Origin of the sequence: Burkholderia sp. IT-111MI5 (assembly GCF_949752865.1) — a bacterium.
GTDB lineage: Bacteria > Pseudomonadota > Gammaproteobacteria > Burkholderiales > Burkholderiaceae > Burkholderia > Burkholderia pyrrocinia_C.
The window spans coordinates 112,999-166,574 of sequence record NZ_CATKIF010000006.1 but is presented as its reverse complement, the minus strand read 5'-3'; the positions used below and the strand labels follow the sequence as shown (position 1 = coordinate 166,574).

Here is a 53,576-nt window from a genome sequence, read left to right as displayed (position 1 = left end):
TTCATCTTCGTGTGCTGCTCGGGCTCGCTACCACCAACCCCACAACAGCACCACTTCCCTCTCCCGCGCCGCGTTTCCGTTAGCGCGAAAGAGGCGTGATTCTATGCACCCCGCGTCGATCGCGCAAGGGGTTCGATGCAACTTTTTTACAAAAGCCGCAATTTGGCCGTCCGGCCATGCCAGGGCACAAGACCGCTTATGGTGCAAAGAACGGACTAGAATGTGAGGTTCTTCGCCCCTTTCTATATACGTCTTTAATATGCGCCAGCGAATCGCCAAACGCCTCCCCCCCGATGCCGACAAACTGGTCGGTCTGTCGCTTGCGCTCTTCGCCTCGGGCAGCCGCATCGAGGATCGCTTCTGGGAAGCGAAGCTCGACGCGCTGCTCGCCAAGATAGTCCGCAACGGCAACCAGACTACGCTCGACGCAGCTCTCGACCATCTGCAGCAGAATCATCCCGACGCCTACGGCGCACTCGCCGACATGGCCGAGACCCACAGCGAGTCGATGGTGATCGAGCACGACGGCCAGCCGTACGATGCGCTGCTGGTCGCCGTCCCGGTTCTCGCATGGACGCGCTACATGATTCCATCGGGCCCGCTCAAGGGCGACGTGGCCGACGCGCTGCGAACGCACCTGCAGGCTCATGTCCTTGCGAACGGCACGCTCGTCGGGCTTGCCCCGTTCCTCTACAGCATCGACCAGTTGCCGCGGCATCACGTCGAGACCTACCGTCTTGCCCAACAGCTCGCGCATGCGGCAATCGGCCAGCACACGCCCAAGCTCAGCTTCGGTGACCTGCCCGAAACCTCGCCAATCCTGGCCGACCCGCGCTTCCTGCTCGCCGTCGTCGCTGCGCCCGCCGGCGCGCCGCTGTTCCGCTGGCAGGAAGAAGAAGGCGGTAGCCGGATCGAGCGCGGTCAGTGCCTCGAACAATGGACGGCCCAGGGCGGCCCGAATCTGTCGATCGCGCTGCCTGGATGCGAGTTCGAGTGCCTGCTTCCGGACGCGTACTACTCGGCCTGCCGCGATGCGGACGAACGCATTCGTCCACACACGGTGCGAACCGCCATTCGTTATCTTTTCGACACACTTGGTACGGCACCGCAGGAGCTGCGCGCGGTGGTCGCCGGCTTCGGCGAACGCCGTATCGACGAGTATCGTGTCGGCTTCACTCGGCGTGCGAGCAACGACGTAATCTACGGCGTCGTGTGGCCGCTCTACGGCCGTGAAAACGGCGACGTGTCGATCGACAGCGCGACGCTCGAAGGCGAGGCGCCGATCGAAGGGCCGCTCGAGGAAATCGTCAGCCTGTTGAAGGAATGCGGTGTAACCGACGTCCGACGGCACGCGGGCCGCTTCGAACCCGAATACTGCGACGACTGCGGCGTGCCGCTTTACGCAGATCCGCTCGGCGAAATCGTCCACGCGGAAATGCCGGAAGACGCCTCGCCCGCCCAGCCGCACTTCCACTAACCTCTCGCAGCAGGCCCGAACGGCCTGCCCTCCCGAAGCCGCTCCCGGTTCCCGCCGGAGCGGCTTTTTTCTTGTCCTATATTCCGTCGCTCAAAATTTCAGACTTTTCCTAAGCCTTTCAGCCAAGCAGACATCGTGTAAGGTCTTTGTCATTATCGGGGCCAACGCATGCCCGACAGCAGATCAATGACCCACCCTTACGGAGGTTGAATATGCGGTTCCTGGTGCTTTACTCAGACGCCGAACGGCGTGACGGACTGAAGGCCCTGTTGCGACAGATCGACCGCCACGCCAGCATCAACGATGCACCCGACAGCTTCCAGGCGCGCCGGCTGCTGCGCACCCAGCGTTTCGACCTCGTCGTAATCGACTGGCTGGACGTCGGCCGGCTAAGCGAGCTGCAGGCACTTTGCAGCGCCTGCTCGCCGACGCCCGCGGCCGTAATGATCGACGAAGCCTCGCCGGAGGCCATCCAGCGCTTCTTCAACTATGGCGTCGCAGGCGTGATCCCGCATTCCACGCGGCCGTACCTGATCGTGCGTGCGCTCGAGATGGTGCTGCTGGGCGGACACTACATCCCGCCGATCGCGCTCCGCCTGCTGCCATCCACAGCCGCAGCGCGCCACGAGGCCCATTTCCAGTCACTCGCCGGATCGCTGCCCCGCCGCCCGCCGAGCGGCCTGTTGTCGCCGAGGCAAGCGCAGATCATGCGCTTCGTCCACATGGGCAGCACGAACAAGATGATCGCCCGCACGCTCGGCATCAGCGAAGGCACCGTGAAAATCCACCTTGCCAGCATTTTCCAGCAGCTTGGTGCCGTCAACCGCGCCGCCGCGGTCGCGATCTACAACGGCTGGCTGTCGCCGCACCTCGAAGTGCTGCTGGCGAATCGCAACCGCACGCGCAAACCGGCCATCGGCGAGCGCGGCACCGTTCCACTACGCACGCCACGGAACGATCATCGGTACCCGTTGCCAGCCGCGCATGCCGGCACGCAGGATCTGCCGCTCGCGGCCGAGCCGCGGGCACGGTTCCGGCGCGAGCGCTAGCAGACAGTCTCGATATTGCGACGGTCGACATGTGCGGATTCCCACCTTTGATGCTCAACGAGTAATATGAACGCATGGGTTTTCTTTTCACACCGCTTCCGCTCTGGGTTGGCATCGGTGGCTGGATCGCCGCCGTGGCCCTGCTCACGCTCGCGATCTGGAATCGCCCCTTCGTGCGCCTCCAGGACGCCACGCTCCAGCACGTGTGGCTCGCGCTCGTCACCGCAATCGCGGTCCTCTGGGCCTCGAATGCGTGGCTCGAAGATGGCATCGTCATGCATCTGCTGGGCGCAACGCTGCTCGTCACACTGTTCGACTGGACGCTTGCGCTGATTGCGATGGGCGCCGTCACGGCGGTGGCCGCGATCATCTTCGACGCGCCGTGGCAGGGCATTGGCCTGACCTATCTGATCTACGGCGCGCTGCCTGTCGCCGTGTCGGCGTTGCTGCAGCGCGCCGCGCTCGCATGGCTGCCGCACAACCTCGCGTCGTTCATCATCGGCCAGGGATTCCTGTCGCCGGCCATCGCGATCATCGCGGTCGCAGCAGCAGCAGCCGGTGTCCAGCTCGCCCTCGCGGATGGCGTGCCTGTCGTGATTCCTGCCGGCTATCTGTTGAACACCGCGCTGCTCGCGCTCGGCGAAGCGTGGTTCACCGGCATGGCGACTGCGCTCATCGCCGTCTATCGCCCTGCGTGGGTCACGACCTTCGACGTCCGGCGCTATCGCCTCGGCGGCCCGCGCGCCTGAAACTCCTTCGGATCGAGGCACCGTCAGCACGTGCCGGCGACATTTTCCGCAGCGCGGGAGAATAGGCCATCTACTGCCGCACAACTTTTTTACGCTAAGATTGAACTCCTGTTCTTAATCGGGCATCTATACGTGCCCGATGTCTCCTTCGCTCCTCACCAATAACCAGATGGACAGCTCACCTGCCTCGCTCCGGATTCTCCGGGCGCTCGGCAAGCTGGCAGCCTGTGTCGCGGGCCTGTCGCTTGCGCTTCCGACACCGGTATTCGCCGACCTGCTCGATCAGCGCTCCGAACTGATCAACAAATTCGTCAACGAAATGCATGCCGATCCGCTCGCGGCCGATTGTGCGGCGCACGGCAGCTTCATCGCCAGCACGTCGTCGGCCTTCGACCGCGTCGACTTCGCGCCGAACGCATTCGACAGCGGCAACGCGACGATCACGCCGTGGAACGACTCGTTCGACCAGGGCAAGCAGCGCGTGAAGGTCGACAACATCGTCACGGTCGATGGACTCGGCGTCCACAGCGACGGCAGCGACCCGACGCCGCTGAAATTCCGTTGCGGTTATGTCGGCCAGCAAATGCTCGCGTTCAGCTGGAACGACCCCGTTCCGCCGCTGAAGCCGCGCGTCGAGCGCTCCACGTCTTCGACGAAGAAGTTCAAGGGCAAATCGCACCGGGGCAAGGCAAAAGCGAAGGCATCGGGCCGCACCGGCAAGAAGGCCGTCGCAACGAAGAAATCAGGCGGCCAGAAGAATGCCGTGAAGAAGAAAACCGCGAAGAAGTCCTGATACGACGGAGCGGCAACGACAGAAGCAAAAAAGCCGGGGCATCCTGAGATGCCCCGGCTTTTTTCATGCGACGACGATACGCCTACGCGAACGTATCGACGTGCACCAGGATCGCGGCCAGCATCGCTGCGCCAAGCGCCGCGCTGCGCTCACCGTTCCAGCCGACACGCTCGTCTGGCAGGTTCGCGTTGTCCTTGAACGGCATCTCGAGCGTCAGCGACAGGCAGCCGAACTGGTGGCCGATGTACTTCGACGCGAGCTTGAGCGCGTCCTCCTTGTACTTGCTCGCCGCATAACCATGCTCGGTCTGGAAGTCGGGGCTCGCGACCTTGAACGCGTCGATGAACGCGGTCTGCTCCTTGCCCTGCTGCTCGGTAAAGCTCGGCAGCATCTCCGAACCGGCAACGAACACGTACGGCAGATCCTCGTCGCCGTGAATGTCGAAGAACATGTCGCAGCCGATCGCGTGGATCGCGTCGCGCACGGCCAGCACCTCGGGGCTGCGCTCGGCATCGGGCATCATCCATTCGCGGTTCAGGTTCGCACCTGCCGCATTGGTGCGCAGGTTGCCATGCACGCTGCCGTCCGGATTCATGTTCGGGACGATGTAGAACGTCGCGCGATCGTAGAGCTTGCGCGCGACCGGATCGCCGGCCCAGTCGCCCCATCCGGCCAGCCGCTTGACGAGGCCTTCGACGAACCACTCGGCCATCGTCTCGCCCGGATGCTGACGCGCGATGATCCACACTTTCTTCTTCGGCGCGCCGTCGGTTTCCGGCGTGCCGAGCGTCAGCAGCGACATCGGGCGGCCTTCGACCGTGCGGCCGAGTTCGACGACGCTTGCCTGCGGCAACTGCTGGACGGCACCGAGAAATGCCGCGTGACGCTCTTCCGAGTACGGTTCGAAATACGCGTAGTAGATGCTGTCGAACTCCGGCGTATGGTCGATAGTCATCGTCTTGCCGTCGAACGTCGTCGGCACGCGGAACCAGTCGACCCGGTCGTAGCTCGCCACCGCGCTGTAGTTGCGCCAGCCGGACGGATACGCGCATTCGGCGGCATTCTCGAACGTCATCACGCACCGCTCGCCGCGCGCGCCCGTCAAGCGGTAGTAAAACCATTGCGCGAATTCCGAGCGGCTGTCGCCGCGCACGCGCAGCCGAATCGCCGCGGGGCTGTCGCACGACACGACGCCGATTGCGCCTGCGTCGAAATTGCTGGTGATCGAAAGGGTCATCTGTTTCTCCAGTGTCGACCTGAGTTAGTGCTTCAGCATTTACTCAGGTCCCATGCAAAGCTGTCGACCGGAACGGGCGGTATACCGCTTGCCCGGCCTCATGCATGCGCCGGCCATCTCATGAACGGCCGGCATGGTCACTCGCCGACTCGCCGGCGATATACGTAAGTCGAATCGTTCGACGCCGCCGCGTCGAACGCATAGCCTTCCGTCGCAAACGCCTTCAGCGCCTTCGGCTCGGTAATACGGTTCTCGACGATAAAACGCGCCATCAGGCCGCGCGCGCGCTTCGCATGGAAGCTGATGATCTTGTAGCGGCCGCCCTTCCAGTCCTCGAACACCGGCGTGATGACAGGCGCGGCCAGCAGTTTCGGCTTGACCGACTTGAAGTATTCGGTCGACGCGCAGTTGACCAGCACGCGCGCCGAGCCGCTACGCGTCTCGAGCTGCTCGTTCAGTGCCCGCGTGATGCGGTCGCCCCAGAACGCGTACAGGTCCTTGCCGCGCGCGTTCGCGAAGCGCGTACCCATCTCGAGCCGGTACGGCTGCAGCAGGTCGAGCGGGCGCAGCAGCCCGTACAGGCCCGACAGCACGCGCACGTGCTGCTGCGCATAGTCGAGATCGGCGAACGACAGCGATTTCGCATCGAATCCTTCGTAGACGTCGCCATTGAACGCCAGCACGGCCTGCTTCGCATTGGCCGGCGTAAAGGTCGGCGACCAGTCCGCGTAGCGCTGGAAGTTCAGGCGCGCGAGCGGATCGGAGATATCCATCAGCGTCGCGATGTCCTGCGGCGAAAGCTTGCGCAGGCCGTCGATCAGCTCGGACGCGTCGTCGACGAATGCAGGCTTCGTGTAAGACTGGACGTGCGCGGGCGTATCGTAGTCGAGGGATTTGGCGGGAGAGAGAACGATTATCATAGAGGCTCGCTGGCACGCCGTGCCTTGCGGTCAGACGAAAACCACCGATTGTAACGAATGACCAGCTCCCTCGCCCCGCACGTCGCGCACCGCGTCGTGCTCGACTCGAACGTCTGGATCGACATCCTCGTATTCGACGACCCCGCTACGCGCCCGATCCGGGCCGCGCTCGAACGCGGCGCGCTTGCCGCCGTGATCGACGGCCGCTGCCTGACCGAACTCGAGTACGTGCTCGATTATCCGCAGTTCCAGGCGCGTGCGATCGACAAGGCCGCCGCGCTCGCGACGGTCGCCCGCCTCGCGAGCCTCGTCGAGCCGCCGCCCGTCGACGCCGACGCGCCGCCGCTGCCGAAGTGCAAGGACCGCGACGACCAGAAGTTTCTCGAACTCGCCCGCGCTGCGCAGGCCGAGTGGCTCGTGTCGAAAGACCGTGCGCTGCTGAAGCTCGCGAAGCGCACCGCACGCGACTTCGGTTTCCGGATCGCGCAACCCGCGCCGTTTGCCGAAGCCTGCGCGCTCGACGCCGCATCGACCACTCCTGCCACGCCGGCCTGACGCACGCGGCGGCACCCGATTTCGACCGTATCGATGAACGCTCCTTCAGACATGCCAACGACTCCCGTTTTCCCCTCGCGCCTGCCGAATGTCGGCACGACGATCTTCACGGTCATGAGCGCGCTTGCCGCCGAAAAAGGCGCCGTGAACCTCGGCCAGGGCTTCCCGGATTTCGATTGCGATCCGCGCATCGTCGATGCGGTCGCGGCCGCGATGCGCAACGGGCACAATCAGTATCCGCCGATGGCCGGTGTCGCACCGCTGCGCGACGCGATCGCCGACAAGATCGCGCACGTCTACGGCCGGCGCTACGATCCGGCCGCCGAGATCACGGTGACGGCAGGCGCGACGCAAGCGCTGCTGACGGCAATCCTGTGCGCGGTGCATCCGGGCGACGAAGTGATCGTCGTCGAACCGACCTATGACAGCTATCTGCCGTCGATCGAACTCGCAGGAGGCAAGCCGGTATTCGTCACGCTGGAAGCGCCCGACTACGCGATCCCGTTCGACCGTCTCGCGGCCGCGATCACGCCGAAAACGCGCATGATCCTGATCAACACGCCGCATAACCCGACGGGCACCGTGTGGCGCGAGGCGGACATGCGCAAGCTCGAGGACATCGTGCGCGGCACCAACGTGCTGATCCTGTCGGACGAGGTCTACGAGCACATGGTCTACGACGGCGCGCGCCACGAGAGCGTCGCGCGCTATCCGGAACTCGCCGCACGCAGCTTCATCGTGTCGAGCTTCGGCAAGACCTATCACGTGACGGGCTGGAAGGTCGGCTATGTCGCGGCGCCTGCCGCGCTGACCGCGGAATTCCGCAAGGTCCACCAGTTCAACGTATTCACGGTGAATACGCCGATGCAGATCGGGCTCGCCGATTACCTGCGCGACCCGGCACCGTACCTGACACTCGCCGGCTTCTACCAGAAGAAACGCGACTTCTTCCGCGCAGGCCTCGAGCGCACGCGCTTCAAGCTGCTGCCATGCACGGGCACGTACTTCCAGTGCGTCGATTACTCGGCGATCAGCGACCTGCCCGAAGCGGAATTCTCGAAGTGGCTCACGTCGGAGATCGGCGTGGCCGCCATTCCGGTGTCGGCGTTCTATCACGAGCCGCACGAATCGGGTGTCGTGCGTTTCTGTTTCGCGAAGCAGGAAAGCACGCTCGCATCCGCGCTCGAACGGCTCGCCCGACTGTAAGTTCCGCGCGGGCGGCCGCGCGCCGCCCTGCCGGAAAATCGCGCTTACGAACGCGCGCCGCTCGTCGCGTCGACATATGCCTTGCGTTCGGCGGCCACGCGCTGCGCGGCGGCACGCTCACCGACCTTCTTCGCATGAGCCTTCCAGTCGATGCCTGCATCGAGCAGGAAGTCGCGTCCGAACACGGCCTTCGTCGCCATCCCGATGACCGGCAGATGGATCGATGCGGCGATGTCCGCGAGGCTGAACGACTCGCCGAGCACGTACGGCGAAAACTGCGTCATCTGCTTGAACGCATCGATCGCGCGCGGCAGGCGCTTCTCGACGTGTGCCTTCATTCCGTCGCTGACCTTGCCGCCGAAAAACGCTTCCGTATAGACCTCGCGCGCCATCCATTCGAGATACAGCTCGAGCGTCTCGACCAGCTCGCGCACCTTCGCCGCCGCGAACGGCCCCGCAGGGAAAATGGCTTTCTCGGGATAGCGCGCCGCCAGGTACTCGATGATCACCTGCGACTCGAACAGCGCGCCCTCTTCGGTCTTCAGGAACGGGATCTTGCCGAGCGGCGAATCGGCGAGCTGGGCCGGATCGCAGATCGGCAAACTGCACACCGACTCCTCGAACGGAATGTCGTGCTCGAGCAGGACGAACTTCACCTTGTTGTAATAGTTGGACAACGGAATACCGCACAGCTGTAGCATCGGAGTCTCCTTCCTTGCGAGAGCGCGGCCGCAACGATGCCGGCCGCACCGGGATTCATCGCGCTGAAAAGCACGTTCGTGCTAGTCTAAAACAGTTTCACGTCCGTCACGACAACATTACATCCGCTGCGGCAGCAGCGCTGCCGGTCCGCGCGACGCGCGCAGCGCCGCAGCCTCGCCATCCGATGGAGACACGCTCGCATGAGTGCTGAACTGCTGGCCTCGCGGCCGCCCGAGAGCGATTCGACGCTCGTCCTCACGCTGTCCAATCCCGGCGCGCGCAACGCGCTGCATCCCGACATGTACGCGGCCGGCGTCGAAGCGCTCGCCACTGCCGAACGCGATCCCGGGATTCGCGCGGTCGTGCTGACGGGTGCCGACCGCTTCTTCTGCGCAGGCGGCAACCTGAACCGGCTGCTCGACAACCGCTCGAAGGATCCGTCCTGCCAGGGCGACAGCATCGATCAGCTCGGCGCATGGGTGACGGCGATTCGCGAATCGACGAAGCCGGTGATCGCGGCGGTCGAAGGCGCCGCGGCCGGCGCGGGCTTCTCGCTCGCGCTTGCGTGCGATCTGATCGTCGCCGCGCACGACGCGAAGTTCGTGATGTCGTACGCGCGTGTGGGTCTGACGCCCGACGGCGGCGGCTCGTGGTTCCTCGCGCGTGCGCTGCCGCGTGCGATCGCGGCCGAGATCCTGTTCGAAGGCAAGCCGGTCGCGGCCGAACGCCTGCATGCGCTCGGTGTGGTCAACCGGCTCGCCGTGCCCGGCGCAGCGTTGGACGACGCGCTGACATGGGCCGACGCACTCGCCGGCATCTCGCCGAACGCACTCACGCGCATCAAGTCGCTGCTCGACGTTGCGACGACTCAGCCGCTAGAACCGCATCTCGGTACCGAGCGCGATCATTTCGTCGCCTCGCTGCATCACGCGGACGGGCTCGAAGGCATCACCGCCTTTCTCGAGAAACGCCAGCCGCGCTACAAGCGCTAATCCGCGTCGGCCGACGACGGCCGTCCGACGACGATCGTGCATGGCGACTACCGGCTCGACAACCGGATCTTCCATCCGCACGAACCGTGCGCGCCCGCCGTGCTCGACCGGGAACTGTCGGCACGTCGGCGATCATCTCCCGTTTGCCTGCGCGTACGCATCGGCGGGCATGTTTCCGTCGCCAGCGGCCCGTGTCGAACCATGCTCTAATGACCGCCTGTCGCGGCGCGCTGCCGGCGCCGTTTTCGCGCATGCAACCAAGGAGTTGACGATGATCGACGTCTACAGCTGGGCGACCCCGAACGGCCACAAGGTACATATCATGCTCGAGGAAACGGGCCTCGCCTACCGTGCACTTCCGGTCGATATCGGCGCAGGCGACCAGTTCAAGCCCGAGTTCCTGAAGATCAGCCCGAACAACAAGATTCCGGCGATCGTCGATCCTGACGGCCCCGGCGGCAAGCCGATCTCTCTGTTCGAATCGGGTGCGATCCTGATCTACCTCGCGGAGAAGACCGGCAAATTCCTGCCGACCGATCCGGCCGCGCGCTATGCGACGCTCGAGTGGCTGATGTTCCAGATGGGCGGTATCGGCCCGATGCTCGGGCAGGCGCACCATTTCCGCCTGTACGCGCCGGAAAAGATCGAATACGCGGTCAACCGCTATACGAACGAAGCGAAGCGCCTGTACAACGTGATGGAAAAGCGCCTCGGCGAATCCGAATATCTCGCGGGCGACGCGTACACGATCGCGGACATTGCGACGTTCCCGTGGACGCGCTCGTGGCAGAACCAGGGCATCGTGCTCGACGAGTTGCCGAACGTGAAGCGCTGGCACGATGCAATCGCCGCGCGACCGGCCGTGCAGCGCGGCGTCGATGTACTCGCGTCGATGCGCAAGGCGCTGCAGGACGACAAGGCACGCGAGGTGCTGTTCGGCGCGATGCAATACGCGAAGCACTGACCCGTGCGTGACGGGCGGAGCGGCATCCGTGCATGCCGCCCCGCGCGTCAGAAGTAATGCAGCGTGATGAATTCCGCCGCGCAAACAAGCAACGGCGCGTCGGGACGCTCGGCCTGGATCGACACCGACCATGTCACCTGCACGCCGCCCCGCGCGACCTCGGCGGTTTCCTTCACCGCGAACAACGCGCGCACGCGCACACCGACCGGCACCGGCTTCAGGAACCGCACGCGGTTCAGTCCGTAGTTCACGCCCATCTTCTGCTCGAAGCGCATCGCATCGGTCATCAACGCGGGAATCAGCGACAGCGTCAGGAACCCGTGCGCGATCGGCCCGCCGAACGGCGACTCGCGCCGCGCGCGTTCGGGATCGACGTGAATCCATTGATGATCGCCGGTCGCGTCGGCGAAGCCGTCGACGCGATGCTGGTCGATCGCGATCCAGCCGCTCGCGAGCGGCTCCTCGCCGATACGCGCCTGCAACGCCTGCGCCGACGCGATCAACGGCAATGTCACGTCGGTCATGCGTTCGTGCCTCGCGGATCGCGCAGCCCGAAAATCACCTTGGACTGCACGGTGATCACCGTCTCGCCGCTACCGTTGATGCCGATCCACTCCGTCGACACGATGCCGCGATCGGGCTTGCTCTCCGAGACACGCTTGTCGTGGATCTTCTGGTGCATCGTGATCGTGTCGCCGGCGCGCACCGGCTTGAGCCAGCGGATCGAGTCGATGCCGGGCGAGCCCATGCTGGTCGAGTCCGGCCCGAGCTTCTTGATGAGCAGGCTCATGAACACCGAGCACGTGTGCCAGCCGCTCGCGACCAGTCCGCCGAACGGCGACGCCTTCGCGGCCTCCTCGTCGAGGTGGAACGGCTGCGGGTCGTAGCGCTGCGCGAACGCCTTGATGTCGTCGGGCTCGAACGTGTAGCTGCCCACTTCGATGGTGCTGCCGACCACCAGATCTTCGTAACTGATACCCACTTGTGTGTCCCCTTGTCTGACGCGCTCGCGCGTCGCCGTCATGCCGCGTCGGCCTGCGCGAAATCGGGCAGCGCCGCGATGCGGGCAAGATGATGATCGGTGTCGCCGAGCGTCGTCTCGATGATCGACAGCCGCTTGAACAGGTGCGCGGCGGCAACCTCGTTGGTCACGCCCATGCCGCCGTGCAACTGGACGGCTTGCTGACCGACGAAGCGCGCGGCCGCGCCGACGCGCGCCTTCGCGGCCGACACGGCCTTGCGTCGCGCATCGGCGTCGCCGCCCGCATAGCGCACCGCGGCCAGGTAGGTCAGCGAACGCGCCTGCTCGGCATGGATCAGCATGTCGACCATCCGGTGCTGCAGTGCCTGGAAACGCGCAATCGGCACGCCGAACTGCTCGCGCGTTTTCGTGTATTCGACCGTCGCGCGATTCAGTTCGTCAAGCGCGCCGACCGCTTCCGCGCACAGCAGGAACGTCGCGTAATCGGCAATCTGCTCGAGCGCCGCCGCGTCGCGAGCGCCGCCTGTCAGCAGTCGGGCCGGCGTTTCGTTGAACTCGATCGTTGCCGCACGCTGGCCGTCGATGGTCCGGTAGTCGACCACCTTCGCGTTCGCCGCATCGCGTTCGACGACAAAGAGGCCGATGCCGCCGTCGTCGACACGCGCAGGCACGATCCACGCGTGCGCCTGTGCGCCATGCTGAACGACCGACTTGGTGCCGGTCAGCCGATGCGTGCCGCCCTGCTCGCGTGCGTGCGTATCGAGCTCGAACAGGTCATAACGCGCATGCGGTTCGTGGAATGCGACCGCCAAGCGCTTCTGCCCCTGCGCGACTGCCTCCAGCAGTGCGGCATCGTCGCCTGCGCCGGACCCGGCGATGCGCAATGCCTCGACGCCGACCGCCGTTGCCCAGTACGGCTCGATCACGAGCGCGCGGCCGATCTCCTGCATCGCAACCAGCATGTCGACCGTGCTGCCGCCGAACCCGCCCTGCGCGTCCGGCACGGGCAGCGCGGTCAGCCCCAGTTCGGCGAACGCACTCCATTGCGTATCCGACACGCCCGCATCGCTGCGCACGATCGCCTGGCGTGCATCGAAACCGTATTGCTCGCCGAGATAACGGCGCAGCGCGTCGGCGAACTGCTGCTGCTCATCGGTAAAGCTGAAATCCATGGTTGTCTCCGCTTCCGTACCCTGTTCACAGGCCCAGAATCATCTGCGCGATGATGTTCTTCTGGATCTCGTTCGAACCGCCGTAGATCGACGTCTTCCGATAATTGAAGTAGTACGCGGCGAGCGGCGCCGCATCGTCGTCGCCCGCGATGCTGTGCTCGCGTTCGCCATTGAGGAACGGTACGTCGAACGGTGCGGCGAGCGGGCCGATCGCGTCGAACATCAGCTCGGTGAGCGCCTGCTGCACTTCGGTACCCTTGATCTTCAGCATCGACGCCTCGGGGCCCGGCCCCTTGCCGCTCGTCTCGCGGCTGACGACGCGCAGCACCGTCACCTCGAGCGCCATCAGCTCGACTTCGAGCGCCGCGACCTTCGCGGCGAACACGGGGTCGGCGAGCAACGGCTTGCCGTTCTTGCGCTGGTTCGACGCCACGCGCTTCAGGAACGCGAGTTCGCGCTTCGACGCGCCGACACGCGCGATGCCGGTGCGCTCATGGCCAAGCAGGTATTTCGCGTAGGTCCAGCCGCGGTTCTCGTCGCCGACGAGATTCTCGACCGGCACCTTCACGTCCTCGAAGAACACCTCGTTGACCTCGTGATCCTCGTCGAGCGTGATGATCGGCCGCACCGTGATGCCGGGCGTCTTCATGTCGATCAGCAGGAACGAGATGCCCTCCTGCTTCTTCGCGGCCGGATCGGTGCGCACGAGGCAGAACATCATGTCCGCGTACTGGCCGAGCGTCGTCCAGGTCTTCTGGCCGTTGACGACGTAGTGGTCGCCCTGGCGCTCGGCACGCGTGCGCAACGACGCGAGGTCGGACCCGGAACCCGGCTCCGAATAGCCCTGGCACCACCAGTCGGAGCCGTCGAGAATGCGCGGCAGATAGTGGCGTTTCTGCGCTTCGCTGCCGTATTTCATCAGCACCGGCGCAACCATCGACACGCCGAACGGCAGCACGGTCGGCGCGCCGATCCGCGCGCATTCCTCGTCCCAGATGTGCCGTTGCGTCGCGTTCCAGCCCGGGCCGCCGTATTCGGCCGGCCACGCAGGCGCGGACCAGCCGCGCTGGCCGAGAATCCGGTGCCAGCTCGCGAAATCCTCGCGGTCGAGTCGTTTGTGATCGAGTACTTTGGCGCGCAGTGCGTGAGGCAGGTTGGCCTCGAGCCAGGCGCGGACGTCGACGCGGAACGCGTCGTCGGCGGGGGAATAATCCAGATCCATGCGCAGTGTCTCCTGTCGACCAGAGTTAGTGCTTTAGCACTTACTCTGGTCCCATGCTTCGCGGTCGACCGGAGCTAGCGCTTCAGCACCTGCTCAGGTCCCATGCAAGGCTCGCCGCGGCCGTCCGGCCCGGCAAGGACCCACTGCGTACGTCATTGCAGCGGTTCTTTCAGCGCGGCAGGAATCGGCAGCGGCATCACGTCGATGCCTTCTTCGACCAAGGATTGCGCATCTTCCGGTGTCGTGACGCCACGGATGCTGCGTGCCGGCGCCTCGTTGTAATGGATGCGCCGCGCTTCCTCGGCGAAGCGCTCGCCCACGTTCTCGGTCTTCTCCAGCACCTCGCGCAGCGCGCGCAGCACCTGCGCCTGCAGCGCACGCGGATCAGCCGGCTGGGCCTGCGTCGCGCCTGACAGATTCAGGCGCGGCGCCGACGGCAGACGATTGACCTCGGTCGTCCCGCACACCGGACATTCGACCAGCTTGCGGGACAACTGCGCTTCGAATTCATCGGCGGAAGCGAACCAGCCTTCGAACCGATGACCGTGCGGGCACTGTAAATCGAGGACCTTCATGCTGAATCAGGGCGTGTGACGAGTGTAGCGCAAAAAGCGGTTTTGTGAACGATCGTGCTAAACCACGATCGCGCGACGCGAAAGCGCCGTGTCATCGGATTGTAACGCGGCGCCCCACACGCCGCTGACGCCGCGCTCAGGGCGTCAGGACCGGCCCGAGCGGCCAGGTGCCGGACAGCACCTTGTCGAGCCACATCGTGCCGATGATCGTCTTCACGTCGGTGATCTGCCCGGTGCGCACCCATTCCTGCAGGTCGGATTGCGTGGCGGTGAAGGTTTCGAGGAATTCGCCTTCGTCGAGCTTGCGCTCGCCGGCCGTCAGCCCGCGCGCGAGATACAGGTCGATGAATTCGGTCGAATAGGAAATGATCGGGTGAATGCGGGCCAGGAACACGTATTCGCGCGCCGTATACCCCGTTTCCTCGCGCAGTTCGCGCACCGCGCACGCAAGCGCGCCTTCGTCCGGATCGAGCTTGCCGGCCGGGAATTCGGCCATCACCTTGCCGATCGGGTAGCGATACTGGCTTTCCATCAACACGCGGCCGTCGTCGAACAGCGGGATCACCATCACCGCGCCCGGGTGCTGGACGTATTCGCGCGTGGCCTTCTTGCCGTCCGGCAAACGGACGGTATCGCGCTTGAGCTTGAGGAACGAGCCGTCGAAGATCGCCTCGCTTTCGAGGCAGGTTTCGGTCAGTGCGGCGTCGTGATTGGGTAGTTCGGCCATCGGCGGCTCCAAGATTGAGCACGACGGACGGCCGAAGCCGTCAGCGTCGTTTGACGAGATACTGGAACGTGAAGCCGGGAAACGCGAACACGATGAAAAGACTGAACGTGATCGCGTAAAACTGCCAGCCCTGTTCGAAGCGGTTGCCGGCACGCGACTCGAGCCAGAAGCCGAGCGCGCCGACCACGAAGTACAGCACGATCAGCTCGCCGATCCGCACCCACGCACTCTTCTTCGCCGCGCCGAACGGCACGACGGCGAAGAGGCGTTGGTTCAGGAACGGCAGGTTGGCGCACACGAGCGCCAACAGCACGATAAACCAGCCGGCTGCCGACATTACAGCGGCAGCGTGTGACGGATCGCCTGCAGGCACGCCGTCAGCAGCGGGCTCGGGATCAGGCCGAGCACGACGACCGCCAGGCCGTTCAGCACGAGGATCGTGCGCTTGCAGATATCGCCCGAGATCGGCGTCGAATCCTGCGGTGCATCGAAGTACATCAGCTTCACGATGCGCAGGTAGTAGAACGCGCCGAACAGCGACGTGATCACGGCCAGCACGGCCAGCCACGTGAGGCCCGCGTTGACGGTTGCCTCGAGCACGGCGAGCTTCGCGTAGAAACCGACGGTCGGCGGGATGCCTGCCAGCGAGAACATCATGACCATCATCACGAACGCGAACACCGGGCTGCGCTTGTTGAGGCCCTTGAAGTCGTCGATCGTTTCGGCTTCGAAATCGCGGCGCGCGAGCAGCATCACCACGCCGAACGAGCCGAGCGTCGTGATCAGGTAGACGATCGCGTAGAACATCGCCGAGCTGTATGCGTTCGCCGGTGCCGCCGCGTCGCCCTTCACGATGCCCGCGAGCAGGCCGAGCAGCACGAAGCCCATGTTCGAGATCGCCGAGTAGGCGAGCATCCGCTTGATGTTGCGCTGGACGATACCCGTGATGTTGCCGACGATCAGCGACAGTGCGGCGAGGATCACGAGCGCGGTCTGCCAGTTCTGCGCGAGCGGCAGCAGGCCCATCACCAGGAACCGCAGGCCCCACGCGAACGCGGCAACCTTCGGGCCGCCGCCGACGAACAGCGTCATCGCGGTCGGTGCGCCCTGGTAGACGTCCGGCACCCACATGTGGAACGGCACGGCGCCGAGCTTGAACGCGATACCGGCGACGATGAAGACCACGCCGAACATCAGCACGGCTGCGTCGGTGTTGCCGCCGACCGCCTTGTACACTTCGCCCAGCTCGAGCGAGCCGGTCGCACCATAGAGCATCGAGATGCCGTACAGCACGAAGCCCGACGCAAGCGCGCCCAGCACGTAGTACTTCATCGCGGCTTCGCTCGACTGCGGGGCATCGCGGCGCAGCGCGATGACCGCGTACAGCGACAGCGACATCAGTTCGAGACCGAGGTACAGCGTCAGGAAGTTGTTGCCCGACACCATGACCAGCTGGCCGAGCAGCGAGAACATGCCGAGCAGGAACACGTCGCCGCGGAACATGTCGCGATCTTCGAGGTACTTGCGCGAATAGACGAGCGAGACCGCGAAACCGAACGACACGACGGCCTTCATCGTGCTCGCGAACGAGTCGACGACGACCATCTTCGAGAAGAAGTAGTACTGCTGCGGGTCGAGCGCCTGCACCGCAAACCACACGCCGGCGACGACCGACGATACGACCGCGATCAGATAGGTCAGCCGGCGGCCGGAAGCACCGGTAAAGGTGTCGTTCAGCCATGCGACGACGATGGCGGCCATCACCAGCGCGTCAGGCAACAGGACATTCATAGGAGCGTTTTGCATGATCTTGATTTCCTCCGCTCGCGATTACTGGGCCAGCGGCAGCTTGGACTGCGCGACGTGGGAGAGGAGGTTTTCGACGGAAACGTGCATCACGTCGGTAAAGGGCTTCGGATACAGGCCCATCAGCATCGTGAACGCGGCCAGCACGGCCAGCATCAGGAATTCGCGACGGCCGATGTCCTTCAGCTTGGCGACGTGATCGTTCGCCACCGCGCCGAAGTACACGCGCTTGTACATCCACAGCGTGTATGCGGCACCGAGGATCAGCGTGAATGCCGCGCCGAATGCGATCCAGAAGTTGTACTGGACGGCCGCGAGAATCACCATGAACTCGCCGACGAAACCCGACGTACCCGGCAGGCCGCAGTTGGCCATCGAGAACAGCATCGCGAATGCCGCGAACTTCGGCATCACGTTGACGACGCCGCCGTAGTCGGCGATCTGGCGCGAGTGCAAGCGGTCGTACAGCACGCCGATGCAGAGGAACATCGCGCCCGACACGAAGCCGTGCGAGATCATCTGGACGATCGCGCCTTCGACGCCGAGCTGGTTGAAGATGAAGAAGCCGAGCGTGACGAAGCCCATGTGCGCAATCGACGAATACGCGACCAGCTTCTTCATGTCGGACTGCACCATCGCGACGAGGCCGATGTAGATCACCGCGATCAGCGACAGCGTGATCACGACGGGTGCCAGGAAGTGGCTCGCGTCAGGCGTGATCGGCAGCGAGAAGCGCAGGAAACCGTACGCGCCGAGCTTCAGCATGATCGCAGCCAGCACGACCGAACCGCCCGTCGGCGCTTCCACGTGCGCGTCCGGCAGCCAGGTGTGCACCGGCCACATCGGCACCTTCACCGCGAACGCAAGGAAGAACGCGATGAACAGCAGGATCTGTGGCGTCATCGCGATCTTCGCGTTCTGCCACGTCGCGAGGTCGAACGAATGCGTTTCCGTGTACAGGTAGATCAGTGCGACCAGCATCAGCAGCGAGCCGGCCAGCGTGTACAGGAAGAACTTGAACGCCGCATACACGCGGTTCGGGCCGCCCCACACGCCGATGATGATGTACATCGGGATCAGGGTCGCCTCGAAGAACACGTAGAACAGCAGGCCGTCGGCCGCCGAGAACACGCCGATCATGATCCCGGACAGGATCAGGAAGGCCGCGAGGTACTGCGCGACGTTCTCGGTGATCACTTCCCACGCGGCGATCACGACGATCACCGTGATCAGCGCGGTCAGCACGACGAACCACATCGAGATACCGTCGACGCCGAGGTGATACGCGATGTCGAAGCGTTCGATCCAGGTCGACTTCTCGACGAACTGCAGCGCAGCCGTGCTCGAGTCGAAGCCCGTGATCAGCGGAATCGTGACCGCGAGGCCGAGCAGCGAGCCGATCAGCGCGACCCAGCGGGCCGTCCCCGGATTTTTGTCGTTACCCACCGCGAGCACGAGGAGGCCGAAAACGATCGGCAGCCAGATCGCGGTACTGAGAATCGGAAAAGCGTGCATTGTTCTTGTCCCCTCGCCTTATTTGCCGCCGAGCGTTACAAACAGGGTCAAGAGCCCCAGCATGCCGATGATCATGGCGAACGCGTAGTGATAGATGTAACCGGATTGGAGGAAGCGGATCACGCCGGCGAACCAGCCGATGAACCGGGCGCTGCCGTTGACGAGACCGTCGATCACGACGACATCGCCCTCTTTCCACAGACCGCGGCCGATCGCGACCGAGCCCTTGGCAAACACCACCTCGTTGATCTTGTCCATGTAGTACTTGTTGTCGAGCAGCGTGTAGATCGGGCCGAACGCGCGGCGGATCACGGCAGGCAGCTCAGGACGCTTCAGGTACAGGAACCACGCGACCACGACACCGGCGATCGCGAGCCACAACGGCAGCGTCGTCAGCGAGTGCAGGCCCATCGCGGCCCAGCCATGGAATTCCTTGCCCAGCTCTTCGAGGCCCGGGTGGTTTTCGCCGATGAAGATCACCTTGTCGAATGCCACGCCATGTTCGAAGAAGCTGCCGTACAGCATCGGGCCGATCGCGATCGCACCGACGATCACCGACGGAATCGCGAGCAGCACGAGCGGCAGCCACACGACCCACGGGGTCTCGTGCGGTTCGTGTGCGTGGTCGTCGTGACCATGGCCGTGGCCGTGATCGTCGTGACCGTGCGCGGCCGCCATGCCCATCGGCGATTCAGGATGCTTCGGCTTGCGGAAGCGCTCTTCGCCGTGGAACACGAGGAAGTACATGCGGAACGAGTACAGCGCCGTCACGAACACGCTGGCGACCACCGCGAAGTACGCGAAGCCCGAACCCGCGAGATGCGATTCCTTCACGGCCTCGATGATCGAATCCTTCGAGTAGAAGCCGGAGAAGAACGGCGTGCCGATCAGTGCGAGCGAGCCGATCAGCGACGTGATCCACGTGATCGGCATGTACTTGCGCAGGCCGCCCATGTTGCGGATGTCCTGGTCGTGGTGCATGCCGATGATCACCGAACCCGCGGCGAGGAACAGCAGCGCCTTGAAGAACGCGTGCGTCATCAGGTGGAACAGCGCGACCGGGTACGCGGACACGCCGAGCGCGACGGTCATGTAGCCGAGCTGCGACAGCGTCGAATACGCGACCACGCGCTTGATGTCGTTCTGGATGATGCCGAGGAAGCCCATGAACAGCGCCGTGATCGCGCCGATCACCGTGACGAACGACAGCGCGGTGTCCGACAGCTCGAACAGCGGCGACATGCGCGACACCATGAAGATGCCGGCCGTCACCATCGTCGCCGCGTGAATCAGCGCCGAGATCGGGGTCGGGCCTTCCATCGAGTCCGGCAGCCACACGTGCAGCGGGAACTGTGCCGATTTACCCATCGCGCCGATGAACAGGCAGATACAGGCGACGGTCAGCAGGCCCCAGTCGGTGCCCGGGAAGTGCAGGCTCGCGAGCTCCGCGCGCTTCGCGAACACTTCGCCGTAGTTCATCGAGCCTGCGAACGCGAGCAGCAGGCCGATGCCGAGCAGGAAGCCGAAGTCGCCCACGCGGTTCACGAGGAACGCCTTCATGTTCGCGTAGATCGCGCTCTCACGCGTGAAGTAGAAGCCGATCAGCAGGTACGACACCAGACCCACCGCTTCCCAGCCGAAGAACAGCTGCAGGAAGTTGTTGCTCATCACGAGCATCAGCATCGAGAACGTGAACAGCGAGATGTACGAGAAGAAGCGCTGGTAGCCGTCTTCTTCCGACATGTAGCCGATCGTGTAGATGTGCACCATCAGCGACACGAAGGTCACGACGACCATCATCATCGCGGTCATCGAATCGACCAGGAAGCCGACTTCGAGCTTCAGCGAGCCGACCCGCATCCATTCGTAGATGGTCGCGTTGAAGCTCGCGCCGCCCATCACGTCGACGAAGACTTTCGCCGACAGGAGGAACGCGATCATCACGCCGAGGATCGTGATCCGGTGTGCGCCCTTGCGCCCGACTGCGCTCCCGAACAGCCCCGCAATCAGCGAGCCGGCCAGCGGAGCGAGCGGAATCGCCAGCAGCAGGTTTTCATTGAGTGTCGTTGACATAACAGCGTTGCCTGAAATTAACCTTTGAGCTGATCGAGATCCTCGACATTGATCGTGTCGAGCTTACGGAACAGGGTCACCAGAATCGCGAGGCCGATCGCGGCTTCCGCTGCGGCGACCGTCAGCACGAAGAACACGAAGATCTGGCCGTGCACATCGCCGAGGTAGTGCGAGAACGCGACGAAGTTGGTATTCACCGCTAGCAGCATCAATTCGATCGCCATCAGGATGATGATGATGTTGCGGCGGTTCAGGAAGATCCCGACGATCGCGATCGCAAACAGGATCGCGCCGAGCACGAGGTAGTGAGCAAGAGTCAACATGGTTTTCTTTCCTCCGCTTAGCCGTTGGTGCTCGTACCGGCTTCGCTCTGCGCCGTTTCCGACTCCGGCTTGTCCGCTTCCATCTTCACGAGGCGCACGCGATCGTTGCGGCGCACCTTGACCTGATCCGACACGCGCTGGCGCTTGCTGTCCTTGCCCTTGCGCTCGGTCAGCCCGATCGCGGCAATGATCGCGACCAGCAGCACGAGGCCGGCGATTTCAAACGCGAAGATGTAGTCGGTGTAGATCACCTTGCCGATCAGTCGCGTGTTCGACCAGTTGGCCATCTCGCCCGTCGCCATCGCGTGCACCGTGTGCGTGTCGCCGTAGCCGCGCCAAAGGATCAGCGCGGTCTCGATCACGATGATCGCGCCGACCACGGTCGCCATCGGTACGAAGCGCTTGAAGTCGCGGCGCAGGTAGTCGATGTTGATGTCCAGCATCATCACGACGAACAGGAACAGCACCATCACGGCGCCCACGTAGACCAGCACCAGCAGGATCGCGAGGAACTCCGCTTCCAGCAGCATCCAGATCGCGGCGGCGTTGAAGAACGCCAGCACAAGGAAAAGCGCAGACGCCACCGGGTTGCGCGAAGTGATCACCTTCAGCCCTGATACCACCAGGAGCAGCGCGAAGATGTAGAACAGTACGGTCGTGAATTCCATAATTACCGGTTCATCGTTAGGCCATAGTCAGGCGCGGCTTGCGGGACGCCCGCACCCGTCGCGGCGGCTCGGCCCATGCTGCGGGCCGGCACTGCAAACACAATCAACGATACGGCGCGTCGGCAGCCTTCGCCGCGGCGATGTCCTTCTCGTAGCGATCGCCCACCGCGAGCAGCATTTCCTTCGTGAAATACAGGTCGCCGCGCTTTTCGCCGTGGTACTCGAGAATCTGCGTCTCGACGATCGAATCGACCGGGCAGCTCTCTTCGCAGAAACCGCAGAAGATGCACTTCGTCAGGTCGATGTCGTAGCGCGTCGTGCGGCGCGTGTTGTCCGCGCGCGTTTCCGATTCGATCGTGATCGCCAATGCGGGACACACGGCCTCGCACAGCTTGCACGCGATGCAGCGCTCTTCGCCGTTCTCATAGCGGCGCAGTGCATGCAGCCCGCGAAAACGCGGCGAGATCGGGGTCTTCTCTTCCGGGAACTGCACGGTGAACTTGCGCTTGAACGTGTAACGACCGGTCAGCGCGAGCCCCTTCAGCAGCTCAGTCAGGAAGAAGGTCTTAAAGAAGTGTTGGATTGCCGTCATGATTTCGTCCGATTACTTCACCCAGATGTTGAGCGGCGACATCATCCAGAAGCCGACCACGACCACCCAGATCACCGTGACGGGCAGGAACACCTTCCAGCCCAGACGCATGATCTGGTCGTAACGGTAGCGCGGGAACGTCGCGCGAACCCAGATGAACACCGACAGCAGTGCAAAGACCTTCAGCACCAGCCAGAAGATGCCCGGAATGAACGACAGGAACTCGAACGGTGCATCCCAGCCGCCGAGGAACAGCGTCGCAGCCAGTGCCGAGATCACGATCATGTTGATGTACTCGGCGAGGAAGAACAGCGCGAACGCCATGCCCGAGTAGTCGATCATGTGACCGGCAACGATTTCCGACTCCCCTTCCACCACGTCGAACGGGTGACGGTTCGTTTCGGCGATGCCCGAGATGAAGTAGACGACGAACGCCGGCAGCAGCGGCAGCCAGTTCCACGACAGGAAGTTCACGCCGTGGCCCGCGAAGAAGCCGTGCTGCTGCGAACCGACGATTTCCGACATGTTCAGGCTGCCGGCCGTCATCAGCACCAGCACCAGCGCGAAGCCCATCGAGATTTCGTACGAGACCATCTGCGCCGCGGCGCGCATCGCGCCGAGGAACGCGTACTTCGAGTTCGACGCCCAGCCCGCAAGGATCACCGCGTACACGCCGATCGACGAGATCGCCATCGCGTACAGCAGGCCCGCGTTGATGTTCGCGAGCACGGCCTGAGCCTGGAACGGGATCACGGCCCACACGGCGAATGCCGGCACGACGGTCATGACCGGCGCGATCAGGTACAGCCAGCGGCTGGCGGCGCTCGGCTGAATGACTTCCTTCAGCAGCAGCTTCAGCACGTCGGCGATCGGCTGCAGCAGGCCGCCGGGGCCGACGCGGTTCGGACCGAGACGCACGTGCATCCAGCCGATCAGCTTGCGTTCCCACAGAATCAGGTACGCGACGCACAGCAGGATGACGACGGAGACGACGAGGATGCGCACGACTGCCCACACCGTCGGCCACGCAAAGCCGAGAAGCTGGGCTCCGCCCGCGTTGATCGTATCGAACAAGCTCATTTACGCCTTCTCCACCACCAGTTCACCGGACAGGCTGCCGAGCGCTGCGCCGGCAGGCGTCGCCGCCGACACGCGAACGACCGTCTCCGCAAGATTCGCGTCGCGCACGGCCGGCAACTGCACCGCACGCTCGCCCTGGCGCACGCGCACGGCGTCGCCTTCCTTCAAGCCCAGCTTGTCGAACAGCGCGGCCGGCAGGGCTGCGGCATTCGCCGCCTTCGCGGCGGCCGTCAGGTGCAGTGCACCTGCGCGGCGCACGAGCGCGTCGGCGTGATAGATCGGCACATCGGCCAGGCGCTCGAAGCCGCCGTTCGCGGCATTCGCCGCGACGCGCGCCGGCGCGATCGACGTCTGGTTCGACAGACGGCCCGCGACGCCTTCATCGCCGAGCGCCGCGAGACGCACTTCTTCCGCCGTCTCGTATTCGAAGTTCGGCAGGCCGAGCAGGCTGCCCAGCACGCGCAGCACCTTCCAGGCCGGACGCGTGTCGCCGAGCGGGCGCACGACGCCGTTGAAGCTCTGCACGGTGCCTTCCGCGTTGACGAACGTGCCGGCCGTTTCCGTGAACGGCGCAACCGGCAGCAGCACGTCGGCGTAGTCGAGGCCGTGCTTGAACGGCGACATCACGACAACCATCTCGGCCTGGTTCAGCGCGGCAAGCGCCTGCGCCGGATCGGCAGTGTCGAATTCCGGTTCGACGTTCAGCAGCACGTAGCCCTTGCGCGGCTGCGCGAACGCTTCGCGCGCATTCAGGCCGCCTTCGCCCGGCAGCGCGCCGACGACGTGCGCGCCGACCGTGTTAGCCGCTTCCGTCAGGAAGCCGAACGTGGCGCCGGTGTTGTCGGCGATCCACTGGGCGACCGCGTGCAGCTTCGCGAATTCCGGATGGCGGACCGCGACGTTGCCGAGCAGCACCGCGCGGCGCTCGCCGTTCGCGAGCGACTGCGCGACCGCCTGGGCGGCCGGCGATGCGGTGACGCCGGCGAGCGTGTCGGGCAGCGCGACGCCGCGCAGTTGCGCGACGGCCGCGGCGATGCCGGCCAGCTCGTCGAGCCATGCCGACGGCGCGGCGACGATGCGCTGCGCGGTCGGGATCAGTGCGTCGTCACCGGTCGCGTGCAGGAAGTGCAGCTTCGCGCCGTTCTTCGCGGCCTGACGCAGGCGCGCGGCGAACAGCGGATGGTCGCGGCGCAGGAACGAACCGACGACGAACGCGGCGTCCACGTTCGACAGGTCGGCGATCGGCATGCCGAGCCACGGCGCGCCCTGCACCGGCGCCGAGAAATCCTGCTGACGCAGACGGAAATCGACGTTCGGCGTCTTCAGTTCGTGTGCGAGCTGCTTCACGAGGAACAGCTCTTCAGCGGTGCTGTGCGCGCTCGCGAGCATCGCCAGCGCGTTCGCGCCGTGATCCGCGGCGATGCTCTTCAGGCCCTTCGCGACATATTCGAGCGCGGTCTGCCAGTCGGTCTCGATCCACTGGCCGCCCTGCTTCAGCATCGGCTTCGTCAGGCGCTCTTCGCTGTTGAGGCCTTCATACGAGAAGCGGTCCTTGTCCGAGATCCAGCATTCGTTGATCGCTTCGTTCTCGAACGGCAGCACGCGCATCACGCGGTTGTTCTTCACCTGCACGACGAGGTTCGCGCCGACGGAATCGTGCGGGCTCACCGACTTGCGGCGCGACAGTTCCCACGTCCGGGCGCTGTAGCGGAACGGCTTGCTGGTCAGCGCGCCGACCGGGCACAGGTCGATCATGTTGCCCGACATCTCGGAATCGACCGTCTTGCCGACGAACGTCGTGATTTCCGAGTGCTCGCCGCGGCCCAGCATGCCGAACTCCATCACGCCGGCGATTTCCTGGCCGAAGCGGACGCAGCGCGTGCAGTGGATGCAGCGCGACATTTCTTCCATCGAGATCAGCGGGCCCACGTTCTTGTGGAACACCACGCGCTTTTCTTCCGAGTAGCGCGACGACGACTTGCCGTAGCCGACCGCCAGATCCTGCAGCTGGCATTCGCCGCCCTGATCGCAGATCGGGCAATCGAGCGGGTGATTGATGAGGAGGAATTCCATCACCGACTGCTGCGCCTTCACGGCCTTGTCGGACTGCGTGTGGACGATCATGCCGGCCGACACGGGAGTCGCGCAGGCAGGCACGGCCTTCGGCATCTTCTCGACTTCGACGAGACACATCCGGCAGTTGGCCGCAACCGACAGTTTCTTGTGATAGCAGAAGTGAGGAATGTACGTATCCGCCTTGTGCGCAGCCTGGATCACCATGCTGCCTTCGGGCACCTCGACCTTCTTGCCGTCTATTTCAAGTTCAACCATGATGGTGAATGGTCCTTAACCTATTTCCGCCCGTTCGCGCCTTCGCCCGACCGTGCGCTCAAATTCCGCAACCGGTTCGCTTCAGGCCGCAGCCGCGTGCGCGTGGCCGCCGACCATGCAGTGCTTGTGCTCGACGTGGTACGCGAATTCGTCCCAGTAGTGCTTGAGCATCCCGCGTACCGGCATCGCCGCCGCATCGCCGAGCGCACAGATCGTGCGGCCCATGATGTTCTCGGCAACCGAGTTCAGCAGGTCCAGATCCTCCTGGCGGCCTTCGCCGTGCTCGATACGGTTCACGACGCGATACAGCCAGCCGGTGCCTTCGCGGCACGGCGTGCACTGGCCGCACGATTCCTCGTAGTAGAAGTACGACAGACGCAGCAGCGAGCGCACCATGCAGCGCGTCTCGTCCATCACGATCACCGCGCCGGAACCGAGCATCGAGCCCGCCTTCGCGATCGAATCGTAGTCGAGATCGGTCTGCATCATGATGTCGCCCGGGATCACCGGTGCCGACGAACCGCCCGGAATCACGGCCTTGATCTTCTTGCCGCCGCGCATCCCGCCGGCGAGCTCCATCAGCGTCGCGAACGGCGTGCCGAGCGGCACTTCGTAGTTGCCCGGACGCTCGACGTCGCCCGACACCGAGAAAATCTTCGTGCCGCCGTTGTTCGGCTTGCCGATCTCGAGGTAATTCTGCGGCCCGATGGACAGCAGGAACGGCACCGCGGCGAACGTCTCGGTGTTGTTGATCGTGGTCGGCTTGCCGTACACGCCGAAGCTCGCCGGGAACGGCGGCTTGAAGCGCGGCTGGCCCTTCTTGCCTTCGAGCGACTCGAGCAGCGCCGTTTCCTCGCCGCAGATGTACGCGCCGTAACCGTGGTGCGCGTGCAGCTGGAACGAGAATTCGGAACCCATGATGTGGTCGCCGAGGAAGCCTGCGGCGCGCGCTTCATCGAGCGCGGCTTCGAAGCGCCGATACACTTCGAAGATTTCGCCGTGGATGTAGTTGTAGCCGACGGTGATGCCCATCGCGTATGCGCCGATGGCCATGCCTTCGATCAGCGCGTGCGGGTTCCAGCGCAGGATGTCGCGATCCTTGAACGTGCCCGGCTCGCCTTCGTCCGAGTTGCAGACGAGGTACTTCTGCCCCGGGAACTGGCGCGGCATGAAGCTCCACTTCAGGCCGGTCGGGAAGCCCGCACCGCCACGGCCGCGCAGGCCCGACGCCTTGACGTCGGCGATCACCTGCTCGGGCGGAATCTTTTCTTCGAGAATGCGGCGCAGCTGCTTGTAGCCGCCGCGCGCGACGTAGTCTTCGAGATGCCAGTTCTCGCCGTTCAGACCAGCGAGGATCAGCGGTTTGATGTGACGGTCGTGGAGGGACGTCATTTCGAGAGCTCCTCAAGCAGCTGGTCGATCTTCTCGCGGCTCATGAAGCTGCACATTCTGTGATTGTTCACCAGCAGCACCGGCGCATCGCCGCACGAGCCCATGCATTCGCCTTCCTTCAGCGTGAACTTGCCGTCGGGCGTGGTTTCGCCGAAGCCGATGCCCAGCTTCTGTTTCAGGTAGTCGGCAGTCGCTTCCGCGCCGCCGTGCGGGCCAAGCTGGCACGGCAGGTTCGTGCAGAGCGTGATCTTGTGCTTGCCGACCGGGTTGAGCTCGTACATCGTGTAGAACGTCGCGACTTCCTGCACGGCGACGGCCGGCATGCCGAGATAGTCCGCAACGAACTGCATCAGTTCGGGCGACAGCCAGCCGTGCTCTTCCTGAGCAACGGCCAACGCCGACATCACGGCGGACTGTTTCTGATCGGCGGGATACTTCGTCAACGCTCGATCGATTTCCTTCAGGCCTTCAGCTGAGATCATTTTCAGACACGACTCTTTCAATTCCTACCGAACGAAGAACCTGCCGCACACTTGGGGTGCATGGACGGCAGACCTGGCGCTCACTCTGTTGACAGCTTGCGAAGTCGCGCCGGTTCAGCGCGCATCGCGTGTGACTTACCGCTCGCCGCCCGGAGCAAACGGGCGGCGCAACCATTAGCGATCGATCTCGCCGAACACGATGTCCTGCGTACCGATGATCGTGACGGCGTCGGCGATCATGTGACCGCGCGCCATTTCGTCGAGCGACGCCAGGTGCGCGAAACCCGGCGCGCGAATCTTGAGGCGATACGGCTTGTTGGCACCGTCCGACACGAGGTAGATGCCGAACTCGCCCTTCGGATGCTCGACCGCCGCGTACGCTTCGCCTTCCGGCACATGGAAACCTTCGGTGAAGAGCTTGAAGTGGTGAATCAAGTCTTCCATGTTGGTCTTCATGCCGACGCGCGACGGCGGTGCAACCTTGTGATTGTCCGTCATCACCGGGCCCGGATTCTTGCGGAGCCACTCAATACACTGTTTCGCGATGCGGATCGACTGGCGCATTTCTTCGACGCGCACCAGATAGCGGTCGTAGCAATCGCCGTTCACGCCGACCGGCACGTCGAAATCCATGCGATCGTACACTTCGTACGGCTGCTTCTTGCGCAGGTCCCACGCGATGCCCGAGCCGCGCAGCATCGGGCCCGTCAGGCCCATCTGCAGCGCACGTTCGGGGCTGACCACGCCGATCCCGACCAGACGCTGCTTCCAGATCCGGTTGTCGGTGAGCAGCGTTTCGTATTCGTCGACGCACTTCGGGAAGCGCGTGAAGAAATCGTCGATGAAGTCGAGCACCGAGCCGCTGCGCGCTTCGTTCATCTTCGCGAGCGCCTTCTCGTTGCGAATCTTCGACGCCTTGTATTGCGGCATTGCGTCAGGCAGGTCGCGGTAGACGCCGCCCGGACGATAGTACGCCGCGTGCATCCGGGCGCCGGACACCGCTTCGTACACGTCCATCAGGTCTTCGCGTTCGCGGAATGCGTACAGGAACACGGCCATCGCGCCGACGTCGAGTGCGTGCGCGCCGATCCACATCAGGTGGTTCAGCACGCGCGTGATCTCGTCGAACAGCACGCGGATGTACTGCGCGCGCTCCGGCACGTCGATGCCGAGCAGCTTTTCGATCGCGAGCACGTAGCCGTGCTCGTTGACCATCATCGACACGTAGTCGAGACGGTCCATGTACGGCACGGACTGGATGAAGGTCTTGGATTCCGCGAGCTTTTCGGTCGCGCGGTGCAGCAGGCCGATGTGCGGATCGGCACGCTGGATGACTTCGCCGTCGAGCTCGAGCACGAGGCGCAGCACGCCGTGCGCTGCCGGGTGCTGCGGGCCGAAGTTGAGCGTGTAGTTCTTGATTTCTGCCATGACGCCCCCTTAATGTTTCAGACCGCCATAGCGATCCTCGCGGATCACGCGCGGCGTGATTTCGCGCGGCTCGATCGTCACCGGCTGGTACACGACCCGCTTCTCTTCCGGGTCGTAACGCATTTCGACATAACCCGACACCGGGAAGTCCTTGCGGAACGGGTGGCCGATGAAGCCGTAGTCGGTGAGGATGCGGCGCAGGTCGGGGTGGCCTTCGAACACGATGCCGTACAGGTCGAACGCTTCGCGCTCGTACCAGTTCGCGGAGCTCCAGATGTCGACCAGCGATGCCACGATCGGCAGGTCGTCGTCCGGCGCGAACGCACGCAGGCGCAGGCGCCAGTTGTTCGTGACCGACAGCAGGTGCGACACGGCCGCGAAGCGCGGGCCGTCGTAGGCGCCGTCGCCGAAGGTCTGGTAGTCGACGCCGCAGAGGTCGATCAGTTGCTCGAAACGCAGCTTCGGATCGTCGCGCAGCGTCTTTGCGACTTCGAGGTAATCGCTCGCCTTCACGACGAGCGTCAGTTCACCGATCGCTTCGGTGAGGCTCACCACGCGCGCGCCGAGCGCGGCTTCGAGGTTTGCCTTGAGGATCTCGATTTTGCTTGCCATATTGAGGGGACGCTCGGGGCTTTATTGACGGGCGATGGTATTGGTGCGGCGGATCTTCGCCTGAAGCTGGATCACGCCGTAGACCAGCGCCTCGGCCGTGGGCGGGCAGCCCGGCACGTAGACGTCGACCGGCACGATCCGGTCGCAGCCGCGGACCACCGAGTACGAGTAGTGGTAGTAACCACCGCCGTTCGCGCACGACCCCATCGAGATCACCCAGCGCGGCTCGGCCATCTGGTCGTACACGCGGCGCAGCGCAGGCGCCATCTTGTTGCAGAGCGTGCCGGCGACGATCATCACGTCCGATTGACGCGGGCTCGGACGAAACACGACGCCGAACCGGTCCAGATCGTAACGGGCCGCGCCCGCATGCATCATCTCGACGGCGCAACACGCGAGCCCGAACGTCATCGGCCACAGCGAGCCGGTACGCGTCCAGTTGATCAGCTTGTCAGCCGTCGTGGTGACAAACCCTTCCTTCAAGACCCCTTCGATACTCATTTGCTTTCCACTCCAGACGAGCGACCGAGCGTGGCCGCCCATGCAAACCGGCGATTAACCCATCACTCCCAGTCGAGCCCGCCTTTCTTCCAGATATAGGCAAAGCCCAGCAGGAATTCGAGCAGAAAAATCATCATTGCGATGAAACCCGGCCAGCCGATGTCCCGGAGCGCGACGCCCCACGGAAACAGGAATGCGGTTTCGAGATCGAAGATGATGAACAGGATGGCGACGAGGTAATACCGGACGTCGAATTTCATCCGGGCGTCTTCAAAGGCTTCGAAGCCGCACTCGTACGGTGCGTTCTTCTCGACGTCCGGCTTGTTGGGACCAAGGAGCTTGCCGATGCTGACCAGCGCTATACCTAAACCAGTGCCCACGAGGAGGAACAACAAAACGGGGTAATAGGCTGCGAGGTTCAAGGCAATCCTCTATCGGTTGGTTCTGAGCGTCCGGAGAATACCACTTCCGGCGGAAGGAATCATTTCGGAGTGCAGGCGATCGCAAGACAACCGCAAGGACACCCCAGAAATGAAAAATGCCAGCCACTGGAAGCGGCTGGCATTGAGTAACTTTGGTGCCGACGGCGAGACTCGAACTCGCACAGCTTTCGCCACTACCCCCTCAAGATAGCGTGTCTACCAATTTCACCACGTCGGCACTGCATGCAACTCGGGTTGTGCTGCTTGTTTCCCGCGAATCGCTTCAAGACTTAAATTCTAACCCGACTTCTAGAATTGTTCAACGCACAAACGCAAAAAATTTAACTTTTTATTTCGGGACGTCCTGGCCCGGCGCGCTTGCAGCCGAACCCGCGGCAGCGGATGCCGCAACGGCCGGCGCCGACGCTGCAGGCGCCGATGCCGGTGCGGTCGCAGCCGCGCCGAGCACGCCCGCCGACGGCGTCGACTTGTACGAACCGAGGTACGTCAGCGCGAGCGTCGCGATAAAAAAGATCGTCGCGAGAATGCCCGTCGTGCGCGACAGGAAGTTCGCCGAGCCCGTCGCACCGAACAGGCTGCCCGACGCGCCGCTGCCGAATGCAGCGCCCATGTCGGCACCCTTGCCGTGCTGCAGCAGCACGAGACCAATCACACCGAGTGCAGACAGTACCTGCACCACAATAATCAGCGTCTTGAATAACAGCATCACACCCACCCGATTGGATCGGGCGACCGGATCGACCGGCCGCCTTCATGGTTCAATTCGATCGCAGACCGCTCAACGCGCGGCCCGGCAGATCGCCAGGAAATCTTCCGCCTTCAGCGACGCGCCGCCGATCAGGCCGCCGTCGATGTCCGGCTGCGCAAACAGCTCTTCCGCGTTGTCCGGCTTCACGCTGCCGCCGTACAGCACGGACACGTCAGCCGCGCCCTTTGCCGCGAGACGCGCACGCAGGAACGCGTGCACGTCCTGTGCCTGCGCCGACGTCGCGCTCTTGCCCGTGCCGATCGCCCAGACCGGCTCGTACGCGACGACGATGCGTGCAGCCTCGTCGGCCGTCAGCACGGCCAGCACCGCGTCGAGCTGCGCACCGACGACCTGCTCGGTCGCGCCCGACTCGCGCTCGTCGAGCGTCTCGCCGACGCACACGACCGGCGTGAGGCCGGCCGCGAGCGCGCGCTGCGTCTTCGCCGCGACCGTCTCGTTGCGCTCGCCGTGATACGCGCGACGCTCCGAGTGGCCGACGATCGCATAGCGTGCGCCGAATTCCGCAACCATCGCGGCCGCCACTTCGCCGGTGAACGCGCCCTGCTCGTGCGCGGACACGTCCTGCGCGCCCCAGGCGACACGACCGCCGTCGAGCTGCGCCTGAACCTGCGCGAGATAGGGGAACGGCACGCACACGCCGACCGACGTTTCGGCCGCCACCGCGCCCGCGCCCTGCACCACTTCGTTCAGCAACGCCTGGTTGCCGGCCAGCCGGCCGTGCATCTTCCAGTTGCCGATCACCCGCTTAGTTCTCTGTTTCGACATCGTGTCTGTCTCGTCACCGCTGTGTCATTAACGCGCCGGAAACCGGCCGTCAGGTTTGATCTGGCGAAGCAAACCCGCGATTTTACTGCGCACGGCTTGAACCGGTCAAACCGCGCATGTCAAGGCCGGCCGCACGGGCCGTCAGGCGTTCGCACCCCAATCGAGCACGATCTTGCCGGTATGCTCGCTGCTTTCCATCAGCGCGTGCGCCTGCGCGGCTTCCGCGGCCGGCAGCACACGATAGATCACCGGCTTGATGCTGCCGTCGGCGATCAGCGGCCACACGCGCGCCTTCAGTTGCGCGGCGATGCGCGCCTTGAACTCGACCGGGCGCGGCCGCAGCGTGGAACCCGTGACCGTCAGCCTGCGCCGCAGGATCTCGCTCAGGTTGACGTCGGCCTTCGCGCCGCCGAGCAGCGCGATCAGCACGAGGCGGCCGCCGTCCGCGAGCGCGGACAGCTCGCGCGGCACGTACGAGCCCGCCACCATGTCAAGGATCACGTCGACGCCGCGATCGTGCGTCAGCGACTTCACGACCTCGACGAAGTCTTCGGTCTTGTAGTTGATTGCGCGCTCCGCGCCGAGCGCCTCGCACGCACGGCACTTGTCGGCGGTGCCGGCCGTCGCGAACACGCGAAAACCGAGCGCATGCGCGATCTGGATCGCCGTCACGCCGATGCCGCTCGAGCCGCCCTGCACGAGCAGCGTTTCCTGCTCGCCGCCCTCGCCCGCGCCGAGCTGCGCACGGTCGAACACGTTGCTCCACACGGTGAAAAACGTTTCTGGCAGCGACGCGGCCTCGATATCGGTGAGCCCGTCGGGCACCGGCAGGCATTGCGGCAGCGGTGCGACCGCATACTCGGCATAACCGCCGCCCGCGAGCAGCGCACACACGCGATCGCCGAGCTTCAGGCCGAACGGGTTCAGCGCGGCATCGGACAGGTCGCCGCCGACGATCTCGCCCGCGACCTCAAGGCCCGGCAGATCCGACGCGCCCGGCGGCGGCGCATAGGCGCCCTTGCGCTGGAATACGTCGGGCCGGTTCACGCCGGAAGCCGCCACCTTGATCAGCACCTCGCCGCGCTTCGGTTCGGGGCGCGGACGCTCCGCAAGCTTCAGCACGTCGGGGGCGCCGAATTCGGTGATTTCGATGGCTTTCATGGTGACGGTGGCTCCAGGATCGGAATCGGATGGCGCCCGTGCGCGCGGCACGGGCGCCTCGCCGGCGCTGCTGCGCCGCACAACGATGCTACAGAAAAAACGGCCGGCGCGCTTTCGCGCTGCCGGCCGTTGGTCCGCCTGCCCGCTTACTGCTGCGGCGGCGCGTCCGACTGCGACGCTGCCGCTGCTTCATTCAGCAGCGCCTTTGCCGACAGACGCACGCGACCCTTCTCGTCCGTCTGGATCACCTTGACCTTGACCTGCTGACCTTCCTTCAGGTAGTCATTGATGTCCTTCACGCGCTCGTTGACGATTTCCGAGATGTGCAGCAGGCCGTCCTTGCCCGGCAGCAGGTTCACGATCGCGCCGAAATCGAGCAGCTTCAGCACCGTGCCTTCGTACACCTGGCCGACTTCGATCTCGGCCGTGATGTTCTCGATGCGCTTCTTCGCTTCGGCCATGCCGTCGCTGTTCGTGCTCGCGATCGTCACGACGCCGTCGTCCGAGATGTCGATGGTCGTGCCCGTTTCTTCCGTCAGCGCACGGATCACCGAACCGCCCTTGCCGATCACGTCACGGATCTTTTCCGGGTTGATCTTGATCGTGATCATGCGCGGTGCGAATTCGGACAGTTGCGTGCTCGCACCCGAGACCGCCGACGTCATCTTGCCGAGGATGTGCATGCGGCCTTCCTTCGCCTGCGCGAGCGCGACCTGCATGATTTCCTTCGTGATGCCCTGGATCTTGATGTCCATCTGCAGCGCCGTCACGCCTTGCTCCGTGCCGGCCACCTTGAAGTCCATGTCGCCGAGGTGATCTTCGTCGCCGAGGATGTCGGTCAGCACCGCGAACTTGTTGCCTTCGAGGATCAGGCCCATCGCGATGCCCGCGACGTGCGCCTTCATCGGCACGCCGGCGTCCATCAGCGCGAGGCAGCCGCCGCACACCGATGCCATCGACGACGAACCGTTCGACTCGGTGATTTCCGACACGACGCGGATCGAGTAGCCGAATTCGTCGGCGCTCGGCAGGCACTTGACCAGCGCGCGCTTCGCGAGGCGGCCGTGACCGATTTCACGGCGCTTCGGCGAGCCGACGCGACCCGTTTCGCCGGTCGCGAACGGAGGCATGTTGTAGTGGAGCATGAAGCGCTCGCGATACTCGCCTTCGAGCGCGTCGATGATCTGCTCGTCACCCTTCGTGCCGAGCGTCGCGACGACCAGTGCCTGCGTCTCGCCGCGCGTGAACAGCGCCGAGCCGTGGGTGCGCGGCAGCACGCCGGTGCGGATCTCGATCGGGCGCACGGTGCGCGTATCGCGGCCGTCGATGCGCGGCTCGCCGTTCAGGATCTGCGAACGGACGATCTTTGCCTCGATGTCGAACAGGACGTTGCCGACGGTGGCCTTGTCGGCAGCAACCGTGCCGGCCGCCAGCGCGTCTTCCTCGAGCTTCGCCGAAGTCGCCGAATAGACTTCCTTCAGCTTCGCCGAGCGAGCCTGCTTGTCGCGGAGCTGGTAAGCGGCGAGCAGGTCGTTCTGCGCCAGCTCGGTCACGCGTGCGATCAGCGCCTCGTTCTTCGGCGCCGGCTGCCAGTCCCACTCGGGCTTGCCGCCTTCGCGCACCAGTTCGTGGATCGCGTCGATCGCCACTTGCATCTGCTCGTGGCCGAACACCACGGCGCCCAGCATCACGTCTTCCGACAGCTGGTCGGCTTCCGATTCGACCATCAGCACCGCGCGTTCCGTACCCGCGACGACGAGGTCGAGGCTCGACGCCTTGATCTGGTCACGCGTCGGGTTCAGCACGTAGGCGTTGTCGATGTACGCGACGCGCGCGGCACCGACCGGGCCGTTGAACGGCAGGCCCGACACGGCGAGCGCAGCCGATGCGCCGATCAGCGCGGGGATGTCCGCCGGGATTTCCGGGTTCACGGACAGCACGTGGATCACGACCTGGACTTCGTTGTAGAAGCCTTCCGGGAACAGCGGGCGCAGCGGACGGTCGATCAGGCGCGACGTCAGCGTCTCGTGCTCCGACGGACGGCCTTCGCGGCGGAAGAAGCCGCCCGGGATCTTGCCGGCCGAGTAGGTCTTTTCGAGGTAGTCGACGGTCAGCGGGAAGAAATCCTGACCCGGCTTCGCCGACTTCGCGCCGACGACGGTTGCCAGCACGACGGTGTCTTCGACGTCGACGATCACGGCGCCGCTTGCCTGGCGAGCGACTTCACCGGTTTCGAGGCGCACCTTGTGCTGGCCCCACTGGAATTCCTTCACGACCTTGTTGAACATGGACATGGTTGCTCCTTTGAATTCATGCATTTCATTCGCCGCACGGGCCATCCCGCACGGCGGCGTCCCGACCGAATCACCCGGAGCAAGGTGTGTTTTTTATGCCATTCCAGCGCGGCGCTCGGGCAGCGACGCGCTGGAATGACACAAATCCCGACCCCGGTATCAGCCGTTCCGGCAATCCGGCACCAACGTGCAGGACAGCCTGCGGTGCGTGTGACGCTACGCACCGCGCAAAAACAAAATGCCTGTATCAGCGGACTGACACAGGCATCTTGCTGGCGGCAATCGCCTCGATTACTTACGCAGACCCAGCTTCTCGATCAGTGCGCGGTAACGGTCGGCATCCTTGCCCTTGAGGTAGTCGAGCAGCTTGCGGCGGCGGCTAACCATGCGCAGCAGGCCGCGGCGGCTGTGGTGATCCTTCGCGTGGGTCTTGAAGTGACCCGTCAGTTCGACGATACGTGCGGTCAGCAGTGCGACCTGGACTTCGGGCGACCCCGTGTCGTTGGTACCGCGGGCGAACTGAGCAACGACTTCCGACTTCTTGATATCTGCAACAGACATGTGATTTCCTTAGTTTCCTACTTACTAACTGAACAGGCGGACACGGAAGAATGGCCGTGCCGTGACTTACAACCGGCGGGCATTGTAACACAACTCCACACCGTTCCCACCGCCCCTGTCACGGGCGCGTCATCGAACAGGCAGACGGCATTTCCGTGCGCTGCGCCGGCACCGCGAGCACCGTCCGGAAACCGTAGCCCGAACCCTCGTTGTCGAAGCGCACACCCGGCGTGCCGGCCTTGTCCATCTCCATCACGTAAAGGGGCTGGATCAACTGGTGATCCTGCGCGCGCATCCGCGACGCGTGGAAGCCGTCGTCGAACGACAAGCCCTCGAGCGCACGCGCAACCGCGACGGGGTCGGCCGACCCCGCGCGGTTCATCGCGGCGGCCAGCATCTCGATCATCACGCTCATTCGCCGTACCGGATAGTCGTCCTGCGCGGCCGGAAAACGGGTCCGGAACGCGCGGTAGAACGCGTCGGATTTCGCGCCGCCCGCGTTCGGGTGCCAGTCCGCCACGGCGACGACCCGCCCGACGCCCGCATCGCCGAGCGCGGCCGGCGCGCCGAGGCTGTTGCCGTAGAACGTATAGAACTTCGCATTCAGCCCCTGCTCACGCGCCGCCTTCACGAGCAGCGTGAGGTCGTTGCCCCAGTTGCCGGTCACGACGGCGTCCGCGCCGCTCGTACGGATTTTCGCGATATACGGCGAGAAATCCTTGATCCGGCCGATCGGGTGGAATTCGTCGCCGGCGATCGTCACGTCCGGGCGCCGCGCGGCCAGCGCCTGCCGCGCGAGCGTGCTGACGTCGCGGCCGAAACTGTAGTCCTGGTTCAGCAGATAGACCTTGCGCAGCGCGCGGTCGTGCGCCATCACGTCCGCGAGCGCGGCCATCCGCATCCCCGCGTGCGCGTCGAAGCGGAAATGCCAGAAACTGCAGCGCGCGCCGGTCAGTGCCGGATCGTCGGCCGAATAGTTGAGGAACAGCATCCGGTTATCCGGGTCGCGTGCGTTCAGCTTGTCGAGCGCCGCGACGAGCGCGGCCGCGACGGCCGAACTGTTGCCCTGCGCGACGAAACCGATATGCCGGTCCGCAGCCGCGCGCAACTGCACGAGCGCCTCCTCCGGGCTGCCCTTGCTGTCGAGCACGACGAGCTCGAGCGGATGCGCGCCGTCGCGCAGCTTCACGCCGCCCGACGCGTTGACCTGCTCGACGCCGAAGCGCAGGTTGCGCTCGACCGCCGCGCCGGCGTTCGCGAACGGGCCCGACATCCCTTCGATCAGCGCGATCCGCACCGGCTCGCCGCCGGCAAACGCGGACGACACCAGCATCCACCCCGCGCTCAACGCGAGCGCGCACCGCTTCCACCCCTGCATCGGCTACCTGCCCTTCGATCTGCCCGAGAAGCGCGGATCATAGGCCGGCGCCCCTGCCGGCCGCAAGCGCGACAGCGCCGGCGATCCGTACCGATTTTTTCGATGCGATGTGCCGTCGCGCGCCGTCCGTGATAAAACGGATCCTGTTTCCGTATTCTGGAGAATCCCCATGCGCATACGCATTCCCGCGCGCCTGCCGGTGCTGCTCGCCTGCGCCGCCGCGCTGCTGGCCGGTTGCGCACAACCGTGGCAGCAATACCAGGCGGGCCAGGACGAGTCGGCGATCGTCGCGCGCATGGGCCCGCCGCGCGAGATCTACGACCTGCCCGGCGGCGGCAAGCGGCTGATGTGGCCGACCCAGCCGATGGGCGAGGTCACGGTCGCGGCCGACGTCGACGCGGCCCACAAGATCGTCAACGTACGCCAGGTGCTGCAGCCGAGCGAGTTCTATCGTGCGGAGATCGGCAAGTGGACGAAGACCGATGTCCTCGTCAATTTCGGACGCCCCGTCGAGACGTCCTACTTCCCGCTGATGAAGCGCGAGGTATGGACGTACCGGTATCTCGAGGACAACGTCTGGTACATGATGTACAGCTTCTACTTCGATCCGCAGGGCATCCTGCGCATCACGCAGAAAACGCCGGACCCGCTGCACGACCCCGATCGCCGCAACCTGTTCTGACCGATTACGCATTTACGCGCAATTTTCACAATGGCCATTCACGAATTATTGCGCGAATGGCCACTCCTTTTTTTCCGCTATCCAATTAATCCAGGAAATCCGACGGAAATCTTTTCCGATCGATGACATGCCAATGGCAACACGCTGAAATCCCCGTCACGCGGGCCTTTTCGCGAAAACAGGCATGCGCAACGCATGTCATGCGTTGGGTTGGTGCACGCAATGCACTACACCAATCCAATTTGAAACAATTTGTTTCAATGCCCCCGGAATGCTAGGGCATACCCCTAATATCAGTCGAAATTCGAACCTTTCAATCCAGAAAGAATCCTATTACGCCATTTCGGCCGATATTTATTTGCCTTTGTCATAAAGGAGTCCTCATGAATCGCCCCAAGAGCATGCTGGTTGCCAACATCGCCTGGGCCCGCGAGACGCGCGAACACACGCCCGGATTTTTCGACGCGCTCGCGCGCGGCCAGAATCCGCGCGTGCTGTGGATCGGCTGCTCGGACAGCCGCGTGCCCGCCGAAACCATCACGCACTGCGCACCCGGCGAGTTGTTCGTCCATCGCAACATCGCGAACCTGTTCCATCCCGACGACGATAATTCCGCCAGCGTGCTCGAGTACGCGGTGCGCGTGCTGCAGGTCGACCACGTGATCGTGTGCGGGCACTACGGGTGCGGCGGCGTGCGCGCGTCGTTGCTGCCGCCGCCGTCCGAGCTGCCGCACGTCGCGCGCCGCATCGCACCGCTCTGCGCGCTCGCGCGGCGCCATCGCGACACGCTCGACGGGCTCGACGACACGGCCGCCGCCGACCGCCTCGCCGAGCTGAACGTGCTCGAACAGGTACAGCTGCTGCGCGCGTCGCCGATCGTGCGCGGCCGGGAACGACCGCCGCTCGTGGACGGCTGGATCTTTTCGCTCGCCGACGGCCGCCTGCAGGAACTCGATTCCGGCTACGCGACGCCGCCTGCCAATGTCGAGCCCGTGCAGGCTGCTGCGGCCGCCGCGCTCGGCTGATTCCCCCGCCCCCTACGCCAATGAAATCGCCCCAATCATGAAACTGAACGAGCGCCTGTCCACCCTGCCGCGCGACGTCGTCGCCGGCATCGTCGTTTTCCTCGTCGCGCTGCCGCTCTGTCTCGGCATCGCCAATGCGTCCGGCGTCGAGCCATTCGCCGGGCTCGTGTCCGGCATCGTCGGCGGCATCGTCGTCGCGCTGCTGAGCGGCTCGTCGTTGTCCGTCAGCGGGCCAGCCGCCGGCCTCGTCGTGATCGTCGTCGAAGGGATCGCGCAACTCGGCAGCTTCTCCGCATTCCTGCTCGCGGTGCTGCTGTCCGGCGTACTGCAGTTCGGGTTCGGCATGCTGCGCGCCGGCCGCTTCGCCGCCTACGTGCCGTCGCCCGTCATCAAGGGCATGCTTGCCGCAATCGGCCTGCTGCTGATCGTGAAGCAGATTCCGTTCGCGTTCGGCATCGGCGGCTCGGGCGCGCAATCGTTTGCGAACTGGCCGGGCCTGCCGGTCGCGTGGGCCGCCACGGCCATCGCGCTCGCATCGCTCGCGCTGCTGATCGCATGGGACACGCCCGCGCTGCGCCGCTTCGCACTGGTGCGTTCGGTGCCCGCACCGCTCGCGGTCGTCGTGCTGGGCATCGGCGCGACGCTCGTGCTGGGCTTCGTCGCGCCGTCGGTCGCGCCGGGCGCCGCCCATCGCGTGACGCTGCCCGAGCTCGGATCGTTCGCGGCGTTCGCGGCATCGCTCAAGCACGCGGAGCTCGGCCCGAATTTCGCGCAGCTCGTGAATCCCGACGTGTGGCGCGTCGCGATCACGCTCGCGGTCGTCGCGAGCCTCGAGACGCTGCTGAGCCTCGAAGCAGTCGAGCAGATCGACCCGAAGCGCCGGCCGACCCAGCCCGACCGCGAACTGAAGGCCCAGGGCGTCGGCAATCTCGTCGCGGGCGCGTTCGGCGGCCTGCCGATCACATCGGTGATCGTGCGCAGTTCGGTCAACGTCAATGCAGGCGCGCAAAGCCGGATGTCGGCAATCGTCCACGGGATGCTGCTGCTCGCGAGCGTGTTTGCGCTCACCGGCCTGATCAACCTGATCCCGCTCGCGAGCCTCGCCGCGATCCTGATCCACACGGGCTTCAAGCTCGCGAAACCGGCGCTGTTCCGCTCGGTGATGAAGCAGGGGCCGGCCGCGTTCGTGCCGTTCGCCGCGACGATCGCCGGTGTGCTCGCGGTCGACCTGCTGTTCGGCATCGCGCTCGGCCTCGCATGCAGCGTGCTGGCGGTCGCCGTCGCGAACCTGAAGAGCCCCGTCACGCTCGCGCAGCACGACGATCACTACCTGCTGTCGTTCCGCAAGGACGTGTCGTTTCTCGGCAAGGTGCAGGTCAAGCACCACCTGCGGCACATTCCGGACCGGGCGGCGGTCATCATCGACGCGACGCGCGCCGACTACATCGATCACGACGTGCTCGAACTGCTCGACGCGTTCGTCGCCGATGCGCCGCGGCGCGGGATCGCGGTCGAGTTCCGCCGACGCAACCCGGCGCCCCGCCCGGCCGCGCGCCGCTGGCTGTTCCGCGCACCGGCCGCCGAATAAGCGGCAGATGCAAAAACGCCCCGGCGGCGCAGGGCCGCACGGGGCGTTTCGGTGATGCGCAGCGCGCGGCGCTTACGAGCGCTGCGGGTTGAGCTTGTCGTCCTTCGAATGCAGCTTGTTCAGCGCGGAGATGTACGCCTTGGCGGACGCGGCGACGATGTCCGGATCGGTGCCGACGCCGTTGACGATCCGCCCGCTCTTCGACAGCCGGACGGTCACTTCGCCCTGCGCCTGCGTGCCGGTCGTGATTGCGTTCACCGAGTACAGCAGCAGTTCGGAACCGCTGCCGACTTCGCCTTCGATCGCGTTGAACGTCGCGTCGACCGGACCGTTGCCGCGCGCCTCGCCGGTCACTTCCTTGCCTTCGACCGCGAACACGATCTTCGCCTGCGGCTGCTCGCCGGTTTCCGAACGCTGCGACAACGACACGAACTTGAAGTGTTCCTGCTCGTGCGCGAATGCCGATTCCTCGGACACGATCGCAATGATGTCCTCGTCGAAGATCTCGGCCTTGCGGTCGGCCAGATCCTTGAAGCGCATGAACGCGGCGTTCAGTTCCGCTTCGCTGTCGAGCGACACGCCGAGCTCCTGCAGGCGCTGCTTGAATGCGTTGCGGCCCGACAGCTTGCCGAGCACGATCTTGTTCGCGGACCAGCCCACGTCTTCCGCGCGCATGATCTCGTAGGTGTCGCGCGCCTTCAGCACGCCGTCCTGGTGGATGCCCGACGCGTGCGCGAACGCGTTCGCGCCGACCACCGCCTTGTTCGGCTGCACGACGAAACCGGTGATCTGCGACACGAGCTTCGACGTCGGCACGATCTGCGTGGTGTCGATGCCGACGTCGAGGCCGAAGTAATCCTTGCGCGTCTTCACGGCCATCACGATCTCTTCGAGCGACGTGTTGCCCGCACGCTCGCCGAGACCGTTGATCGTGCACTCGACCTGACGCGCACCGCCGATCTTCACGCCCGCGAGCGAGTTCGCGACGGCCATCCCGAGGTCGTTATGGCAGTGCACCGAGAAAATCGCCTTGTCCGAGTTCGGAATGCGCTCGCGCAGCGTCTTCACGAGGTTGCCGTAGAGCTCCGGCACGCCGTAGCCGACCGTATCGGCGATGTTGATCGTCGTCGCGCCTTCGGCGATCACGGCTTCCAGCACGCGGCACAGGAAATCCAGGTCGGAGCGGCTGCCGTCTTCCGGCGAGAATTCGATGTTGTCGGTGAACTTGCGTGCGAAACGCACCGCGAGGCGTGCCTGCTCGAACACCTGGTCGGGCGTCATCCGCAGTTTCTTCTCCATGTGCAGCGGCGACGTCGCGATGAACGTGTGGATCCGGAAGCTGTTGGCCGGCTTCAGCGCATCGGCCGCGCGCTGGATGTCCTTGTCGTTGGCCCGCGCCAGCGAACAGATCGTGCTGTCCTTCACGAGACCGGCGATCGTGTGGATCGCGTCGAAATCGCCGTTCGAGCTGGCCGCGAAGCCGGCCTCGATCACGTCGACCTTCATCCGCTCGAGGTTCTTCGCGATGCGGATTTTCTCTTCCTTCGTCATCGACGCGCCGGGCGATTGCTCGCCGTCACGCAACGTCGTATCGAAAATGATCAGCTTGTCTGTCATGGGGGGCTCCAGGGCTTTTTATACGGAAGTCAAACGTAATGAGATCGCGCCACCGCTGGCGACGCTCAACAACAGACGAGGCTTGACGGAGGGCGAGAACGGTCAGCGCGGCAGGCGCGCCAAAGCTAGCGCGCGTAGCGGCGCACCGGCTAGAAGGAGGGAGAGGCGGGAAAATGCAGTCATGCCGAAAACTATAGCGACATTCCGTTGGGCGCGCAATCGGACGACACCCCGGGAGTCCGGCGGTCCGTCTTGAAAAAGGGGCAAATGAAAACGGCGGCCTCGCGGCCGCCGTTTTCGGGCAGATCGCGCGTCAGTGATCGCGCTGCGACGAGCGCGCCGGATTCGCGCGCCCGCGGATCGCCATGTAGGCCCAGAACACGTAGCCGGACAACCCGTACAGCACGAACAGGCAGAACAGCATCAGCGGCGGGTCGGACGACACGAGCACGAACGCGACGACGACGAGCAGGATCGCCGCGAACGGCACGCGGTGCCGCACGTCGAGCGCCTTGCCGCTGTAGAACGGCGCGTTCGACACCATCGTCACGCCCGCGTAGATCGTCAGCACGAACGCGACCCACGGCAGCCAGCCGAGCTTCATCGGCACGCGGTTGTCGGTCGCGAGCCACACGAAGCCCGCGATCAGCGCGGCGGCGGCCGGGCTCGGCAACCCCTGGAAGAAGCGTTTGTCGACGACGCCGATGTTCGTATTGAAGCGGGCTAGGCGCAGCGCGGCGCCCGAGCAGTAGACGAACGCGGCGAGCCAGCCCCAGCGGCCGAGATCCTTCAGCACCCACTCGTACATCACGAGCGCGGGCGCGACGCCGAACGACACCATGTCCGACAGGCTGTCGAACTGCTCGCCGAACGCGCTCTGCGTATGCGTCATGCGCGCGACGCGCCCGTCCATCCCGTCAAGCACCATCGCGACGAAAATCGCGATCGCGGCGATCTCGAAACGCACGTTCATCGCCTGCACGACCGCGAAGAAACCGCAGAACAGCGCGGCGGTCGTGAACGCGTTCGGCAGCAGGTAGATGCCGCGCGTCTTCAGGAACCGCTGGCGCGAAGCGCGGCGGCTCTCGATGGGCACCGGATCGGGCGCCATCCCCTTGTTGCGGCGGAACGGGCGTGGCGTCTGGCTGGTGCCGTTGCGCGACCGGCGCGGTTTGAATGCGGCCATCGTGCGCCCCGCCGCTTACTGTTCGAGCTCGGCGAGGATCGTCGACGACGCGTAGACCTTCTCGCCGATCGACACCTTCGCGCGGCTGCCGATCGGCAGGTACACGTCGACGCGCGAACCGAAGCGGATGAAACCGTAGCGCTGGCCGCGCGACAGCGGTTCGCCGGCACGCACGTAGCAGAGAATCCGGCGGGCGACGAGGCCCGCGATCTGCACGGCGGTGACGGTCTTGCCGCTCGCCGTCTGGATCACGACCGCGTTGCGCTCGTTTTCGGTCGATGCCTTGTCGATCGCCGCGTTCAGGAACGCACCCGGGAAGTACTCGACCTTGGTGATCGCGCCATCGACCGGCGAACGCTGCGAATGGACGTTGAAGACATTCATGAACACGCTGATCTTCAGCGCTTCGCGGTTCGCGTACGGATCCTGCGAGGTCTCGACCGCGACGATGCGGCCGTCCGCCGGACACAGCACCGCGTTCGGCTGCGCCGGGATCGGGCGCTGCGGATCGCGGAAGAACTGGACGACGAAGGCGAGCAGCAGCCAGAACGGCCACGCGAAGCCGAAGCCCCCGACGGCATGGATCAACAGCGCGATGACGGCAGCAATCGCGATGAACGGCCAGCCTTCGCGCGCGATGATCGGATGAGGATAGTTCATGGATTCGTTCTGTGTTCGGTGAATTGCAAAGCCCGTAGCATAACAAAAGCCGCCCGGGGCACTGCTGCCTTCGGACGGCTTTTTGATGCCGACCCTCCACTCGAAGGGCCGGAACAGCACGCGGTGCTTAGTTCTTCGACTGGTCGACGAGCTTGTTCTTCGCGATCCACGGCATCATCGCGCGCAGCTTCGCGCCGACCTGCTCGATCTGGTGCTCGGCCGTCAGGCGGCGGCGCGACTGCAGCGTCGGAGCGCCTGCCTTGTTCTCGAGAATGAAGCTCTTCGCGTACTCGCCCGTCTGGATGTCGGTCAGGCACTGCTTCATCGCCTTCTTCGTCTCTTCCGTGACGACGCGCGGGCCCGTCACGTACTCGCCGTACTCGGCGTTGTTCGAGATCGAGTAGTTCATGTTCGCGATGCCGCCTTCGTAGATCAGGTCGACGATCAGCTTCAGTTCGTGCAGGCACTCGAAGTACGCCATTTCCGGCGCGTAGCCTGCTTCGACCAGCGTCTCGAAGCCGGCCTTGATCAGCTCGACGGTACCGCCGCACAGCACGGCCTGCTCGCCGAACAGGTCGGTTTCGGTTTCTTCACGGAAGTTCGTCTCGATGATGCCCGCACGGCCGCCGCCGTTCGCTGCCGCGTACGACAGCGCGATGTCGCGTGCCGCGCCCGACTTGTTCTGCGCAACCGCGATCAGGTGCGGCACGCCGCCACCTTGCGAGTACGTGCCGCGCACGGTGTGGCCCGGTGCCTTCGGCGCGATCATGATCACGTCGAGGTCGGCGCGCGGGATCACCTGGCCGTAGTGGACGTTGAAGCCGTGTGCGAACGCGAGCGCCGCGCCCTGCTTGATGTTCGCGTGCACTTCCTTCGCGTACACGTCGGCGATCTGCTCGTCCGGCAGCAGCATCATCACGACGTCCGCGCCCTTCACCGCTTCCGCGACTTCCTTGACCGACAGGCCGGCGTTTTCGGCCTTGCTCCACGACGCGCCGCCCTTGCGCAGGCCGACCGTCACGTTCACGCCGCTTTCCTTCAGGTTCAGCGCGTGTGCATGGCCTTGCGAGCCGTAGCCGATGATCGTGACTTGCTTGCCCTTGATGAGGGAGAGGTCGGCGTCTTTGTCGTAGAAAACGTTCATGATGGGTTCCTTCGCTAATTCAAAAATTCAACAATTCGTTCGGATGGAGTACTGCGAGCCGGGACATGACGGCGCACCCGGCGTGCCTCTTCGGCAATTTCGGCATCAAACCTTCAGGATGCGCTCGCCGCGTCCGATGCCGGAGCTGCCGGTGCGCACGGTCTCGAGGATCGCGCTCGCGTCCAGCCCCTGGATGAATGCGTCGAGCTTGTCGCTCGCGCCCGTCAATTCGATCGTGTAGGTCTTTTCGGTCACGTCGATGATGCGGCCGCGGAAAATGTCCGACATCCGCTTCATTTCTTCGCGCTCCTTGCCCACTGCACGTACCTTGATCAGCATCAGCTCGCGTTCGATGTGTGCACCGTCGGTCAGGTCCACCACTTTCACCACCTCGATCAGGCGGTTCAGATGCTTCGTGATCTGTTCGATCACGTCGTCGGAGCCAATGGAAACGATGGTGAGCCGCGACAGCGATTGGTCTTCGGTCGGCGCCACCGTCAAGGTTTCGATGTTGTAGCCGCGTGCGGAAAACAGACCGACCACGCGCGACAGCGCGCCCGGTTCGTTCTCCAGCAGGACGGAAATGATGTGTCTCATGTTCGCTTCTTCCAGAATGTGTCCGTGTCGATTCACTCGCGCCGCGCGCCGCCGCGTGCCGCACCGCCCTTCGTGAAGGCGGCCGCATCGGGCTCAAGCGCGCGTCGCGCCGTTACAGATCTTCCGATCCAAGCAGCATCTCGGTGATGCCCTTGCCGGCCTGTACCATCGGCCAGACGTTTTCGGTCGGATCGGTCTGGAAGTCGAGAAACACGGTGCGATCCTTCAGGCGCAGCGCTTCCTTCAGCGCCGGCTCCACATCCGAGGTCTTTTCGATCCGCATGCCGACATGGCCGTACGCTTCGGCGAGCTTCACGAAATCGGGCAGCGCATCCATGTACGAATGCGAATAGCGCTTGCTGTATTCGATCTGCTGCCACTGGCGAACCATGCCGAGGTAGCGGTTGTTCAGCGAAATGATCTTCACGGGCGTGTCGTACTGCAGGCAGGTCGACAGTTCCTGGATGCACATCTGGATCGAGCCTTCGCCCGTGATGCACAGCACGTCGTCGTCCGGGTGCGCCATCTTGACGCCCATCGCCGCCGGCAGGCCGAAGCCCATCGTGCCGAGTCCGCCGGAATTGATCCAGCGACGCGGCTTGTTGAAGCGGTAGAACTGCGCGGCCCACATCTGGTGCTGGCCGACGTCCGAGCACACGAACGCATTGCCGTCCGTCAGCTCCCACGCCTTCTCGACCACGTACTGCGGCTTGATGATCTCGCTTTCGCGGTCGAACTTCAGGCAGTCCTTCGAGCGCCAGCCCTCGATGTCCTTCCACCATTGCGCGAGCGCCTCGGTGTCGGGGCCATGCTCGGCCGTCTGCAGTTGCTCGATCAGCTCCTTCAGCACTTCCTTCACGTCGCCGACGATCGGGATGTCGACCTTCACGCGCTTCGAGATCGACGACGGGTCGATGTCGATGTGGATGATCTTGCGCGGACGCGACGCGAAGTGCGCCGGATCGCCGATCACGCGGTCGTCGAAGCGGGCACCGATCGCGATCAGCACGTCGCAGTGCTGCATCGCCATGTTCGCTTCGTAGGTGCCGTGCATGCCGAGCATGCCGAGGAATTTCTTGTCCGACGCGCGATAGCCGCCGAGGCCCATCAGCGTGTTCGTGACCGGGTAGCCGAGCAGGTCCGCGAACTGGTTCAGTTCGCGCGACGCGTCGGCGAGGATGATGCCGCCACCCGTGTAGATGTAGGGACGCTTCGCCGTCAGCAGCAGCGACACGGCCTTGCGGATCTGGCCCGAATGGCCTTTCGTGACGGGGTTGTACGAACGCAGCGACACGCTCTTGACGGGCTCGTACTGGCACGGCGTCTTCGAGATGTCCTTCGGGATGTCGATCAGCACCGGGCCCGGACGGCCCGTGCGGGCGATATAGAACGCCTTCTTGACGGTTTCCGCGAGGTCGCGCACGTCCTTCACGAGGAAGTTGTGCTTCACGCACGGACGCGTGATGCCGACGGTGTCGCACTCCTGGAATGCGTCCTGGCCGATCGCGGCAGTCGGCACCTGGCCGCTGATCACGACCATCGGGATCGAATCCATGTATGCCGTCGCGATGCCGGTCACCGCGTTGGTGACGCCGGGGCCCGACGTCACGAGGCAGACGCCGACGTTGCCGGTGGAACGCGCATACGCATCGGCTGCGTGCACGGCCGCCTGTTCGTGGCGCACCAGCACGTGCTGAATCTTGTCCTGCTTGTAAAGCTCGTCGTAGATATAGAGAACCGAGCCGCCGGGGTAGCCCCAGATGAATTCGACGTTCTCGTCGGCCAGTGCCTTCATGAGCACGGTGGCGCCGATGGAGTCGCTATCGGGAGGGGAAAGGGGTTCCGACGTGGAGAATTCCGCGCTGGGCATGTTCATTTTGACCTTTCGAATTTTCGGCAAAAAATTGATCGGGTGCTCTCTGCCGGGCTTGTGGCTCGGGTTCAAGCGGCGCGTCCAGTTTGAAGGGCGGGCTTCTTGGGCCAGCCTCAAATGAGACCATCACTTCATGTTGCGAATCGTTGACGATAGCGGGTCGTGATTGGGTCGTCAAGCAAAATATCCCGCACCGCATCATGCGCGCCGCCCGGCACCCCGCCGCCGCGGCTCGCGCGCAACGCGCGGCGCCCAATCCGGTGCCAAGCGGCGCGAAAATTTGTTAGCATCCGCGGGTTTTACGAAATTTTTCGACCTTTTACACCACGCAGCGGTCCGCAGCGCATACCTTCACGGAATGGCATCAGACAAGGAACTCGCCGACTTTCTGGCGGGCGTCGAAAGGCGCGCGTTCAAGCAGGCTGCGTACGCGGTGCGTGACGACGATGCGTCGCTCGACATCGTGCAGGACGCGATGATCAAGCTGGCCGAAAAATACGGCGACCGGCCGGCGGCCGAACTGCCGCTGCTTTTTCAGCGGATCCTGCAGAACGCGATCCACGACTGGTTCCGCCGGCAGAAGGTCCGCAACACCTGGGTCACGCTCTTCTCGTCGCTGAACAACACCGACGACGAAGACTTCGACCCGCTCGAAACGCTCGAATCCGCGGACAATAACGCGGGCGTCGAGAGCAGCGAGCACCGCCTCGAAAGAGAGCAGGTTCTGGCCCTGATCGACGAAGAAATCCAGAAACTTCCGGCGCGTCAACGGGAAGCGTTCCTGATGCGTTATTGGGAAGATATGGATGTCGCCGAGACTGCCGCCGCAATGGGGTGCTCCGAAGGCAGCGTCAAGACGCACTGCTCACGAGCCACCCACACCCTGGCGCAAGCGCTCAAGGCCAAAGGAATCACGCTATGAGCTCCGCTCCCGCAAACCGAGAACACGAATTCGCGCTGAAGGTGCGCCGCGCGCTGGACGAGCGCGCGGCCGCACTGCCTGCCGCGACCACCGATCGGCTGGCCGTCGCCCGCCGGGCTGCGCTCGCGCGCAAGAAGCCCGAGCCCGCGACCGCGCCGGTGTTCGTGCCGGCCTTCGCCGGCGCGGCCGGCGCCTACGGCCCGGCGCCCACGAGCCGCCCGCAGACGTCGTTCGCGCGCCGCCTGCTGCGCGCGTGGCCGCTCGCGCTGCTGCTCGCGGGGCTCATCGGCATCGCCTACTGGGAAGACATGCAGCGCACCGCCGAACTCGCCGACATCGACGCGGCGATGCTCAGCGACGACCTGCCGCTCAACGCGTATCTCGATCACGGGTTCAACGCGTATCTTTCGCACGCTCACTAACAGACAATAACGAGGGGATCGCACGGGTGAGTCAGAAGCGCGGCCTGGCCGTATTTTTCGGATGCGTGATCGCGATCGCCGTTTCCTACGTCGCCACGTATTCGCGATTCCACCCGCCCCCCGCGACGACTACCGTCGCGGCCGCCAGCCCTGCCGCGCCCGCATCGGCCGCCGGGCTGACCGCCGACCTCCCGCCGCTGCCACTGCCGCTGCCGGCCGCCACCGGCCCGCTGTCATGGGCGCGCCTCACGCCGGCGCAGCACGCGGCACTCGCGCCGTTCGCCGACCAGTGGGATGGCTTCAGCGACGCCCGCAAGCGCAAATGGCTGAAGATCGCATCACGTTTCGCGAAGTTGACGCCTGATGATCAAAAGCGCCTGCAGGACCGGATGTCCGAATGGGCGCGGATGACGCCCGAGCAGCGCCGCGTCGCGCGCGAGAACTACCAGAGCGCGAAGGAGCTTTCCGCGCAGGCGCGCGAGCGCGCGTGGAAGGCCTACCAGCAACTCCCCGAGGAGCAGAAGGAACGTCTCGCGGCCGCCGAGCGCCGCCGCCGGCCGAGCGTCGTCAGCGCGCCGCCGACCGTCGCCGACCGTGACGTCCGCCGCCTCGTCAATTCGCACGAGCACCCGGCAAGCGGTGCAACCCCCGCACCGGCGCCCGCGTCGGCCAGCGCCTCCGTGCCGCCGGTGCCCGCGTCGTCGACGGCCGGCGCCGCGTCGGTGCCCGCTGCGGCGGCACCGGTGTCGCCCGCCGACGCGCCTTCGCTGTTCAAGGGCTCCTGAGCGGCCGTGGCGAACGCCCGCGCACCCGAGACTCCGGCCGCCGCGCCGTCGGTGCGGCGGCGCCTCGCCGCGCTGCTCTACGAAGGCGTGCTGCTGTTCGGCGTCGTGTTCTTCGCGGGGCTTGCGTTCAGCCTCGCGACGCAGCAGCGCAACGGCCTCGTCCATCACAACCTGCTCGCCGCGTGGATCGCGCTCGTCGTCGGCGCGTACTTCGTCTGGTTCTGGACCCACGGCGGCCAGACGCTGCCGATGAAGACCTGGCGGCTGCGGCTCGAATCGTCGAGCGGCCGGCCGCTGAGCGCCGGCCACGCGCTCGTGCGCTATGCGCTCGGCTGGCTGTGGTTCCTGCCGCCGCTCGCGCTGCATCCGCTCCTCGGCCTGTCGGTGCCGGTCACGCTGGCGCTCACCGCCGCGTGGATCGCCGCGTGGGCCGGCGCCGCCCGGCTGCATGCCGGCCGCCAGTTTCCGCACGACCGGATCGCGCGCACGCGCGTCGTCGCCATGCCGCGCTGACGCGCCTCATTCGCCAGACGAAATCAGTTCGCCCAAGCCTTTCCCGCGTCGCCTGACGCGCATGCCGGACAACCGCCGACCGTTCGGTGCGGCAGATTGCACAACGCCCTTCATTCACTGCTAAACACCCTGCATAGGTCGTAATAAGAACGTCTCGTGACTGTCACGGCACAGTCACGCCCGCATGGCGGAATGCCGGTAATGTCAACCGGCGCGAGTCATGCATGGGCCAGAAACCGTCCGCGACCTCCCTGTTCCGTCACCCGCTCGGCGCTCGCGCCGCCACCGCTTTCCTGTCCGGCTCGGGCGCAACCGATGGCCTGGCGTCGCAAGAACCGCCTGCCGCGCACGCCACGCGGCACGACGACCCCGACTCGTCCGCGCATCGCTACCGCACCATCTGGCTGTCCGACATCCACCTCGGCTCGAGCGGATGCCAGGCGCCGTACCTGCTCGATTTCCTGCGTCACAACGATTCGGAATACCTGTACCTCGTCGGCGACATCATCGACGGCTGGCAGTTGAAGAAAGGCTGGTACTGGCCGCAGGCGCACAACGACGTCGTGCAGAAGATCCTGCGCAAGGCGCGCAAGGGCACGCAGGTCGTCTACATCCCCGGCAACCACGACGAAGGCGCGCGGCAGTTCTGCGACCTCGCGTTCGGCGACATACAGGTACGCGGCGAGGCGTTCCACACGACGCTCGCAGGCAAACGTTTGTGGATCGTGCACGGCGACCTGTTCGACGGCGTGATCCAGCACGCGAAATGGCTCGCGTACCTCGGCGACACGCTCTACACGCTGATCCTCGTGCTGAACCGCTGGTTCAACCGGATCCGCAGCCGGCTCGGCTTCCAGTACTGGTCGCTGTCGCAGTACCTGAAGCACCAGGTCAAGAACGCGGTCAACTTCATCTCGCAGTTCGAGACCGTGATGACCGACGAGGCGCGCCGCCGCGGCTGCGACGGCGTCGTGTGCGGCCACATCCACAAGGCAGAGATCCGCGATATCGACGGCGTGCTGTACTGCAACGACGGCGACTGGGTCGAAAGCCTGTCCGCGCTCGTCGAAACGATGGAAGGCGAACTGAAGATCGTCTACTGGACGGTGATGCGCACCGCACCGTCGGAGACCACGTCGCGCAAGGCCAAGGCCACTGCCTGACACAACCCTACTTACAGGACAATGCCGCGATGAAGATCATGATCGTCACCGACGCGTGGGAACCGCAGGTCAACGGCGTCGTGCGCACGCTGAAGAGCACGTCGCGCGAACTCACGGCGCTCGGCCACCGCGTCGAACTGCTGACGCCGCTGGAATTCCGCACGGTGCCCTGCCCGACCTACCCCGAGATCCGCCTGTCGATCCTGCCGTATCGCAAGCTGCGCGCGCGGATCGACGCGTTCGCGCCCGACGCGCTGCACATCGCGACCGAAGGCCCGCTCGGCCTCGCCGCGCGACGCTATGCGCGTACCCACAAGCTGCCGTTCACGACCGCATACCACACGCGCTTTCCGGAATACGTGCAGGCGCGCTTCGGCATTCCGCTGGCCGCGACCTACCGCTTCCTGCACTGGTTCCACGGCCCGTCGCTCGCGGTGATGGCGCCGACGCCGGTCGTCAAGGAAGACCTCGAGAAGTTCGGCTTCACGAACGTCGTGCTGTGGACCCGCGGCGTCGATCTCGACATCTTCCGCCCGATGGAGTCGAAGGTGCTCAACACCGCGCGGCCGATCTTCCTGTACGTGGGCCGTGTCGCGATCGAAAAGAACGTCGAGGCGTTCCTGCGTCTCGACCTGCCCGGCTCGAAGTGGGTCGCGGGCGAAGGCCCCGCGCTCGCGGAGCTGAAGTCGCGCTATCCGGAGGCGAACTATCTCGGCGTGCTGTCACAGGCCGAACTCGCGAAGGTGTATGCTGCGGCCGACGTGTTCGTGTTCCCGAGTCGCACCGACACGTTCGGCCTCGTGCTGCTCGAGGCGCTCGCGTGCGGCACGCCGGTTGCCGCGTATCCCGTCACGGGCCCGATCGACGTGCTCGGCGGCGGCGACGCAGGCTCGATGCACGAGGACCTGCAGGAAGCCTGCCTCGAAGCGCTGAAGATCGAACGCACGACTGCGCGCGCGTGGGCGGAACGCTTCTCGTGGCGCGCGGCATCCGAGCAGTTCGCATCGCATCTGAAGCCGCTGCCGAAAACCGCGTACTCGCCAGCCGAAGGTGCCGCCGTTTGAAACGAGACCTGAACGACAAGACCCCTCCCCCCGCCGCGACACAGCAACGGCACCGCCCGTTCGACGAGGAAGAGCCGCATGGCGACACGGACGCGCACGCGTCCGAGCCGCTCGGCCCCGACGATCAACTGACGCCGCTGCCGCCGAATCCGTACAAGCGCCACCGCGGCATCACGCGCGCATGGTACGCACTCAAGCATTCGCTGAACGGCTTTCGTGTCGCGATCCGCGAGGAGAGCGCGTTTCGCCAGGAGCTCACGCTCGCCGCGCTGATGCTCCCGATCGGCGCGTTCGCGCCGGTGCCGGCCGCATCGCGCGCGCTGCTGATCGCGTCGGTGCTGCTGGTGCTGATCGTCGAACTGCTGAACTCGAGCGTCGAGGCCGCGATCGACCGCATCTCGCTCGAACGCCACGAACTTTCCAAACGCGCGAAGGATCTCGGCAGCGCGGCCGTGACGGTCGCGCTGTTCGCGTGCGTGACGACCTGGGGCCTCGTGCTCGGCCCGGTCGTCGCGCACTGGCTCGGCTTCTAGCCGGCGGCCCGCCGCGCGCGTCGCGCATCGCCCGCGTGCGGCGCTGCACCATCCGTCGCGCGGGGCCGCGATCACGAAATGCGCCCGATGTGGCGAAACCCCGGTTTATAATCGTCCGCCAGACATAGAACAGCAACCCGCGCCGGACGAATCTCGCAGCATCGATTGCAGCGCCCGCCAGTCCGGCACACACAGGGCCGGACGACATGGAAGCGAAACCTCCCCGCCGCACCCGCGAACGGATTCTCGAGTTGTCGTTGAAACTCTTCAACGAGATCGGCGAGCCGAACGTCACGACCACGACGA

General features: G+C 64.8%; 55 protein-coding genes, 1 tRNA gene and 1 pseudogene (1 of these 57 running past the window's edge). 20 read left to right on the top strand and 37 right to left on the bottom strand.

What is annotated here, in order from left to right; all coding sequences use genetic code 11:
- Positions 1–259 precede the first annotated feature (259 nt).
- From ACM6JT_RS05665 to ACM6JT_RS05650, 4 genes are all read left to right on the top strand, one after another.
- On the top strand, positions 260–1,477 hold the full coding sequence (locus ACM6JT_RS05665; protein WP_072440672.1) for a DUF2863 family protein: 1,218 nt from the start codon (positions 260–262) through the stop codon (positions 1,475–1,477).
- Between the two features lie 212 nt (positions 1,478–1,689).
- Positions 1,690–2,526, top strand: a complete 837-nt coding sequence (locus ACM6JT_RS05660) for a response regulator transcription factor (protein WP_034184910.1) — start codon at positions 1,690–1,692, stop codon at positions 2,524–2,526.
- Positions 2,527–2,600: 74 nt separating this feature from the next.
- Positions 2,601–3,275, top strand: coding sequence for an energy-coupling factor ABC transporter permease (locus tag ACM6JT_RS05655; RefSeq protein ID WP_034184909.1), 675 nt, complete (start codon positions 2,601–2,603; stop codon positions 3,273–3,275).
- A gap of 139 nt (positions 3,276–3,414) precedes the next feature.
- Positions 3,415–4,068: a BspC domain-containing protein gene (locus ACM6JT_RS05650; RefSeq protein ID WP_034184908.1), complete on the top strand. Its 654-nt coding sequence runs from the start codon at positions 3,415–3,417 to the stop codon at positions 4,066–4,068.
- A gap of 82 nt (positions 4,069–4,150) precedes the next feature.
- Here the strand turns inward: ACM6JT_RS05650 and ACM6JT_RS05645 are convergent, their stop codons facing one another.
- Together ACM6JT_RS05645 and yaaA are read right to left on the bottom strand one after the other, a co-directional pair.
- Entirely contained in the window at positions 4,151–5,305 is a 1,155-nt protein-coding gene (locus ACM6JT_RS05645; protein WP_414856087.1) for a M14-type cytosolic carboxypeptidase, read from the bottom strand.
- A 137-nt stretch (positions 5,306–5,442) separates the two neighbouring features.
- Positions 5,443–6,225: a peroxide stress protein YaaA gene (yaaA, locus tag ACM6JT_RS05640; protein WP_414856086.1), complete on the bottom strand. Its 783-nt coding sequence runs from the start codon at positions 6,223–6,225 to the stop codon at positions 5,443–5,445.
- A 57-nt stretch (positions 6,226–6,282) separates the two neighbouring features.
- Here yaaA and ACM6JT_RS05635 point away from each other — a divergent pair, with 57 nt between their 5' ends.
- Together ACM6JT_RS05635 and ACM6JT_RS05630 are read left to right on the top strand one after the other, a co-directional pair.
- Positions 6,283–6,780 (top strand): putative toxin-antitoxin system toxin component, PIN family, encoded by a 498-nt coding sequence (locus ACM6JT_RS05635; protein ID WP_105393869.1) that lies wholly within the window; start codon positions 6,283–6,285, stop codon positions 6,778–6,780.
- Between the two features lie 33 nt (positions 6,781–6,813).
- Positions 6,814–7,986, top strand: a complete 1,173-nt coding sequence (locus tag ACM6JT_RS05630) for a pyridoxal phosphate-dependent aminotransferase (RefSeq protein WP_414856085.1) — start codon at positions 6,814–6,816, stop codon at positions 7,984–7,986.
- 44 nt (positions 7,987–8,030) lie between these two features.
- Here the strand turns inward: ACM6JT_RS05630 and ACM6JT_RS05625 are convergent, their stop codons facing one another.
- A complete protein-coding gene (locus tag ACM6JT_RS05625; protein ID WP_414856084.1) occupies positions 8,031–8,687 on the bottom strand; it encodes a glutathione S-transferase in 657 nt (218 codons plus the stop codon).
- A gap of 201 nt (positions 8,688–8,888) precedes the next feature.
- On the opposite strand from ACM6JT_RS05625, the gene ACM6JT_RS05620 reads away from it, so the two are divergent.
- The 3 genes and pseudogenes from ACM6JT_RS05620 to ACM6JT_RS05610 all read left to right on the top strand — a co-directional run bounded on the left by ACM6JT_RS05620 (position 8,889) and on the right by ACM6JT_RS05610 (position 10,644).
- Positions 8,889–9,680, top strand: a complete 792-nt coding sequence (locus ACM6JT_RS05620) for an oxepin-CoA hydrolase, alternative type (RefSeq protein ID WP_105393871.1) — start codon at positions 8,889–8,891, stop codon at positions 9,678–9,680.
- Positions 9,681–9,686: 6 nt separating this feature from the next.
- Positions 9,687–9,800, top strand: a pseudogene (locus tag ACM6JT_RS05615) (phosphotransferase family protein); the annotation flags it as partial.
- A gap of 151 nt (positions 9,801–9,951) precedes the next feature.
- The gene (locus tag ACM6JT_RS05610; RefSeq protein ID WP_414856083.1) at positions 9,952–10,644 is read left to right on the top strand and encodes a glutathione binding-like protein; all 693 of its coding nucleotides are present in this window, start codon (positions 9,952–9,954) and stop codon (positions 10,642–10,644) included.
- Between the two features lie 47 nt (positions 10,645–10,691).
- Here the strand turns inward: ACM6JT_RS05610 and ACM6JT_RS05605 are convergent, their stop codons facing one another.
- From ACM6JT_RS05605 to ACM6JT_RS05470, 28 genes are all read right to left on the bottom strand, one after another.
- Positions 10,692–11,168, bottom strand: coding sequence for a MaoC family dehydratase (locus ACM6JT_RS05605; RefSeq protein ID WP_131947263.1), 477 nt, complete (start codon positions 11,166–11,168; stop codon positions 10,692–10,694).
- Complete coding sequence (locus ACM6JT_RS05600) at positions 11,165–11,626, bottom strand: MaoC family dehydratase (RefSeq protein ID WP_414856082.1); 462 nt, start codon at positions 11,624–11,626, stop codon at positions 11,165–11,167. The genes ACM6JT_RS05605 and ACM6JT_RS05600 overlap by 4 nt, the downstream gene beginning before the upstream one ends.
- Before the next feature lie 38 nt (positions 11,627–11,664).
- A complete protein-coding gene (locus tag ACM6JT_RS05595; RefSeq protein WP_105390967.1) occupies positions 11,665–12,798 on the bottom strand; it encodes an acyl-CoA dehydrogenase family protein in 1,134 nt (377 codons plus the stop codon).
- Positions 12,799–12,823: 25 nt separating this feature from the next.
- The gene (locus ACM6JT_RS05590; protein WP_034184899.1) at positions 12,824–14,020 is read right to left on the bottom strand and encodes an acyl-CoA dehydrogenase family protein; all 1,197 of its coding nucleotides are present in this window, start codon (positions 14,018–14,020) and stop codon (positions 12,824–12,826) included.
- Between the two features lie 152 nt (positions 14,021–14,172).
- The gene (locus tag ACM6JT_RS05585) at positions 14,173–14,595 is read right to left on the bottom strand and encodes a DUF1178 family protein (protein ID WP_131947260.1); all 423 of its coding nucleotides are present in this window, start codon (positions 14,593–14,595) and stop codon (positions 14,173–14,175) included.
- Between the two features lie 136 nt (positions 14,596–14,731).
- A complete protein-coding gene (locus ACM6JT_RS05580) occupies positions 14,732–15,322 on the bottom strand; it encodes an NUDIX domain-containing protein (RefSeq protein ID WP_034184897.1) in 591 nt (196 codons plus the stop codon).
- 40 nt (positions 15,323–15,362) lie between these two features.
- A complete protein-coding gene (locus ACM6JT_RS05575; RefSeq protein WP_034184896.1) occupies positions 15,363–15,659 on the bottom strand; it encodes a DUF2818 family protein in 297 nt (98 codons plus the stop codon).
- The gene (nuoN, locus tag ACM6JT_RS05570; RefSeq protein WP_034184895.1) at positions 15,659–17,113 is read right to left on the bottom strand and encodes an NADH-quinone oxidoreductase subunit NuoN; all 1,455 of its coding nucleotides are present in this window, start codon (positions 17,111–17,113) and stop codon (positions 15,659–15,661) included. Before nuoN ends, ACM6JT_RS05575 begins: the two co-directional genes overlap by 1 nt.
- Before the next feature lie 39 nt (positions 17,114–17,152).
- On the bottom strand, positions 17,153–18,643 hold the full coding sequence (locus ACM6JT_RS05565) for an NADH-quinone oxidoreductase subunit M (RefSeq protein WP_034184894.1): 1,491 nt from the start codon (positions 18,641–18,643) through the stop codon (positions 17,153–17,155).
- Between the two features lie 18 nt (positions 18,644–18,661).
- Positions 18,662–20,716, bottom strand: coding sequence for an NADH-quinone oxidoreductase subunit L (gene nuoL / locus ACM6JT_RS05560; protein ID WP_414856081.1), 2,055 nt, complete (start codon positions 20,714–20,716; stop codon positions 18,662–18,664).
- 17 nt (positions 20,717–20,733) lie between these two features.
- On the bottom strand, positions 20,734–21,039 hold the full coding sequence (gene nuoK / locus ACM6JT_RS05555) for an NADH-quinone oxidoreductase subunit NuoK (RefSeq protein ID WP_004185739.1): 306 nt from the start codon (positions 21,037–21,039) through the stop codon (positions 20,734–20,736).
- Between the two features lie 17 nt (positions 21,040–21,056).
- Positions 21,057–21,707, bottom strand: coding sequence for an NADH-quinone oxidoreductase subunit J (locus ACM6JT_RS05550; RefSeq protein ID WP_414856080.1), 651 nt, complete (start codon positions 21,705–21,707; stop codon positions 21,057–21,059).
- A 103-nt stretch (positions 21,708–21,810) separates the two neighbouring features.
- Entirely contained in the window at positions 21,811–22,299 is a 489-nt protein-coding gene (gene nuoI / locus ACM6JT_RS05545; protein WP_006478270.1) for an NADH-quinone oxidoreductase subunit NuoI, read from the bottom strand.
- Positions 22,300–22,311: 12 nt separating this feature from the next.
- A complete protein-coding gene (gene nuoH, locus ACM6JT_RS05540) occupies positions 22,312–23,379 on the bottom strand; it encodes an NADH-quinone oxidoreductase subunit NuoH (protein ID WP_034184891.1) in 1,068 nt (355 codons plus the stop codon).
- Entirely contained in the window at positions 23,380–25,710 is a 2,331-nt protein-coding gene (gene nuoG / locus ACM6JT_RS05535; RefSeq protein ID WP_414856079.1) for an NADH-quinone oxidoreductase subunit NuoG, read from the bottom strand.
- A gap of 81 nt (positions 25,711–25,791) precedes the next feature.
- Positions 25,792–27,102, bottom strand: a complete 1,311-nt coding sequence (gene nuoF, locus ACM6JT_RS05530; RefSeq protein ID WP_034184889.1) for an NADH-quinone oxidoreductase subunit NuoF — start codon at positions 27,100–27,102, stop codon at positions 25,792–25,794.
- The gene (nuoE, locus tag ACM6JT_RS05525) at positions 27,099–27,584 is read right to left on the bottom strand and encodes an NADH-quinone oxidoreductase subunit NuoE (RefSeq protein WP_006756903.1); all 486 of its coding nucleotides are present in this window, start codon (positions 27,582–27,584) and stop codon (positions 27,099–27,101) included. The genes nuoF and nuoE overlap by 4 nt, the downstream gene beginning before the upstream one ends.
- 174 nt (positions 27,585–27,758) lie before the next feature.
- Positions 27,759–29,012: an NADH-quinone oxidoreductase subunit D gene (locus ACM6JT_RS05520; RefSeq protein WP_034184888.1), complete on the bottom strand. Its 1,254-nt coding sequence runs from the start codon at positions 29,010–29,012 to the stop codon at positions 27,759–27,761.
- A gap of 9 nt (positions 29,013–29,021) precedes the next feature.
- On the bottom strand, positions 29,022–29,624 hold the full coding sequence (locus ACM6JT_RS05515) for an NADH-quinone oxidoreductase subunit C (protein WP_034184887.1): 603 nt from the start codon (positions 29,622–29,624) through the stop codon (positions 29,022–29,024).
- 21 nt (positions 29,625–29,645) lie between these two features.
- On the bottom strand, positions 29,646–30,125 hold the full coding sequence (locus ACM6JT_RS05510; protein WP_006398799.1) for a NuoB/complex I 20 kDa subunit family protein: 480 nt from the start codon (positions 30,123–30,125) through the stop codon (positions 29,646–29,648).
- Positions 30,126–30,187: 62 nt separating this feature from the next.
- Positions 30,188–30,547: an NADH-quinone oxidoreductase subunit A gene (locus ACM6JT_RS05505; protein WP_006398798.1), complete on the bottom strand. Its 360-nt coding sequence runs from the start codon at positions 30,545–30,547 to the stop codon at positions 30,188–30,190.
- A 153-nt stretch (positions 30,548–30,700) separates the two neighbouring features.
- A tRNA-Leu gene (locus ACM6JT_RS05500) sits at positions 30,701–30,785 on the bottom strand.
- A 111-nt stretch (positions 30,786–30,896) separates the two neighbouring features.
- Positions 30,897–31,274, bottom strand: coding sequence for a preprotein translocase subunit SecG (gene secG, locus ACM6JT_RS05495; protein ID WP_034184886.1), 378 nt, complete (start codon positions 31,272–31,274; stop codon positions 30,897–30,899).
- 72 nt (positions 31,275–31,346) lie between these two features.
- Positions 31,347–32,102, bottom strand: coding sequence for a triose-phosphate isomerase (tpiA, locus tag ACM6JT_RS05490; protein ID WP_034184885.1), 756 nt, complete (start codon positions 32,100–32,102; stop codon positions 31,347–31,349).
- A 141-nt stretch (positions 32,103–32,243) separates the two neighbouring features.
- The gene (locus tag ACM6JT_RS05485) at positions 32,244–33,263 is read right to left on the bottom strand and encodes an NAD(P)H-quinone oxidoreductase (protein WP_105390972.1); all 1,020 of its coding nucleotides are present in this window, start codon (positions 33,261–33,263) and stop codon (positions 32,244–32,246) included.
- A gap of 146 nt (positions 33,264–33,409) precedes the next feature.
- Positions 33,410–35,557, bottom strand: coding sequence for a polyribonucleotide nucleotidyltransferase (pnp, locus tag ACM6JT_RS05480; protein WP_217590889.1), 2,148 nt, complete (start codon positions 35,555–35,557; stop codon positions 33,410–33,412).
- 291 nt (positions 35,558–35,848) lie between these two features.
- Positions 35,849–36,118 carry a 30S ribosomal protein S15 gene (gene rpsO / locus ACM6JT_RS05475; RefSeq protein ID WP_006398792.1) on the bottom strand — a complete coding sequence of 90 codons (270 nt, stop codon included), beginning with the start codon at positions 36,116–36,118 and terminating at the stop codon, positions 35,849–35,851.
- Between the two features lie 118 nt (positions 36,119–36,236).
- Positions 36,237–37,496: a branched-chain amino acid ABC transporter substrate-binding protein gene (locus ACM6JT_RS05470; RefSeq protein WP_034184882.1), complete on the bottom strand. Its 1,260-nt coding sequence runs from the start codon at positions 37,494–37,496 to the stop codon at positions 36,237–36,239.
- Positions 37,497–37,665: 169 nt separating this feature from the next.
- Between ACM6JT_RS05470 and ACM6JT_RS05465 the strand changes: the two genes are divergently transcribed.
- The 3 genes from ACM6JT_RS05465 to ACM6JT_RS05455 all read left to right on the top strand — a co-directional run bounded on the left by ACM6JT_RS05465 (position 37,666) and on the right by ACM6JT_RS05455 (position 40,791).
- Positions 37,666–38,178 carry a hypothetical protein gene (locus tag ACM6JT_RS05465; RefSeq protein WP_034184881.1) on the top strand — a complete coding sequence of 171 codons (513 nt, stop codon included), beginning with the start codon at positions 37,666–37,668 and terminating at the stop codon, positions 38,176–38,178.
- Positions 38,179–38,561: 383 nt separating this feature from the next.
- Positions 38,562–39,203 (top strand): carbonic anhydrase, encoded by a 642-nt coding sequence (locus ACM6JT_RS05460; protein WP_414856078.1) that lies wholly within the window; start codon positions 38,562–38,564, stop codon positions 39,201–39,203.
- A 37-nt stretch (positions 39,204–39,240) separates the two neighbouring features.
- Entirely contained in the window at positions 39,241–40,791 is a 1,551-nt protein-coding gene (locus tag ACM6JT_RS05455) for a SulP family inorganic anion transporter (RefSeq protein WP_105390975.1), read from the top strand.
- Positions 40,792–40,863: 72 nt separating this feature from the next.
- On the opposite strand, the gene ACM6JT_RS05450 is transcribed toward ACM6JT_RS05455, so the two are convergent.
- The 6 genes from ACM6JT_RS05450 to ACM6JT_RS05425 form a co-directional block, all read right to left on the bottom strand.
- Positions 40,864–42,408 (bottom strand): 2-isopropylmalate synthase, encoded by a 1,545-nt coding sequence (locus ACM6JT_RS05450; RefSeq protein WP_034184878.1) that lies wholly within the window; start codon positions 42,406–42,408, stop codon positions 40,864–40,866.
- 313 nt (positions 42,409–42,721) lie between these two features.
- Positions 42,722–43,594: a CDP-diacylglycerol--serine O-phosphatidyltransferase gene (gene pssA, locus ACM6JT_RS05445; RefSeq protein WP_034184877.1), complete on the bottom strand. Its 873-nt coding sequence runs from the start codon at positions 43,592–43,594 to the stop codon at positions 42,722–42,724.
- 15 nt (positions 43,595–43,609) lie between these two features.
- Positions 43,610–44,254 carry a phosphatidylserine decarboxylase gene (locus ACM6JT_RS05440; RefSeq protein ID WP_034184876.1) on the bottom strand — a complete coding sequence of 215 codons (645 nt, stop codon included), beginning with the start codon at positions 44,252–44,254 and terminating at the stop codon, positions 43,610–43,612.
- Between the two features lie 127 nt (positions 44,255–44,381).
- Positions 44,382–45,398 carry a ketol-acid reductoisomerase gene (ilvC, locus tag ACM6JT_RS05435; RefSeq protein ID WP_034184875.1) on the bottom strand — a complete coding sequence of 339 codons (1,017 nt, stop codon included), beginning with the start codon at positions 45,396–45,398 and terminating at the stop codon, positions 44,382–44,384.
- 105 nt (positions 45,399–45,503) lie between these two features.
- Complete coding sequence (gene ilvN, locus ACM6JT_RS05430; RefSeq protein ID WP_006750445.1) at positions 45,504–45,995, bottom strand: acetolactate synthase small subunit; 492 nt, start codon at positions 45,993–45,995, stop codon at positions 45,504–45,506.
- Between the two features lie 112 nt (positions 45,996–46,107).
- Positions 46,108–47,871, bottom strand: coding sequence for an acetolactate synthase 3 catalytic subunit (locus tag ACM6JT_RS05425; RefSeq protein WP_105390977.1), 1,764 nt, complete (start codon positions 47,869–47,871; stop codon positions 46,108–46,110).
- Positions 47,872–48,226: 355 nt separating this feature from the next.
- Here ACM6JT_RS05425 and ACM6JT_RS05420 point away from each other — a divergent pair, with 355 nt between their 5' ends.
- From ACM6JT_RS05420 to ACM6JT_RS05385, 8 genes are all read left to right on the top strand, one after another.
- Positions 48,227–48,790: an RNA polymerase sigma factor gene (locus ACM6JT_RS05420; protein ID WP_034184873.1), complete on the top strand. Its 564-nt coding sequence runs from the start codon at positions 48,227–48,229 to the stop codon at positions 48,788–48,790.
- The gene (locus tag ACM6JT_RS05415) at positions 48,787–49,212 is read left to right on the top strand and encodes a DUF3619 family protein (RefSeq protein ID WP_034184872.1); all 426 of its coding nucleotides are present in this window, start codon (positions 48,787–48,789) and stop codon (positions 49,210–49,212) included. The genes ACM6JT_RS05420 and ACM6JT_RS05415 overlap by 4 nt, the downstream gene beginning before the upstream one ends.
- A 26-nt stretch (positions 49,213–49,238) precedes the next feature.
- Positions 49,239–49,997, top strand: a complete 759-nt coding sequence (locus ACM6JT_RS05410) for a DUF3106 domain-containing protein (protein ID WP_175749720.1) — start codon at positions 49,239–49,241, stop codon at positions 49,995–49,997.
- A 6-nt stretch (positions 49,998–50,003) separates the two neighbouring features.
- Positions 50,004–50,510 (top strand): RDD family protein, encoded by a 507-nt coding sequence (locus tag ACM6JT_RS05405; RefSeq protein ID WP_175749721.1) that lies wholly within the window; start codon positions 50,004–50,006, stop codon positions 50,508–50,510.
- 224 nt (positions 50,511–50,734) lie between these two features.
- A complete protein-coding gene (locus ACM6JT_RS05400; protein ID WP_034184869.1) occupies positions 50,735–51,673 on the top strand; it encodes a UDP-2,3-diacylglucosamine diphosphatase in 939 nt (312 codons plus the stop codon).
- A gap of 29 nt (positions 51,674–51,702) precedes the next feature.
- Positions 51,703–52,737, top strand: coding sequence for a glycosyltransferase family 4 protein (locus tag ACM6JT_RS05395; protein ID WP_034184868.1), 1,035 nt, complete (start codon positions 51,703–51,705; stop codon positions 52,735–52,737).
- On the top strand, positions 52,734–53,270 hold the full coding sequence (locus ACM6JT_RS05390) for a diacylglycerol kinase (RefSeq protein WP_414856077.1): 537 nt from the start codon (positions 52,734–52,736) through the stop codon (positions 53,268–53,270). The genes ACM6JT_RS05395 and ACM6JT_RS05390 overlap by 4 nt, the downstream gene beginning before the upstream one ends.
- Before the next feature lie 206 nt (positions 53,271–53,476).
- Positions 53,477–53,576: the 5' portion of a TetR/AcrR family transcriptional regulator gene (locus ACM6JT_RS05385; RefSeq protein ID WP_034184866.1), read on the top strand. Its footprint extends 659 nt past the window's final position; 100 of the gene's 759 nt are visible here — the first part of the coding sequence; it begins with the start codon at positions 53,477–53,479; its stop codon lies beyond the right edge, outside the window.

Coding starts and splice junctions, on each gene's coding strand:
- ACM6JT_RS05655 (WP_034184909.1), top strand. CDS start 2,601: ATGGGTTTTCTTTTCACACCGCTTCCGCTCTGGGTTGGCATCGGTGGC.
- ACM6JT_RS05440 (WP_034184876.1), bottom strand. CDS start 44,254: ATGAACTATCCTCATCCGATCATCGCGCGCGAAGGCTGGCCGTTCATC.
- ACM6JT_RS05515 (WP_034184887.1), bottom strand. CDS start 29,624: ATGGCAAGCAAAATCGAGATCCTCAAGGCAAACCTCGAAGCCGCGCTC.
- ACM6JT_RS05635 (WP_105393869.1), top strand. CDS start 6,283: ATGACCAGCTCCCTCGCCCCGCACGTCGCGCACCGCGTCGTGCTCGAC.
- ACM6JT_RS05630 (WP_414856085.1), top strand. CDS start 6,814: ATGAACGCTCCTTCAGACATGCCAACGACTCCCGTTTTCCCCTCGCGC.
- ACM6JT_RS05625 (WP_414856084.1), bottom strand. CDS start 8,687: ATGCTACAGCTGTGCGGTATTCCGTTGTCCAACTATTACAACAAGGTG.
- ACM6JT_RS05415 (WP_034184872.1), top strand. CDS start 48,787: ATGAGCTCCGCTCCCGCAAACCGAGAACACGAATTCGCGCTGAAGGTG.
- ACM6JT_RS05595 (WP_105390967.1), bottom strand. CDS start 12,798: ATGGATTTCAGCTTTACCGATGAGCAGCAGCAGTTCGCCGACGCGCTG.
- ACM6JT_RS05590 (WP_034184899.1), bottom strand. CDS start 14,020: ATGGATCTGGATTATTCCCCCGCCGACGACGCGTTCCGCGTCGACGTC.
- ACM6JT_RS05565 (WP_034184894.1), bottom strand. CDS start 18,643: ATGCACGCTTTTCCGATTCTCAGTACCGCGATCTGGCTGCCGATCGTT.
- ACM6JT_RS05485 (WP_105390972.1), bottom strand. CDS start 33,263: ATGAAAGCCATCGAAATCACCGAATTCGGCGCCCCCGACGTGCTGAAG.
- secG (WP_034184886.1), bottom strand. CDS start 31,274: ATGCTGTTATTCAAGACGCTGATTATTGTGGTGCAGGTACTGTCTGCA.
- nuoF (WP_034184889.1), bottom strand. CDS start 27,102: ATGACGTCCCTCCACGACCGTCACATCAAACCGCTGATCCTCGCTGGT.
- ACM6JT_RS05580 (WP_034184897.1), bottom strand. CDS start 15,322: ATGGCCGAACTACCCAATCACGACGCCGCACTGACCGAAACCTGCCTC.
- nuoH (WP_034184891.1), bottom strand. CDS start 23,379: ATGAGCTTGTTCGATACGATCAACGCGGGCGGAGCCCAGCTTCTCGGC.
- ACM6JT_RS05520 (WP_034184888.1), bottom strand. CDS start 29,012: ATGGCAGAAATCAAGAACTACACGCTCAACTTCGGCCCGCAGCACCCG.
- pssA (WP_034184877.1), bottom strand. CDS start 43,594: ATGGCCGCATTCAAACCGCGCCGGTCGCGCAACGGCACCAGCCAGACG.
- ACM6JT_RS05665 (WP_072440672.1), top strand. CDS start 260: ATGCGCCAGCGAATCGCCAAACGCCTCCCCCCCGATGCCGACAAACTG.
- nuoK (WP_004185739.1), bottom strand. CDS start 21,039: ATGTTGACTCTTGCTCACTACCTCGTGCTCGGCGCGATCCTGTTTGCG.
- ACM6JT_RS05400 (WP_034184869.1), top strand. CDS start 50,735: ATGGGCCAGAAACCGTCCGCGACCTCCCTGTTCCGTCACCCGCTCGGC.
- ACM6JT_RS05465 (WP_034184881.1), top strand. CDS start 37,666: ATGCGCATACGCATTCCCGCGCGCCTGCCGGTGCTGCTCGCCTGCGCC.
- tpiA (WP_034184885.1), bottom strand. CDS start 32,102: ATGTCGAAACAGAGAACTAAGCGGGTGATCGGCAACTGGAAGATGCAC.
- ACM6JT_RS05650 (WP_034184908.1), top strand. CDS start 3,415: ATGTCTCCTTCGCTCCTCACCAATAACCAGATGGACAGCTCACCTGCC.
- nuoL (WP_414856081.1), bottom strand. CDS start 20,716: ATGTCAACGACACTCAATGAAAACCTGCTGCTGGCGATTCCGCTCGCT.
- ACM6JT_RS05510 (WP_006398799.1), bottom strand. CDS start 30,125: ATGAGTATCGAAGGGGTCTTGAAGGAAGGGTTTGTCACCACGACGGCT.
- ACM6JT_RS05460 (WP_414856078.1), top strand. CDS start 38,562: ATGAATCGCCCCAAGAGCATGCTGGTTGCCAACATCGCCTGGGCCCGC.
- ACM6JT_RS05645 (WP_414856087.1), bottom strand. CDS start 5,305: ATGACCCTTTCGATCACCAGCAATTTCGACGCAGGCGCAATCGGCGTC.
- ilvC (WP_034184875.1), bottom strand. CDS start 45,398: ATGAACGTTTTCTACGACAAAGACGCCGACCTCTCCCTCATCAAGGGC.
- ACM6JT_RS05470 (WP_034184882.1), bottom strand. CDS start 37,496: ATGCAGGGGTGGAAGCGGTGCGCGCTCGCGTTGAGCGCGGGGTGGATG.
- ACM6JT_RS05395 (WP_034184868.1), top strand. CDS start 51,703: ATGAAGATCATGATCGTCACCGACGCGTGGGAACCGCAGGTCAACGGC.
- ACM6JT_RS05425 (WP_105390977.1), bottom strand. CDS start 47,871: ATGAACATGCCCAGCGCGGAATTCTCCACGTCGGAACCCCTTTCCCCT.
- nuoG (WP_414856079.1), bottom strand. CDS start 25,710: ATGGTTGAACTTGAAATAGACGGCAAGAAGGTCGAGGTGCCCGAAGGC.
- nuoI (WP_006478270.1), bottom strand. CDS start 22,299: ATGACGGCAATCCAACACTTCTTTAAGACCTTCTTCCTGACTGAGCTG.
- ACM6JT_RS05420 (WP_034184873.1), top strand. CDS start 48,227: ATGGCATCAGACAAGGAACTCGCCGACTTTCTGGCGGGCGTCGAAAGG.
- rpsO (WP_006398792.1), bottom strand. CDS start 36,118: ATGTCTGTTGCAGATATCAAGAAGTCGGAAGTCGTTGCTCAGTTCGCC.
- ACM6JT_RS05550 (WP_414856080.1), bottom strand. CDS start 21,707: ATGGAATTCACGACCGTACTGTTCTACATCTTCGCGCTGCTCCTGGTG.
- ACM6JT_RS05620 (WP_105393871.1), top strand. CDS start 8,889: ATGAGTGCTGAACTGCTGGCCTCGCGGCCGCCCGAGAGCGATTCGACG.
- yaaA (WP_414856086.1), bottom strand. CDS start 6,225: ATGATAATCGTTCTCTCTCCCGCCAAATCCCTCGACTACGATACGCCC.
- ACM6JT_RS05585 (WP_131947260.1), bottom strand. CDS start 14,595: ATGAAGGTCCTCGATTTACAGTGCCCGCACGGTCATCGGTTCGAAGGC.
- ACM6JT_RS05660 (WP_034184910.1), top strand. CDS start 1,690: ATGCGGTTCCTGGTGCTTTACTCAGACGCCGAACGGCGTGACGGACTG.
- ACM6JT_RS05455 (WP_105390975.1), top strand. CDS start 39,241: ATGAAACTGAACGAGCGCCTGTCCACCCTGCCGCGCGACGTCGTCGCC.
- ACM6JT_RS05610 (WP_414856083.1), top strand. CDS start 9,952: ATGATCGACGTCTACAGCTGGGCGACCCCGAACGGCCACAAGGTACAT.
- pnp (WP_217590889.1), bottom strand. CDS start 35,557: ATGTCCATGTTCAACAAGGTCGTGAAGGAATTCCAGTGGGGCCAGCAC.
- ACM6JT_RS05575 (WP_034184896.1), bottom strand. CDS start 15,659: ATGTCGGCAGCCGGCTGGTTTATCGTGCTGTTGGCGCTCGTGTGCGCC.
- ACM6JT_RS05450 (WP_034184878.1), bottom strand. CDS start 42,408: ATGACAGACAAGCTGATCATTTTCGATACGACGTTGCGTGACGGCGAG.
- ACM6JT_RS05605 (WP_131947263.1), bottom strand. CDS start 11,168: ATGACCGACGTGACATTGCCGTTGATCGCGTCGGCGCAGGCGTTGCAG.
- nuoN (WP_034184895.1), bottom strand. CDS start 17,113: ATGAATGTCCTGTTGCCTGACGCGCTGGTGATGGCCGCCATCGTCGTC.
- ilvN (WP_006750445.1), bottom strand. CDS start 45,995: ATGAGACACATCATTTCCGTCCTGCTGGAGAACGAACCGGGCGCGCTG.
- nuoE (WP_006756903.1), bottom strand. CDS start 27,584: ATGATCTCAGCTGAAGGCCTGAAGGAAATCGATCGAGCGTTGACGAAG.